This window comes from Amycolatopsis sp. NPDC005961, assembly GCF_040629235.1.
In the GTDB taxonomy this organism is placed as follows: Bacteria; Actinomycetota; Actinomycetes; order Mycobacteriales; family Pseudonocardiaceae; genus Amycolatopsis; species Amycolatopsis camponoti.
In genome coordinates this window covers 1-55,352 of sequence record NZ_JBEXVF010000056.1, presented here as the reverse complement: position 1 = coordinate 55,352, position 55,352 = coordinate 1, and the positions used below count along the sequence as shown (strand labels likewise).

General features: G+C 69.5%; 56 protein-coding genes (1 of these 56 running past the window's edge). 28 read left to right on the top strand and 28 right to left on the bottom strand.

Translation table 11 applies throughout. The annotated features are described in order from the left end of the window. Positions 1-658 carry the 3' portion of a cytochrome P450 gene (locus tag ABZ342_RS36215; protein WP_360482929.1) on the top strand. The gene continues 542 nt to the left of window position 1, outside the view, so only the last 658 of its 1,200 coding nucleotides appear in the window; the start codon falls outside the window, past its left edge; the stop codon is at positions 656-658. Here ABZ342_RS36215 and ABZ342_RS36210 read toward each other — a convergent pair. Then, complete coding sequence (locus ABZ342_RS36210; protein WP_360482926.1) at positions 655-1,305, bottom strand: hypothetical protein; 651 nt, start codon at positions 1,303-1,305, stop codon at positions 655-657. The two genes, ABZ342_RS36215 and ABZ342_RS36210, sit on opposite strands and share 4 nt — an antisense overlap. A gap of 94 nt (positions 1,306-1,399) precedes the next feature. Here ABZ342_RS36210 and ABZ342_RS36205 point away from each other — a divergent pair, with 94 nt between their 5' ends. Further along, positions 1,400-1,927: a GNAT family protein gene (locus ABZ342_RS36205; RefSeq protein ID WP_360482923.1), complete on the top strand. Its 528-nt coding sequence runs from the start codon at positions 1,400-1,402 to the stop codon at positions 1,925-1,927. Here ABZ342_RS36205 and ABZ342_RS36200 read toward each other — a convergent pair. The 5 genes from ABZ342_RS36200 to ABZ342_RS36180 form a co-directional block, all read right to left on the bottom strand. Next, positions 1,917-2,243, bottom strand: a complete 327-nt coding sequence (locus ABZ342_RS36200; protein ID WP_360482920.1) for an MmcQ/YjbR family DNA-binding protein — start codon at positions 2,241-2,243, stop codon at positions 1,917-1,919. The genes ABZ342_RS36205 and ABZ342_RS36200 overlap by 11 nt on opposite strands. Before the next feature lie 37 nt (positions 2,244-2,280). Then, a complete protein-coding gene (locus ABZ342_RS36195) occupies positions 2,281-3,975 on the bottom strand; it encodes a bifunctional metallophosphatase/5'-nucleotidase (protein WP_360482917.1) in 1,695 nt (564 codons plus the stop codon). A gap of 114 nt (positions 3,976-4,089) precedes the next feature. Beyond that, positions 4,090-4,869: an alpha/beta fold hydrolase gene (locus tag ABZ342_RS36190; protein ID WP_360482914.1), complete on the bottom strand. Its 780-nt coding sequence runs from the start codon at positions 4,867-4,869 to the stop codon at positions 4,090-4,092. Positions 4,870-4,920: 51 nt separating this feature from the next. Then, complete coding sequence (locus tag ABZ342_RS36185; RefSeq protein WP_360482911.1) at positions 4,921-6,000, bottom strand: Gfo/Idh/MocA family oxidoreductase; 1,080 nt, start codon at positions 5,998-6,000, stop codon at positions 4,921-4,923. 52 nt (positions 6,001-6,052) lie between these two features. Continuing rightward, on the bottom strand, positions 6,053-6,526 hold the full coding sequence (locus tag ABZ342_RS36180) for a GNAT family N-acetyltransferase (RefSeq protein ID WP_155548154.1): 474 nt from the start codon (positions 6,524-6,526) through the stop codon (positions 6,053-6,055). 288 nt (positions 6,527-6,814) lie between these two features. Between ABZ342_RS36180 and ABZ342_RS36175 the strand changes: the two genes are divergently transcribed. Then, on the top strand, positions 6,815-7,441 hold the full coding sequence (locus ABZ342_RS36175) for a VanZ family protein (RefSeq protein WP_155548155.1): 627 nt from the start codon (positions 6,815-6,817) through the stop codon (positions 7,439-7,441). Here the strand turns inward: ABZ342_RS36175 and ABZ342_RS36170 are convergent. Beyond that, positions 7,382-7,558, bottom strand: coding sequence for a hypothetical protein (locus ABZ342_RS36170; protein WP_196425799.1), 177 nt, complete (start codon positions 7,556-7,558; stop codon positions 7,382-7,384). The two genes, ABZ342_RS36175 and ABZ342_RS36170, sit on opposite strands and share 60 nt — an antisense overlap. A gap of 124 nt (positions 7,559-7,682) precedes the next feature. Here ABZ342_RS36170 and mug point away from each other — a divergent pair, with 124 nt between their 5' ends. The 5 genes from mug to ABZ342_RS36145 all read left to right on the top strand — a co-directional run bounded on the left by mug (position 7,683) and on the right by ABZ342_RS36145 (position 12,140). After that, positions 7,683-8,243 carry a G/U mismatch-specific DNA glycosylase gene (mug, locus tag ABZ342_RS36165; protein ID WP_360482906.1) on the top strand — a complete coding sequence of 187 codons (561 nt, stop codon included), beginning with the start codon at positions 7,683-7,685 and terminating at the stop codon, positions 8,241-8,243. Between the two features lie 285 nt (positions 8,244-8,528). After that, the gene (locus tag ABZ342_RS36160; protein WP_360482903.1) at positions 8,529-9,314 is read left to right on the top strand and encodes a response regulator transcription factor; all 786 of its coding nucleotides are present in this window, start codon (positions 8,529-8,531) and stop codon (positions 9,312-9,314) included. 138 nt (positions 9,315-9,452) lie between these two features. Then, positions 9,453-11,288 carry an acyl-CoA dehydrogenase gene (locus ABZ342_RS36155; RefSeq protein ID WP_155548158.1) on the top strand — a complete coding sequence of 612 codons (1,836 nt, stop codon included), beginning with the start codon at positions 9,453-9,455 and terminating at the stop codon, positions 11,286-11,288. A 134-nt stretch (positions 11,289-11,422) separates the two neighbouring features. Then, complete coding sequence (locus ABZ342_RS36150) at positions 11,423-11,698, top strand: GlsB/YeaQ/YmgE family stress response membrane protein (RefSeq protein ID WP_086671054.1); 276 nt, start codon at positions 11,423-11,425, stop codon at positions 11,696-11,698. 148 nt (positions 11,699-11,846) lie between these two features. Next, positions 11,847-12,140, top strand: coding sequence for a GlsB/YeaQ/YmgE family stress response membrane protein (locus ABZ342_RS36145; protein WP_360482899.1), 294 nt, complete (start codon positions 11,847-11,849; stop codon positions 12,138-12,140). Here ABZ342_RS36145 and ABZ342_RS36140 read toward each other — a convergent pair. Then, complete coding sequence (locus ABZ342_RS36140; protein ID WP_360482896.1) at positions 12,130-13,518, bottom strand: MFS transporter; 1,389 nt, start codon at positions 13,516-13,518, stop codon at positions 12,130-12,132. The two genes, ABZ342_RS36145 and ABZ342_RS36140, sit on opposite strands and share 11 nt — an antisense overlap. Before the next feature lie 120 nt (positions 13,519-13,638). Here ABZ342_RS36140 and ABZ342_RS36135 point away from each other — a divergent pair, with 120 nt between their 5' ends. Then, on the top strand, positions 13,639-14,478 hold the full coding sequence (locus ABZ342_RS36135) for a helix-turn-helix transcriptional regulator (RefSeq protein ID WP_360482893.1): 840 nt from the start codon (positions 13,639-13,641) through the stop codon (positions 14,476-14,478). Further along, positions 14,475-15,182 carry a leucine-rich repeat domain-containing protein gene (locus tag ABZ342_RS36130; protein WP_360482890.1) on the top strand — a complete coding sequence of 236 codons (708 nt, stop codon included), beginning with the start codon at positions 14,475-14,477 and terminating at the stop codon, positions 15,180-15,182. Before ABZ342_RS36135 ends, ABZ342_RS36130 begins: the two co-directional genes overlap by 4 nt. 4 nt (positions 15,183-15,186) lie before the next feature. Here the strand turns inward: ABZ342_RS36130 and ABZ342_RS36125 are convergent, their stop codons facing one another. Genes ABZ342_RS36125 through ABZ342_RS36115 form a run of 3 tightly spaced genes read right to left on the bottom strand, consistent with a single transcriptional unit; the run spans position 15,187 to position 19,311 of the window. Next, complete coding sequence (locus ABZ342_RS36125; RefSeq protein ID WP_360482887.1) at positions 15,187-17,154, bottom strand: VanW family protein; 1,968 nt, start codon at positions 17,152-17,154, stop codon at positions 15,187-15,189. A gap of 8 nt (positions 17,155-17,162) precedes the next feature. After that, complete coding sequence (locus ABZ342_RS36120) at positions 17,163-17,495, bottom strand: co-chaperone GroES (protein WP_360482884.1); 333 nt, start codon at positions 17,493-17,495, stop codon at positions 17,163-17,165. Position 17,496: 1 nt separating this feature from the next. After that, positions 17,497-19,311, bottom strand: coding sequence for an NHL domain-containing thioredoxin family protein (locus ABZ342_RS36115; protein ID WP_360482950.1), 1,815 nt, complete (start codon positions 19,309-19,311; stop codon positions 17,497-17,499). A gap of 164 nt (positions 19,312-19,475) precedes the next feature. Between ABZ342_RS36115 and ABZ342_RS36110 the strand changes: the two genes are divergently transcribed. Then, positions 19,476-20,051: a hypothetical protein gene (locus tag ABZ342_RS36110; RefSeq protein WP_155548166.1), complete on the top strand. Its 576-nt coding sequence runs from the start codon at positions 19,476-19,478 to the stop codon at positions 20,049-20,051. A gap of 48 nt (positions 20,052-20,099) precedes the next feature. Here the strand turns inward: ABZ342_RS36110 and ABZ342_RS36105 are convergent, their stop codons facing one another. The 4 genes from ABZ342_RS36105 to ABZ342_RS36090 form a co-directional block, all read right to left on the bottom strand. Next, positions 20,100-22,415, bottom strand: coding sequence for an oxidoreductase (locus tag ABZ342_RS36105; protein ID WP_360482880.1), 2,316 nt, complete (start codon positions 22,413-22,415; stop codon positions 20,100-20,102). Between the two features lie 63 nt (positions 22,416-22,478). Then, positions 22,479-23,246 carry an amino acid ABC transporter ATP-binding protein gene (locus ABZ342_RS36100; protein ID WP_360482877.1) on the bottom strand — a complete coding sequence of 256 codons (768 nt, stop codon included), beginning with the start codon at positions 23,244-23,246 and terminating at the stop codon, positions 22,479-22,481. Continuing rightward, a complete protein-coding gene (locus tag ABZ342_RS36095; protein ID WP_155548169.1) occupies positions 23,243-24,046 on the bottom strand; it encodes an amino acid ABC transporter permease in 804 nt (267 codons plus the stop codon). The genes ABZ342_RS36100 and ABZ342_RS36095 overlap by 4 nt, the downstream gene beginning before the upstream one ends. A 93-nt stretch (positions 24,047-24,139) precedes the next feature. Continuing rightward, positions 24,140-24,964, bottom strand: a complete 825-nt coding sequence (locus ABZ342_RS36090; protein WP_230863030.1) for a basic amino acid ABC transporter substrate-binding protein — start codon at positions 24,962-24,964, stop codon at positions 24,140-24,142. Between the two features lie 148 nt (positions 24,965-25,112). On the opposite strand from ABZ342_RS36090, the gene ABZ342_RS36085 reads away from it, so the two are divergent. Genes ABZ342_RS36085 through ABZ342_RS36075 form a run of 3 tightly spaced genes read left to right on the top strand, consistent with a single transcriptional unit; the run spans position 25,113 to position 28,568 of the window. Further along, positions 25,113-26,771, top strand: coding sequence for a circularly permuted type 2 ATP-grasp protein (locus tag ABZ342_RS36085; protein ID WP_360482873.1), 1,659 nt, complete (start codon positions 25,113-25,115; stop codon positions 26,769-26,771). Between the two features lie 10 nt (positions 26,772-26,781). Further along, the gene (locus ABZ342_RS36080) at positions 26,782-27,729 is read left to right on the top strand and encodes an alpha-E domain-containing protein (protein WP_155548172.1); all 948 of its coding nucleotides are present in this window, start codon (positions 26,782-26,784) and stop codon (positions 27,727-27,729) included. Continuing rightward, entirely contained in the window at positions 27,726-28,568 is an 843-nt protein-coding gene (locus tag ABZ342_RS36075) for a transglutaminase family protein (RefSeq protein WP_155548173.1), read from the top strand. The genes ABZ342_RS36080 and ABZ342_RS36075 overlap by 4 nt, the downstream gene beginning before the upstream one ends. On the opposite strand, the gene ABZ342_RS36070 is transcribed toward ABZ342_RS36075, so the two are convergent. From ABZ342_RS36070 to ABZ342_RS36060, 3 genes are all read right to left on the bottom strand, one after another. After that, entirely contained in the window at positions 28,565-28,909 is a 345-nt protein-coding gene (locus ABZ342_RS36070; protein ID WP_360482869.1) for a hypothetical protein, read from the bottom strand. The two genes, ABZ342_RS36075 and ABZ342_RS36070, sit on opposite strands and share 4 nt — an antisense overlap. Then, on the bottom strand, positions 28,906-29,262 hold the full coding sequence (locus ABZ342_RS36065; protein WP_360482866.1) for a hypothetical protein: 357 nt from the start codon (positions 29,260-29,262) through the stop codon (positions 28,906-28,908). The genes ABZ342_RS36070 and ABZ342_RS36065 overlap by 4 nt, the downstream gene beginning before the upstream one ends. Positions 29,263-29,356: 94 nt before the next feature. Next, on the bottom strand, positions 29,357-30,787 hold the full coding sequence (locus tag ABZ342_RS36060; protein WP_360482863.1) for a M20/M25/M40 family metallo-hydrolase: 1,431 nt from the start codon (positions 30,785-30,787) through the stop codon (positions 29,357-29,359). Positions 30,788-31,151: 364 nt separating this feature from the next. Here ABZ342_RS36060 and pdhA point away from each other — a divergent pair, with 364 nt between their 5' ends. From pdhA to ABZ342_RS36035, 5 genes are all read left to right on the top strand, one after another. Next, the gene (gene pdhA, locus ABZ342_RS36055) at positions 31,152-32,357 is read left to right on the top strand and encodes a pyruvate dehydrogenase (acetyl-transferring) E1 component subunit alpha (protein WP_360482860.1); all 1,206 of its coding nucleotides are present in this window, start codon (positions 31,152-31,154) and stop codon (positions 32,355-32,357) included. Beyond that, positions 32,357-33,349, top strand: a complete 993-nt coding sequence (locus ABZ342_RS36050) for an alpha-ketoacid dehydrogenase subunit beta (protein ID WP_360482857.1) — start codon at positions 32,357-32,359, stop codon at positions 33,347-33,349. Before pdhA ends, ABZ342_RS36050 begins: the two co-directional genes overlap by 1 nt. A 16-nt stretch (positions 33,350-33,365) precedes the next feature. Beyond that, a complete protein-coding gene (locus ABZ342_RS36045; protein ID WP_360482854.1) occupies positions 33,366-34,733 on the top strand; it encodes a dihydrolipoamide acetyltransferase family protein in 1,368 nt (455 codons plus the stop codon). A 146-nt stretch (positions 34,734-34,879) separates the two neighbouring features. Then, positions 34,880-35,470, top strand: a complete 591-nt coding sequence (locus ABZ342_RS36040; RefSeq protein WP_360482851.1) for a TetR family transcriptional regulator — start codon at positions 34,880-34,882, stop codon at positions 35,468-35,470. A gap of 20 nt (positions 35,471-35,490) precedes the next feature. Further along, on the top strand, positions 35,491-37,437 hold the full coding sequence (locus ABZ342_RS36035) for an ABC transporter ATP-binding protein (protein ID WP_360482947.1): 1,947 nt from the start codon (positions 35,491-35,493) through the stop codon (positions 37,435-37,437). On the opposite strand, the gene ABZ342_RS36030 is transcribed toward ABZ342_RS36035, so the two are convergent. Continuing rightward, positions 37,434-38,729: a pentapeptide repeat-containing protein gene (locus tag ABZ342_RS36030; protein WP_360482848.1), complete on the bottom strand. Its 1,296-nt coding sequence runs from the start codon at positions 38,727-38,729 to the stop codon at positions 37,434-37,436. The two genes, ABZ342_RS36035 and ABZ342_RS36030, sit on opposite strands and share 4 nt — an antisense overlap. Positions 38,730-38,797: 68 nt before the next feature. Here ABZ342_RS36030 and ABZ342_RS36025 point away from each other — a divergent pair, with 68 nt between their 5' ends. After that, positions 38,798-39,265 (top strand): FxsA family protein, encoded by a 468-nt coding sequence (locus tag ABZ342_RS36025; RefSeq protein WP_360482845.1) that lies wholly within the window; start codon positions 38,798-38,800, stop codon positions 39,263-39,265. On the opposite strand, the gene ABZ342_RS36020 is transcribed toward ABZ342_RS36025, so the two are convergent. From ABZ342_RS36020 to ABZ342_RS36010, 3 genes are all read right to left on the bottom strand, one after another. Then, positions 39,266-40,198, bottom strand: coding sequence for a YDG/SRA domain-containing protein (locus ABZ342_RS36020; protein WP_360482842.1), 933 nt, complete (start codon positions 40,196-40,198; stop codon positions 39,266-39,268). Between the two features lie 53 nt (positions 40,199-40,251). After that, entirely contained in the window at positions 40,252-40,782 is a 531-nt protein-coding gene (locus tag ABZ342_RS36015) for an SCP2 sterol-binding domain-containing protein (RefSeq protein WP_360482944.1), read from the bottom strand. Between the two features lie 93 nt (positions 40,783-40,875). Continuing rightward, a complete protein-coding gene (locus tag ABZ342_RS36010) occupies positions 40,876-41,538 on the bottom strand; it encodes an SCP2 sterol-binding domain-containing protein (RefSeq protein ID WP_196425802.1) in 663 nt (220 codons plus the stop codon). Positions 41,539-41,664: 126 nt separating this feature from the next. Between ABZ342_RS36010 and ABZ342_RS36005 the strand changes: the two genes are divergently transcribed. Beyond that, positions 41,665-42,321, top strand: coding sequence for a TetR/AcrR family transcriptional regulator (locus ABZ342_RS36005; RefSeq protein ID WP_155548182.1), 657 nt, complete (start codon positions 41,665-41,667; stop codon positions 42,319-42,321). On the opposite strand, the gene ABZ342_RS36000 is transcribed toward ABZ342_RS36005, so the two are convergent. Together ABZ342_RS36000 and ABZ342_RS35995 are read right to left on the bottom strand one after the other, a co-directional pair. After that, positions 42,313-43,146: a MaoC/PaaZ C-terminal domain-containing protein gene (locus tag ABZ342_RS36000; protein ID WP_360482838.1), complete on the bottom strand. Its 834-nt coding sequence runs from the start codon at positions 43,144-43,146 to the stop codon at positions 42,313-42,315. The genes ABZ342_RS36005 and ABZ342_RS36000 overlap by 9 nt on opposite strands. Position 43,147: 1 nt before the next feature. Further along, positions 43,148-44,482, bottom strand: a complete 1,335-nt coding sequence (locus tag ABZ342_RS35995) for a 3-oxoacyl-ACP reductase (protein ID WP_360482835.1) — start codon at positions 44,480-44,482, stop codon at positions 43,148-43,150. A 91-nt stretch (positions 44,483-44,573) separates the two neighbouring features. Between ABZ342_RS35995 and ABZ342_RS35990 the strand changes: the two genes are divergently transcribed. After that, positions 44,574-45,878, top strand: coding sequence for an acetyl-CoA C-acetyltransferase (locus ABZ342_RS35990; RefSeq protein WP_360482832.1), 1,305 nt, complete (start codon positions 44,574-44,576; stop codon positions 45,876-45,878). Positions 45,879-45,931: 53 nt separating this feature from the next. Here ABZ342_RS35990 and ABZ342_RS35985 read toward each other — a convergent pair whose 3' ends face one another. After that, a complete protein-coding gene (locus tag ABZ342_RS35985) occupies positions 45,932-46,471 on the bottom strand; it encodes a DoxX family protein (protein WP_360482829.1) in 540 nt (179 codons plus the stop codon). A 177-nt stretch (positions 46,472-46,648) separates the two neighbouring features. Between ABZ342_RS35985 and ABZ342_RS35980 the strand changes: the two genes are divergently transcribed. The 4 genes from ABZ342_RS35980 to ABZ342_RS35965 all read left to right on the top strand — a co-directional run bounded on the left by ABZ342_RS35980 (position 46,649) and on the right by ABZ342_RS35965 (position 50,308). Beyond that, positions 46,649-47,392: a MerR family transcriptional regulator gene (locus ABZ342_RS35980; protein ID WP_360482826.1), complete on the top strand. Its 744-nt coding sequence runs from the start codon at positions 46,649-46,651 to the stop codon at positions 47,390-47,392. Positions 47,393-47,545: 153 nt separating this feature from the next. Then, positions 47,546-48,736 (top strand): ATP-binding protein, encoded by a 1,191-nt coding sequence (locus ABZ342_RS35975; RefSeq protein ID WP_360482823.1) that lies wholly within the window; start codon positions 47,546-47,548, stop codon positions 48,734-48,736. A gap of 261 nt (positions 48,737-48,997) precedes the next feature. Continuing rightward, positions 48,998-49,147 (top strand): hypothetical protein, encoded by a 150-nt coding sequence (locus ABZ342_RS35970; RefSeq protein WP_196425803.1) that lies wholly within the window; start codon positions 48,998-49,000, stop codon positions 49,145-49,147. Between the two features lie 231 nt (positions 49,148-49,378). Further along, a complete protein-coding gene (locus ABZ342_RS35965) occupies positions 49,379-50,308 on the top strand; it encodes a helix-turn-helix domain-containing GNAT family N-acetyltransferase (protein WP_360482820.1) in 930 nt (309 codons plus the stop codon). On the opposite strand, the gene ABZ342_RS35960 is transcribed toward ABZ342_RS35965, so the two are convergent. Next, positions 50,305-50,877, bottom strand: coding sequence for a peroxidase-related enzyme (locus tag ABZ342_RS35960; protein WP_360482817.1), 573 nt, complete (start codon positions 50,875-50,877; stop codon positions 50,305-50,307). The genes ABZ342_RS35965 and ABZ342_RS35960 overlap by 4 nt on opposite strands. Before the next feature lie 32 nt (positions 50,878-50,909). Between ABZ342_RS35960 and ABZ342_RS35955 the strand changes: the two genes are divergently transcribed. Then, a complete protein-coding gene (locus ABZ342_RS35955; protein ID WP_360482941.1) occupies positions 50,910-51,524 on the top strand; it encodes a hypothetical protein in 615 nt (204 codons plus the stop codon). Here the strand turns inward: ABZ342_RS35955 and mctP are convergent. After that, positions 51,521-53,176 carry a monocarboxylate uptake permease MctP gene (mctP, locus tag ABZ342_RS35950; RefSeq protein WP_155548192.1) on the bottom strand — a complete coding sequence of 552 codons (1,656 nt, stop codon included), beginning with the start codon at positions 53,174-53,176 and terminating at the stop codon, positions 51,521-51,523. The two genes, ABZ342_RS35955 and mctP, sit on opposite strands and share 4 nt — an antisense overlap. Further along, positions 53,173-53,454 (bottom strand): DUF3311 domain-containing protein, encoded by a 282-nt coding sequence (locus ABZ342_RS35945; RefSeq protein WP_155548193.1) that lies wholly within the window; start codon positions 53,452-53,454, stop codon positions 53,173-53,175. The genes mctP and ABZ342_RS35945 overlap by 4 nt, the downstream gene beginning before the upstream one ends. Positions 53,455-53,642: 188 nt before the next feature. Here ABZ342_RS35945 and ABZ342_RS35940 point away from each other — a divergent pair, with 188 nt between their 5' ends. After that, positions 53,643-55,262, top strand: coding sequence for an alpha/beta hydrolase (locus ABZ342_RS35940; protein ID WP_360482813.1), 1,620 nt, complete (start codon positions 53,643-53,645; stop codon positions 55,260-55,262). Positions 55,263-55,352 lie beyond the last annotated feature (90 nt).

The following is a 55,352-nucleotide window of genomic DNA, read 5'->3' as shown; positions in this document are numbered from 1 at the left end:
CCGCGAAGCCACCGACGTCCTGGAACGGCTGGTCACCGAGGTCGTCGACGCCAAGCGCGCGACGCCGGGGACCGACCTGATCAGCGACCTCGTCGCGCAGGAGTCGGCGGGCACGCTGTCCGCCGACGAGGTGACGTCGACGGCCTTCCTGATCCTCATCGGCGGCCACGAAACGACGGTCGGGCTGATTTCGACCGGCGCGCTCGCGCTGCTGACCCATCCGGAAGAAGCCGCGCGAGCACGGACCGACCCGGCCCACCGCGCCGCCGTCATCGAGGAGACGCTGCGGCTGCATTCGCCGCTGCAGAACGCGACCTGGCGTTTTCCGACCGAAGACGTCGAGATCGGCGGGCAGGTCATGCGGCCCGGCGACCCGATCCTGGTCTCGGTGCTGGCGGCCAACCGGGATCCCGCCGCGTTCGACGACGCGGACGCGTTCCGACCGGGACGACGTGCTGCCGACCGGCGGCACCTCGCGTTCGGCGCCGGGCCTCACCTCTGCATCGGCGCCGCGTTGGCCCGCTTGCAGGCTGACGTCGCCTTCGATACGGTGCTCCGCCGGCTGCCGACCGCGCGGCTCTCCCGACCAGAAGCCGAACTCGACTGGTGGCCGAGCCCGATCACCCGTGGGCTCTTCCACCTGCCGGTCAGGGTCTAGCCCTCGACGAGCTCCCACTCGGCGTCCGGGGTCTCGCGGTCGTACACCTGGCCCGGCGCCGCCTTCAGCACCGTCCGGACGTCCGGGTACAGGTTCGCGACGTGCTCCAGCTCCAGGCCCTCGACCTCGAAGTCCTCCGCCTCGGGGACCTCGAAGCCGACGAACAGCCAGGTGCCGTCCTGCTCGCGGACGACCTGGCGGACCGCGCGGACCGGCTGCTGCGGGCCGGTCGGGATCTCGGTCAGGCCGGTGCTGATCTGGGCTTCGTCGTCCGGGGAACCCGCGAACTTCCAGGCCTCGCGGCGCTGGCTGAGCAGCCGGATGTCCTCGTCTTCGTCGTCGGAGCCGGTCACCGACGACAGCAGCCACGTGCGGCGCTCGGGGTCCCAGTCGGCGGCCATGCCCGTCGGCAGGCCGGCCAGCGCGCCCAGCTGCGGGAGCAGCTCGAAGGCTTCGCGCACCGACATCTTGCCGAAGCTCTCGCGGTTGACGACGACGTCGTCGGACAGCTCGGTGCCGTCGCTGATGAACCAGTCGTCCTCGTCGTCCAGGACGACGAACCCCAGCGCGTCCGGGTCGTACACCAGAGCCAGTGCGATGATCACCGGCGCTTCCGGGTCCTGGCGCAGCGGCCACTCGGTCGGCATGCGCCATATCCCACCACCGGGGCATCCGGCGGCCGGAGCCGGGGTCACCCGAAAATCGCGCGAACCCCGCCGCGGAGTCCGGCACGATGGCCAGATGCTCGAAGGAGAACTCGTCCGGCTGCGCGCACTGGAACCGGAAGACGCCGAGAAGATCCACGGCTGGATCCACGATCCCGAGGTCGGCCGGTGGATGACCAACAGCCACCCGCGGTCGCTCGCCCAGATCCGCAAGCGCGCCGAAGAACGGCCGGTCAACAGCTACGAGCTGGTCGTCCTCGGGATCGAAGCCGACGGCAAGCTCATCGGCATCATCGACCTCCGGGACGCCGAACCCGAGATCGGCAACGCCGAGCTGGACGTCTACATCGGGGACCCCGAGTACCGCAACGGTGGCGGCTACGGCACCGAGGCGCTGCGCCTGATGTGCCGCTACGGCTTCAACTCCATGCGGCTGCACATGATCACGCTCTGGGTGGTCGCCGAGAACGAGCGCGCGCGGCACGTCTACCGCAAGGTCGGCTTCTCCGAAGACGGCCGCCACCGCGAGGCGTTCGTCGCGGCCGACGGCGAGCGCCACGACATGATCCTGATGAGCATGCTCAAGGGCGAGCTCAAGTCGTGAGCCGGCGAGGCGCCTTCAGCCGCCAGGCGTCTTCGAGCAGCTCACGCAGCTGATCGACGTCCACGCGGTCGAGGTCGACGATGATCGAGCCGTACCCGTCGTAGTGCGCGGTCGTGAAGAAGGCCGCGTCGCCGGAATCCAGCAACGCGGCCTTCTCGTCGAGCCCGCACAGCACGACCAGGCCGCCTTCGGCCTCGGTGCGCAGCCGCGCGAACCCCTTGCCCGCCACCTTCAGCGCGGGCGTGCGGTACCAGGTCGACGCCTCGGCCTCGGGGAGCTCCGAGGCCAGGCGTACGACGTCTTCCCAAGTCGGCATGGGTCCATTGTCGGCCCGCCGTCTTGGAAAAACCGGATCACGGCAGCTGGTTGACCCGGTCCGCCGCGGGCGGGGCCAGGTTCGGGTGGGCGCCCAGGTACGCGACCAGCGCGTCCAGGTCCACCGGTCCGCCGGCCAGGTTGGTGCCCTTGGTGAACTCGGTGAAGCCGTCCCCGCCGGCGGCGAGGAAGTTGTTCACCGACACGCGGTACGTCGCCGCCGGGTCGACCGGCGTGCCGTTGACCGTGATGTTCGAGACCCGCGAGCCTTGCGCCGCCGACGCCGACCAGCTGTAGTGCAGCGAGCTCGAGATCTGCAGGAACTTCGGGTTCACGCCCGGCGCCCACTGCTGCTCCAGCACGTTCTTGAGGTTCGCGCCGGTCAGCGTGATCGTCTGCATGATGTTCGAGAACGGCTGGACGGTGAACGCCTCGCCGTAGGTCACCACGCCGTCGCCTTCACCGGCCGGCGACGACGCGTAGTTCAGGTCGGCGCGGATGCCACCCGGGTTGGTCATCGCGATGACCGCGCTGTTCGACTGCGTGCCCGCGAGCTGCGCGTCGGCGATGACGTCGCCGAGCGCCGACTCGCCGGCCGCGTTGCCCGCCGCCTTCAGGTCCTGGGTGATGGTGCCGATCTGCTTGTTCGCGATCGGGCCGGACTTCGCCACGGCGTCGGCGACCAGCGCCGCCACGGCCGGGTCCGGCGTGACCGTCCGCGTGACGATCTCGTTGAACGCCTTGGTCTGCGACCGCACGACGTCGCGCGTCTTCAGGTTGATCTTGAGGTCGACGACCGACAGCAGCCGGCCGAACGACGCGCCCTGGATGACCGGGCGCGGCTGGCCGGCCGGGTCGTTGATCACACAGTTGTACTGCTGGTGGCTGTGGCCGGTGAAGATCGCGTCGACCTTCGGGGTCACCGCCTTCGCGATCGCGGTGGCCGGCCCCGGCAGGACCTTGCAGTCGTTCGGGCCTTCGAGCTCGGTGCTGTCACCCTGGTGCATGAGCACGATCTGGGCCTTGACGCCGAAAAAGTCGAGCAGATTCGCCGTGCGGTTGATCGCCTCGACCTCGTCACCGAACTTCAGGCCCTTGATCGCCTCCGGCGTGACGACCGACGGCAGGTCCTTCAGCGTGGCGCCGATGACACCGATCGGCACGCCGCCCTCGAACTTGACGGTGAACGGCAACAGCGCGGGCAGACCGTTGGTGAAGTACACATTGGACCCGAGGAACGGGAACTTCGCACCGCTGAAGCTCTTCTCGAACTGGCACCCGTCCGTCGGGTGGCAGCCGCCGAACTGCATGCGCTGCAGTTCCTTGTAACCCTCGTCGAACTCGTGGTTGCCGACGACGGACGCGTTGACGCCCAGCATGTTCAGGAAGTCGATGGTCGGCTCGTCGTGGAACAGCGCCGAGGTCAGCGGCGACGCGCCGATGTTGTCGCCGGCGGACACGACGAACGAGTCGCGCACCTGCGAGCGAAGCTGCTTCACGTGCGTCGCCAGGTAAGCGGCGCCGCCGGCGTCCACAGTGGTCCCGTCGGACTGCCGGACGCGACCGCTGGAGCCGGCCGGCGGCTCGAGGTTGCCGTGCAGGTCGTTGAACCCGATGATCCGGACGTCGGTGGTGGGGTCCGGGCGCTGGCCCGCGGACGCGGGCGCGGTGGTCACCGCGGTCGTCGCCAGCGCGGCCGCGGCGAGCACCACGAGCCGGGTTGAAAGCCTCATGCGTGTTTCCTCCGATTCGCGCCCAAGGTCCCCAAACGGGCGCACGGCGGAGGATTCTGCCTCGCGAAGCAGTCACCGACCAGGGTCAAAAGACGGACGTAAAGCGAATGTCACCTAACGGCTTCCGTCGAGCAACACCCGCGCGACGAGTTCGGGGTCGTCGTTCATCGGCACGTGCCCGCAGCCCGGCAGCAGCCGGAACGTCCCCTGGGGAGCGACCTTCCGCAGGTCGGCGACGCGGGGGCGGGCGAGGATCCGGTCGTGCTCGGCCCAGGCGATCGTCACCGGAACGCCGGTGACCGGGCCGGTGAAGCGGAAGTCCCCACGCGACTGGGCGGCGGTCGGCTCGAAGCCCGGCGCGGTCGCGAGCGCGTGCGCGTCCTCGACGACGGCGTCCGGGGTCAGCAGGCCCGGCTTCCCGACGATCATCCCGACCAGCGCCCGGCGCCCGGCCGGGGTCGCGGCGATGCGGCGCACGACGTGCGGCGGCGTGCGCTGGGCGAGCGCACGGTGGGCCTTGAGCGTGGCGATCGCGTACATCTTCTGCGTCCGGTTCCACAGCCCGGCCGGCGACAAGGCCGTGACGCTGCGGACGAGCCCGGCCTGGCCGAGCGCCAGCGACAGCAGGCCGCCGAGCGAGTTGCCCGCGACGTGCGGGCGGTCCAGCCCCAGCTCGGTGAACAGCTCCTTGAACATCACCAGCGCGGGCTCGACGCCATAACCGCCGGACGGCTCGGGCGACTCGCCGAAGCCCGGCAGGTCCACGGCGATGACGTCACGATGCGGCGTGAGCAGCGGAAACACCGGCGCCCACGCCTGACGACGGTGGCCGATGCCGTGGATCAGCACCAGCGGCTCGCCCCGGCCCGCGCGGTCGTAGACAACGTCGTCCATTACCCGAGAGTAAGTCGGGCGTAGCGGAAAAGCTACTACCGTCGGTAACAGTTACTCTGCGTCCGGGTGAATCCGCGTCCCGGCGTCGGCGGACCGCTGGACGGCGTCCAGAACGCGGTGCACACGCAGTGCGTGCGCGAAGTCCGGCAGGTCGCCCTTGAGGTGCCGCGCGTAGGCGTGCGCCACGTTGTACGACGGCTCGGCACTGCGCCCGGCCAGCTGCGGCAGCTCGTAGCGGGTGGGCACGGTGAGCTTCTCCAGCACGCCGGTCCGGCTGCCGCGCAGCGTCAGCTTCGCGATCCAGAACAACGGGTCCGCGGCGGTGACGACCAGCGTGCCCTCGGTGCCGTTGATCTCCCAGTGGAAGTCCGTGGCGGGCGACGAGCCGCCACGCAGGTGCAGCGACGCGACGGCACCGCCTTTCAGCACGCCGCTGACGGCGATCTGGTCCGGCGCGGTCATCGCGACCGAGTCGCCGGTGACCTCGTCGCGCACCCGCGACCGGACGGTCGCCATCGTCGCCGACAGCTCGGCGAACCGGCCGAGGACCATGTCGAACGCGTCGACGGTGTGCGCGAACGGGATCGTCAGCATGGTCGCCCCGTTTTCGGGGTGCAGCTGGTAGTCGCGCCCGGCCCGGACCGACGGTCCCCAGTTGCCGCCCGAGCCGATCAACGACGTCGAGAGCACACGGCCGACGTACCCGTCCTTGATGAGGTCACGCAGGTAGCGCAACGCGGGTGCGGACCGTCCCTGCAGGCCGACCGCGGTCGGCTTCCCTCGAGCGGCTTCGGCCAGCGCCTCGGTTTCGGCCAGGCTCACGCCGAGCGGCCACTCGCTCAGCACCTGCTTGCCGGCGGCCAGGGCGGGCTCGATCAGCGCCCGGTGCTCGCTCACCTTCACCGCGACGACGACCAGGTCGACCTCCGGGTGCCGCGCCAGCTCCCCGGCGTCGCCGAAGGTCAGCGGCACGCCGCACTTCTCCCCGGCCACCCGCGCCGACTCGGCGCTGCTCCCGCTCAGCGCGCGGAGCTCGTAGCCGTCCACCGCGGCCAGCGCGGGCACGTGCGCGGTGGCGGCCCAGCCGCCGTTCGCGCTGAGCCCGACGATGCCGACCCGGAGCGGTGCCATGAGCGTTCCTTTCGTGGCCCTGTACAAGACTTCGACGTGCCGAGCGTCGTGGTCATTCCCGGGTCAGCGCAAGCCGCATCCGGTTACGTCTCCCTTTTCCGGTTATGACTTCGGACTCTCCGGTGAGGACGAAGCCGAGTCGCTCGTAGACGCGTCGCGCGCGGTCGTTCCCCTCGAAGACGTGCAGTCCGATCGCTTCCGCGCCGGCTTCTTCGGCCGCTTCGCGGACGGCTCCCATGAGGTCCGCGGCGACTCCGCGGCCACGAGCCTGTGGCGCAACCCACATCGAGTAGACCAGCCATTCCCGCTCCGCGGGCCAGCCGCAGACGAGCGCGACGGCGTCGTCGCCGTCGAACGCGGCGAACCAGGCCCGGTCGATCAGCCAGGCTCGCCAGTCGTCGTCCGGCTTGGCGCGTTCGACCGCTACGAGCGAGCCGAAGTTCTCGGGGGTGTCCGCCAGCGCGCGGAGCCGGATTTCGCGCAGCGCGGGGACGTCGTCGGGGGTCAGCCGTCGCACGTGGACCATTCGGGCACACTCGCACGCACCGAGGGTTCGGTAACACCCATTAACGCGCGCGCGATGTGGCGATCGACCCGGCAACTGGGGGAAGTATGGGCATCGAGGTCGTACTCGTGGTGCTGGCCGTCGTCGTGCTGCTGATCGGGGGCACGGTGTTCAGCGCGTGGCGGGCCGAGCGCTCGGAGGAACGCGAAGACGACTGACCGATCGGCGGGCCGCGGTCGGCCGGGTGGCCGATGGGGTCCGGCTCTTCGACCGAAGTGACGGCCGGTCAAGATCCATAACGTCGGTGGCATGACGAACGCACAGGTCACCGCCCTGCAGTACGGGTTCATCGGCTTCCTCGCGCTGTGGACCGTCGTGCTGGTGCCGCAGCTGATCACGCAGCTGGCCCGGCACGGTGGCCTGCGCCCGCGCGGCATCGCGACGACCGGCGCGGTGCTGCTGTACGGCTGCATGACCCTGGCGGTCGTCTTCCTGCCGCTGCCCGGCCCCGGCGCGCGCCGGCTGAGCCAGACCGCGCAGCTGCACCCGTTCCAGTGGATCACCGACATCCACACGGAGATGCTCAAGCACGGGTCGCAGTGGTTCATGACGCAGACGTTCCAGCAGGCGTGCCTGAACGTGCTGCTGTTCGTCCCGCTGGGGGTGTTCGCCCGGGTGCTGTGGCGCCGCGGCCTCACCGGCACGGTCCTGATCGGCTTCGCCGCGTCACTGGCGATCGAGTTCACCCAGGTCACGGCGAACTTCGGGACGGCACCGTACGTCTACCGCATCTTCGACGTGGACGACCTCATGAACAACACGTTCGGCGCGGGCGTCGGCTGGGTGTTCGGAGCGCTGCTGCTGGCGGTCCTGCGTTCACCGATCGGCGTGCAGCCGGCCCGGCGCGAGCGGGTCCACTTCGCCGAGACGCGCTAACCGCGCCTTCCGCTGCAGGGCGGCCCGCTTGGCGGCCCGGCGATCCTCGAGGACGACCACGAGAGCGGCGACAGCCAAGACGAGCGCGACCAGCCCGAGGACGATCGGAAGCTGCACGAAATCCTCCTCGGTACGGCGCTGTGCGGGAGATCACAACAGGTTACGCAGGTCTGTGGTCACTTCGCCACCCCCAGCGACGGGAGGCCGGTGAATTCTCGGCGGCGTGCCGGAAACTGGACCGGTGAGCACCCGACCCACGAAGGACCAGCTGGCCGCCGCGCAGGACACGACCATCCCGGACGTCATCGCCCCCGGCCTCGACGTCCTCTTCTGCGGCATCAACCCCGGCCTCTACTCCGGCGCGTTGAAGCTGCACTTCGCCCGCCCCGGCAACCGCTTCTGGCCCGCCCTCCACGCCGGCGGGTTCACGCCGCGGCGCTACGAGCCGAGCGAGCAGGAACAGCTGCTCGACCTGAAGCTCGGCATCACGAACGTCGTCGCCAGGACCACCGCCCGCGCCGACGAGCTGACCGCCGACGAGTTCCGCGAGGGCGGCAAGCTCCTGGAGGCGAAGGTGCTCGAGTACCGGCCGCGGTGGCTGGCCGTCGTCGGGATCACCGCCTACCGGACCGCGTTCGGCTTCCCGAAGGCGCGCGTCGGCCCGCAGGAGCACCGGATCGGGGACACCCACGTGTGGGTGCTGCCGAACCCGAGCGGCCTGAACGCGCACTGGACGCCGGCCGGGCTGGCGGTGGAGTTCGCGCGGCTGCGGACCGCATCCGAAGGTCGTCGAAATCGTTGAACAAGAAGCGGGCCACCCTCAGTAGCGCCAACCGCCCCATCAGGTCCTTTCCCGCCCGGTCGAGCCCACTTCCTTCAAGGGATTTCTACACAGAGTTTGCTGTGACTGAGCGATTAGGCCATGAGGGGGAGATGGCGTCATGAGCTGCGCAATCGCGACTCGTACCAAGCAGGAGGAGTCACTTTTGGCCGGTCCCGGCAGGGGGGACCGGACGGTGCCGGACGCGTGAACCGAGGGGTCGCGTCAGGCGTCCCCAGAGTGACGGCGCAGAGACGGAGGCCCACGATGCACGGCATCGAGCCCACCCGCAGGCCCACCGGGCCGGCCGGACCCGGCGGGCGAAGTCTCGGCGTGGCGGTCGTGGACCCGGTCCCGATCTTCCGCGACGGTCTCGGCGCGCTCGTCCACCGCAGCCAGGGGCTGCACTGGGCGGGCCAGGCGGCCAGCCACCACGCGGCGCTGCAGCTGTGCGAGCAGGTGAAACCGGACGTCGTCGTGCTCGACTCGGCACTCGACCCGAACTGCCACCTGACGAAGCTGCTCAACGCCGGCGACCCGGCGCTGATCATCGTCACGCTCATCCGGGACACGAACCGCACGCAGCAGTACCTCGCGACCGCGATCGCCGCGGGCGCGCACGCGATCGTGCCGCGGTCGATCGACTCGCGACGCCTCGCCGAAGCGATCCGGCGGGCCCACACCGAACGCCGGTACATCGACCCGGCGCTGGCCGCGCTCACCGCCCGGCCGAAGCGGTCGACCGTGCCGAAGGGCGACCTCGCCCACGACAGCCCCCCGGGGCCGCGCGGCGGGATGCCGCTGTCCCGGCGCGAGTACCAGGTGCTGCAGCTGGTCGCCGAGGGTCTCGAGAACTCGGCGATCGCGAAGCTGCTGTTCCTGTCCGTCGAGACGGTCCGGACCCACGTCAAGAGCATCCTGCGCAAGCTGTCCGCGCGGGACCGGACGCACGCCGTGACGATCGCCTTCCGGGGCGGGATACTGGTCGCCCGGGCCGAGGACGGTCACGTGCCCGTGACAGCCGACACAACAGCCCTTCCGGGGCAGCGCTGACCCCTGAAGAGACCCGGATTTCCCTACTCGGAAGTGCGGATCTGCTTGCTCCAGTTACCCGCAGGTAATATCCTGAAGTTACCGGCGAGTAAGGCGACGTGTGCCCGGCCGGGGAGCCGAACACATTGGAGTGACGACATGGGCCACTACAAGAGCAACGTCCGAGACCTGGAGTTCAACCTCTTCGAGGTCCTGGGCGTGCAGGAGCGCCTGGGCAAGGGTGTGCTCGCCGAGTCCGACGAAGAGACCGCCCGCGGTGTGCTGTCCGAGCTGAACAAGCTCGCGACCGGTCCGCTGGCCGAGTCCTTCGCCGACGCCGACCGCAACCCGCCCGTGTACGACCCGAAGACCTTCAGCGTCAAGATCCCCGAGTCGTTCAAGAAGAGCTACCAGCAGCTCCTCGACGGCGAGTGGTGGCGCCTCGGCCTCACCAACGACCTCGGCGGCTTCGGCCTGCCCCCCACGGTCCAGTGGGCCGCGTCCGAGCTCATCCTCGGCGCCAACGCCCCGCTGTTCATGTACCTGGCGGGCCCGAACTTCGCGATGATCGTGAACAAGAACGGCACCGAAGAGCAGAAGCACTGGGCCCAGCTGATGATCGACCGGGCCTGGGGCGCCACGATGGTGCTGACCGAGCCGGACGCCGGCTCCGACGTCGGCGCGGGCCGCACCAAGGCCACCAAGCAGGAGGACGGCTCCTGGCACATCGACGGCGTGAAGCGGTTCATCACCTCGGCCGAGCACGACATGAGCGAAAACATCATGCACCTCGTGCTGGCGCGTCCCGAGGGCCCCGGCATCGAGACCAAGCCGGGCACCAAGGGCCTGTCGCTGTTCCTGGTCCCGAAGTTCCACTTCGACTCGAAGACCGGCGAGCTGGGCGAGCGCAACGGCGCCTACGTCACGAACGTCGAGCACAAGATGGGCATCAAGGCCTCGACGACGTGTGAGCTGACCTTCGGCCAGCACGGCACCCCGGCCAAGGGCTGGCTGCTCGGCGAGGTCCACGACGGCATCGCGCAGATGTTCCAGGTCATCGAGTACGCCCGGATGATGGTCGGCACCAAGGCCATCGCGACGCTGTCGACGGGTTACCTCAACGCGCTCGAGTACGCCAAGGAGCGCGTCCAGGGCGCCGACCTGCCGAACATGCTGAACAAGGCCGCCCCGCGCGTCACCATCACGCACCACCCGGACGTCCGCCGCTCGCTGATGCTCCAGAAGGCGTACGCCGAGGGCCTCCGTGCGGTCTACCTGTACACGGCGTCCTTCCAGGACCAGCTGTGGACCGGCGAGGGTGACCAGAAGGTCGCGCACGGCGTCAACGACCTGCTGCTGCCGATCGTCAAGGGCGTCGGCTCCGAGCGCGCCACCGAGCAGCTCGTGCAGTCGCTGCAGACGCTGGGCGGTTCCGGCTTCCTGCAGGACTACCCGATCGAGCAGTACATCCGCGACGCCAAGATCGACTCGCTGTACGAGGGCACCACGGCGATCCAGTCGCTGGACTTCTTCTTCCGCAAGATCGTCCGCGACAAGGGCCAGTCGCTGGCCTTCGTCGCCGGCGAGATCACCAAGTTCATCGAGTCCGAGGCGGGCAACGGCCGGCTCAAGAACGAGCGCGGGCTGCTCAAGCAGGCCCTCGAGGACACCCAGGGCATGCTGGGCTCGCTGATCGGCTACCTGACGACGTCGCAGGAGGACCCGCAGAACATCAACAAGGTCGGCCAGCACACGGTCCGCCTGCTGATGTCGGTCGGCGACCTGCTCATCGGCTGGCAGCTGCTCAAGCACGCCGAGGTCGCCATCGCGAAGCTCGACGCGGGCGCGTCCGCCAAGGACGTCCCGTTCTACGAGGGCAAGATCGCCGTGGCGTCGTTCTTCTCGAAGCAGGTGCTGCCGGAGCTGACGGCTCGCCGCGCGATCGTCGAAGCCGCCGACAATGCGCTGATGGAGCTTGACGAAGCCGCCTTCTGATGGTCACGAAAAGGGCTCTCCTCACGTGAGGAGGGCCCTTTTCGCGTTTCAGGGTCCGGCGGTGCGGGCACTCCGCTCACCGAGTCCGACGGACCCGAGTGGCCGGGTTCGCGGATCCTTGAGAGGAGCAAGTGATGACTGTTGCCGGCATCGTCAGCGCACTCATCGTCGGGCTGATCATCGGTGTTCTGGGCCGGCTGGTCGCCCCCGGCAAGCAGAGCATCCCGATCTGGCTGACCATCGTGATCGGCATCATCGCCGCCTTCATCGGCACCGCGATCGCGCGCGGGCTCGGGTACGCCGACACCAATGGCATCGACTGGCTGGAGATCCTGACGCAGGTCGTCCTGGCCGCCATCGGGGTGAGCATCGCCGCCGGCGCCTACGGACGCCGTGGCGTGACGAGGTAAGCACCACCCAGGCCGATCCGGCCCGGTTCGCCTTCGGAGGCGAACCGGGCCGGATCTTTTTCGCCCTCACTCCTTCGGGGGTCTGCGCGGGCGACGCGCCGGGATCGGTGCCACCGTGGCGCTTATTGCGCTATCGGAGGAGGCAGCAGTGCTCGGCGGACTTTGGGGCATCATCTCGACGATCATCGTGGGCCTGATCCTGGGCGTGCTCGGCCGGCTGTTCGCGCCGGGCGACCAGAAGATCCCGATCTGGCTGACCATCGTCGTCGGCATCGTGGCCGCGTTCATCGGCAACTGGCTCGCGGGCGTGTTCGGCGTCAAGGACACGTCCGGCATCGACTGGATCCGGCACATCTTCCAGATCGTCGCCGCCGTCGTCGGGGTCATCGCGGCCTCGGCGATCTACGCGAAGGTCAAGGGCGGCAGCCGCACTACCGCCTGACGGCCAGACCTGCGCCGGCGAGCAGCAGCACGGCGGCGCAGGTCATCGTCGTGGTGAGCGCGGTCGCGGACGACGTCACGGCGAGCGTCAGGAACAGGCTGCCGAACGTGGCCACGCCGACGACCTGGCCCAGCTGCAGCGTGGTGGTCAGCAGACCGCTGACGTCCGCCGCGCGCTCGAGCGGGACGTGCGTCAGCGCGTTCACCATCAGGGAGCCGAACGCGGGGCCCATCGACAGCCCGAACAGCAGCAGGGCCACGAAGAACAGCGCGCCGCCGTCGCTCCCGAGGGCGAGCAGCGCGTAGGCGATCGCGGATCCCACGTAACCGCACGGGGTCAGCCAGGCGTGCACCCGCCGCGGCAGCCGGTTCCAGAAGAACCCGCACAGGCCGAAGACGACGCCGCCGGGAGCCATCGCCAGGCCGGCGGCCATCGCCGTCTTGCCGAGGCCCGACTGCAGGTGCAGCGACACGCAGAAGAGGAAGCCGCCGTAGGACGCGATGCCCGCCCCGAGCGTGGCCAGACCCGGCGCGACACCACGGATCTTGAGCACGGCCAGGTCGACGAGCGGATCGCGCACGCGGCGTTCCACGACCACGAACAGCACGGCCAGCAGAACGCCCACGGCGATCGATCCGTACGTCCAAGCGGGCCAGCCGGTTTCGTGCCCGAGCACCAGCGGCAGCACGACGAGGACCACGGCCGGCGCGGCGATCGCGAGTCCGGCGAGGTCGAGCCGGCGGCCGGCCTTCGCGGCGCCGCCGGGCAGCAGCTTCAGCGCGAACACCGCGACGAGCACGCCGATCGGGACGTTCACCAGGAAGATCGGCCGCCAGCCCGCGCCGAAGAGGTCGGCACCGACGAGCACGCCACCGAGCACCTGGCCGGCCACGAACGCGACCGAGATGACGGCGGTGTACGCGCTGAGCGCCTTGGCCCGCGCGGCGCCGGTGAACTGCGCCTGGATGACGCTGATGACCTGCGGCATCATCAGCGCGGCGCCCGCGCCCTGGGCGATCCGGGCGACGATCAGGGTCGCCGCGCCCGGCGCGAGGCCGCACAGCAGCGAGCAGACGGTGAAGGCGATCGTGCCGGTGACGAACAGCCGTCGCCGTCCGAACAGCTCGCCGAGGCGGGCGCCGGTGATCAGCAGCATCGCGTAGCCCACGGTGTAGCCGGAAACGACGAGCTGCAGCGCGGCGCCGGACGTGTGCAGGTCGGTGCGGATGCCGGTCATGGCGACGTTCACGACGGTGACGTCGAGCAGCGCCATGAACTGGCCGAGCAGCAGGACGGCCAGCAGGAACCACGGCCGCCGGTCCGGCCGGGCTGCCCGGTCCGTGGCCGGGCCGGCCGGTACAGAGGTGGTCAGAGTCATGGCTCCGAGCCTGCTTTTCCCTGGCGACGCGCGGAGAGAGCCTGCTGATGCTGGTGCTGGGAGTACCAGCGTCGCCGGTTGAGTCCAGAAACTGTCGTACCCCTCCGGCACCATGTCCGCATGACCCAGACCCAGGTCCGCACGAGCCGCCGGGAGGAGCTCGGCGCGTTCCTCAAGGCGTGCCGGGCGCGGATCGGCCCGGAGGAGGTCGGCCTCGCGCCCGGCCCACGCCGGCGTCTCAGCGGGTTGCGCCGGGAGGAGGTGGCGCTGCTCGCCGGCGTCGGCGTCACCTGGTACACGTGGCTGGAGCAGGGGCGGCCGATCAACGCGAGCTCGCAGGTGCTCGACGCGGTGGCGCGCACGCTGCGGATGGACCACCCGGAGCGGGAGCACCTCTACCGGCTGGCGGAGCTGACGCCGTCGCGGCTGCCGTCGACCGTGGAGCTGGTGCCGGACACGGTGCTCGAGGTGCTGCGCGCCCTCGATCCGCTGCCCGCCACGGTGGTCAACGGCCGGTTCGACATCCTGGAGTCGAACGCGGCCCAGGAGGAGATGTTCTGGGAGTGGCACAGCCTGCCGTGCCTGCACAAGAACCTGCTGTGGTGCTGCGTGACCGAGCCGAACGCGCGGCGGTTCCTCCTGAACTACGACGAGGAAGTCCCCTACATGGTCGCGCGGATGCGCACCGAGTACGGCAGGCACGTCGGCGACCCGTCCTGGGAAGAGGACATTCGCCGGCTGTCGGCGCTGAGCCCGGAGTTCGCCGAGCTGTGGGGGCGGCACGAGGTCGCGGAACCGCAGGCCCGGCTGCGGCGGCTGAACCACCCGCAGGCCGGCCGGCTGAACCTCCGGTTGACCGAGCTGGCGGTGTCCGAAGCGCCGGGACTGCGGATCCAGGTGTCCACTCCGGACGATGCCGGGAGCTGGGCGTTGCTGCCTTCGACGAGGCGGCCGTCATGACGGCGCTCGAGCTGAGCGGCCGGGGGCTGACGTCGTTTCCCTCGCTGCCACCGGGGGTGACCCGGCTCGACCTGTACAAGAACTCCCTTTCGGCGGTGCCCGCGTCGTTGTGGGAGCACACCGGGCTGGAGGTGCTCAACCTCGCGACGAACCGGCTTTCTTCGCTACCGCCGGGGATTTCGGCGCTCTCGTCGGTGCACACGCTGGACCTGGCGCACAACCGGTTCGAGTCATTGCCGGACGAGCTGGGCGAGCTGGCCGGGCTCACCGAGTACCTGTACGTCAGTGACAACCGGCTGACGGCGTTCCCTCCGGCGTGGTGCCGGTTGGGCCGGCTGCGGTACCTGGGCTGCACGGACAACCGGCTCACCGCGTTGCCGTCGGATCTGTCCGGGTTCTCTTCGCTGCGCGAACTCCGGTTGTACCGCAACGAGCTGACCGCGCTGCCGGAGTCGATCGGCACGCTCGGTGCCTTGCGGGAGCTGCACCTGCGGGGCAACCGGTTGACGTCGCTGCCCGCGTCGATCGGTTCGCTGACCGAGCTGCGTCAGCTGGACCTGCGGGAGAACCTCCTGGAGACCCTGCCGCCGTCGATGGCTCGACTGTCCAAACTGGACAAGCTGGATCTGCGGTGGAACAAGCACTTCCGGGAGCCGGCGTGGCTGCGCGACTTCGAGGAGGCGGGGTGCATGGTCCTTCGCTGACAACTCAACAGAGGATGGTCGGGCGCGGGCCGTAGGTCGCCGTGTGCGACGTCCGCCGGACCTCGGCGCCGCTCACGACGTCGTAAAGCACGCGGGTGTCGGTGACGCTGAAGCCGGGCGTCCCGATCGACGGCTGACACGGGTCGGTGCCGCTTCCGCCGAACTGGACCGGTGGCGGGTCACCCGATGTCTGGGCACCGGTCTGGCTCTCGACGCGGTAGTGGCGGGTGCCCCAGATCCGGACCGTCACGGAGTCGCCGGACACGACGGCCTGGACGGCGATCCCGGTCGGCGAGTCGTTCGTCAGCTTGAGCTCGACCGGGCTGCCGTCGGCGTTGACGGCCTTGGCGTCGCGGCCGACGGGGTAGCGGTCGAGGTAGCGATCGTGCTCGAGGTGGCCGCCGTCGGTCAGGCCCGCGAGGTAGCCCGCGTTGTACAAAGTGGACGCGAGCTGCGAGACGCCACCGCCGGTTACGGTCGCGCCGGTGCCGTCTTCGTCGGCCGGGGCGGGCACGTAGCCGTTGCCGGCGGTGCGCGGGCCGGAGCGGGCGCCGAGGCTGAACGTCTCGCCGGGCTTGACGATCGTGCCGGACACGCGGGCGGCGAGCGTCCGGTTGTTCGTCGCGGCCGGGCCGGCCAGGCCACCGGTGGTGAACTCGCCGACGACCTCCTTGATGCCGAGCGCGCTGGCGGCGTCGGTGGTCACGCCGGGCTTCGACGCGCTGTAGACGACGGGCAGGTCCCGGCCGTCGGTCTTCTTGAGGACGTCGATGAGCGGCAGGAAGGTCTTCTCCCAGTTGACCTTCCGGGCGTCCTCGGAGGGATCGACGGCGGGCTGGTCGCCGGTGAAGACGATCTGCGCGTCCTTGCCGTCGGTCTCGGTGCTCGCGAGCCCGTCCTTCAGGGCGGCCTGCAGCTTGCCCTGGTCGATGCGGACTTCGACGGCCCCGCCCTCGACCGCGGCGAACTGGAACGACGACGCGATCGTGGCCGGCGTGAGTGGGACGTCCTTGCCCTGCCCGTGCACGACGACCGGCTTCGCGACAGCGGGCACGACGATCTGCCGGTAGGCGGCCTGCACACCGGCCGCGGTCGCCTTGACGGGCGTGATCGCCATGCCGAGCTTGACCCCGCCGGGGTCGAGCCAGTGCTCGGTGACGGCGTGCACGGCGCCGGCGAGGTCGGTCAGCTGCTGGCCTTGCCGCGGCAGGACGGGGTAGGGCGTGACACCGCCGTCGCCGACGGCCATGAACCCGACCGAACCTTCGGTGGCCGGGTGGTTCAGCCTGCCCTCGGCGAGCTCGCGCACGGCTTGGGCGATCTGGTTCGGATCGGTCTGCGTGGCGACCCCGACCTCGCGGCTGGTGAAGAAGGACATGACCCGCGTGATCGGGCTGAGCGGCTGGTGCCCGGCGAGCCCGAGGGTGTTCGGCCAGTCGAGCCCGAGCCCGGACTTCGAGGGCACGAGCTCGGCCTGGACATCACCCCCGTGGACGACGACGGGCCGGATGAGCCGCGGCTCGAGTTCCTTGCGCAGCTTCGCTTCCGCTTCGGCATGGGTCAGCCCCCCGACCTCGACGCCGGCCACGGTCACCCCCCGCGGAACATCACCAGCGCTGGCGAGGAGGTCGATGGCGTAGAGGATGACGAAGAGCCCGAGCGCGATCCCGACGGACATCATGGTCCGGGCAAGACCGGTCCGAAGCCTCCGCGCGGCGGTCTCGGGGGCGGGCGGTGGAGCGGGGGTTTCGAGGAGTTCGCCGAGCAGATCCTCGGCGAAGAGATCAGTGGTGACGGCGGCCTCGGGCTCCGCGGTCGCGGCTTCGGGTTCAGCACTCGGCTCGGCGAGTTCCTCGGCGGCAAGAGGCTCGGCGGGCTCGGTTTCCCCGGGCGTGGGCTCGGCGGCCGGCTCCGGGGTCGCAGGCTCGCTCTCCCGCACCTCGGCGGGTTCGCGCACCTTGTCTTCTGCCACGCCCCCGCCTACAGGTACAGCCCCGTGCCGTGTTCGGTTCGCTCTGTTGCGACCGCGTGGATGTCGCGTTCGCGCATCACCAGGTGGCCCTCGCCGCGGATCTCGACCTCGAACTGGTCCTCCGGGTTGAAGAGCACGCGGTCGCCGGTCTTGACGTTGCGCACGCTGTTCCCGACGCCCAGCACGTCACCCCACGCGAGGCGGCGCGCTACCTGCGCTGTCGCCGGGATCACGATGCCGCCGCTGCTGCGGCGCTCGCCCTCGTCCGGGGCCAGCCTCACCAGCACCCGGTCGTGGAGCATCTGGATCTCGAGTTTCGCCCCGTCAGACACGGTTGGCATGCTACTCGGCGGGCTCTCCCGCCATGACCAGGCTCAGCTCGCGCGCCCCATCCGCTTGGATCCGCACCGGGACGCCCCAGTCCTGCCGCGTGATCCGGCACGCCGGGTGCTCGCCTCCGTCGTCGCAGCTCGCGGCCTGCGCGACGACCTGCAGCACGCCTTCGGTGACGCCTTCGGCCAGCAGGATCTTGCGCGACAGATCCGTGCCGGTGCCGACGCCGTCGGCCAGCAGCGACGGCGGTGACGCGCTGATCTCCAGCCGCGTCGACGGGCCGAAACGGTCGTCCAGCTTCTCGCCCGGCGGTGCCTGGAACACGACCGAAAAGTCGATCTCGCCCGGTGCGAGCACCGTCGGTGGCCGGCGTACGGCGTGTGCGTCGCCCGATACGAGCGTCGGCGCCGAGGACGAGTCCAGCGGGCCGATGCGGTTGCCCGCCGACTCGACGACCAGCAGCTCGCCGTCGTGCAGCAGCAGGCCCTGGGGCTCCGAAAGCCCGGTGGCGATCGTCGTCACTTGGCGCGTGAAGACGTCGAAGCGGCGTACGGCGCCGTTGTACGTGTCCGCGATCGCGATCTTGTCGCCGGGCAGCACGGCGAGGCCGAGCGGGTGCTGCAGCAGTGCCTGGTCGGCCGGGCCGTCGGTGTGGCCGAACGAAAACAGGTCGACGCCGATCGCCGTGTGCACGATGAACGACTCGCCGGCGGGCTCGATCCAGCGCAGCGCCGACGTCTCCGCGTCGACGAGCCACAGCTTGTCGCCGTCCGCGGCGAGGCCCGACGTCTGCGCGAAGAACGCTTCGCCGACGTCGCCGTCTCGGAGGCCTTCGACGGTCGTCCCGGCGAAGCGGCGGATCGTGCCGGAAACCGGGTCGAACACGCTCAGCGTGTGGTTGCCGGCCATCGCGACGACGACCCCGCCGGCCGCGCCGTACCAGGCGACGTCCCACGGGCTCGTGAGGTCGACCTCGACGCACTTGCCGGAGTCCGGTCCGGTGCGCCACTGCGCGCCGGTGCCCGCGACCGTCGTGACCTCGCCGGTGATCAGGTCGAGGCCGCGCAGCCGGTGACCGGCGGTGTCGGCGACGACGGCGTGGTAGCCGGCGCGCTCGGCGACGTCGTAGGGCAGCAGCGCGATGCCGGACGGCTCGGCGAACGTCGCGATGTCGAACGGACCGTCCTGGCCACCGCGTTCTCCGCTGCCGAAGCGCCGGATGACCGTCTCACCGTCCGAAGCGAACTCGACGACGGAGTGGTGCCCGGTGTCCGCGACGAGGACGCGTCCCTCGGCCGTCGCGACGGCCTTGCTCGGGAACCGCAGCTCGCTGGCCTGCTCCTCGACCGGGACGTACGGGCTGCCGCCGCGGCGAAGCGTCCCCTTCGCTTCGTGCTTCTTCACGAGGTCGGCGATGACGCGTCGAAGCGCCTCTCCGTGCCCTTCGCCCGCGGCGACGTGCACGACGTACCCCTCGGGGTCGACGACCGCCAGCGTCGGCCACGCGCGGACCGCGTACTGCGACCACAGCTCCATCTTCGGGTCGTTGACCACCGGGTGGTGCACCTCGTAGCGCCGGACCGCGGCTTCGATCGACGCGCGCTCGCCCTCGTGCAGGAACTTCGGCGAGTGGACGCCGATCGTGACGAGCACGTCCGCGAACTCGGCTTCGAGGGGGCGCAGCTCGTCGAGCACGTGGAGGCAGTTGATGCAGCCGCTGGTCCAGAAGTCCAGCAGGACGATGCGGCCGCGCAGCTCGGCGAGGGTCAGCGGGCGCCCGCCGGTGTTCAGCCAGACGTCGCCGCGCAGCTCGGGCGCGCGCACGCGGGCCTGCGGTCGGGGTGAGGTCACGGCAAGAGTGAACTACATGTGCTCACGCTCTGTTCCGAGGTTCCGCCGATGAGAGAACAAACTCACCCCATGGTGGTGCCCGTGAAGACGGCGGAAAAGAACGCGCGGCGGGGTGAGCCGCCGCTTAGGCTCGGGACATGACCCCCGTCCAGCCGGCCGGCGCCCTCACCTTCGAGGAGGCACGGCACCTGCAGGAGAACCTCCGGGAACCGGTGCGTCCCGGGCTGACCGGACCCGAGCTCGACGACGTCGAGCGCCGGTTCGGCTTCCGCTTCGCCGCGGACCACCGCACGTTCCTGTCCGCCGGCGTCCCGATCGGCGACCGCTGGCCGGACTGGCGCTGCGGCAACCCGGAGCAGCTGCGCAAACGGCTGGCCTGGCCGGTCGACGGCGTGCTGTACGACGTCGAGCACAACGGCTTCTGGCTGCCGGACTGGGGCACGCGCCCGGTCGGCCCGGAGGACGCGGTCCGCGAAGCCCGCCGTCGCCTGGCCGACGTCCCGCAGCTGGTGCCGGTGTGCGGGCACCGGTACCTGCCCGGCTTCCCGGACACGGCGGGCTACCCGGTGCTGTCGGTGTACCAGACGGACATCATCGTTTACGGCTCCGACCTGCGGGACTACCTGCACCGCGAGTTCGCGACGGGCGGCATCAGCACGGCCCCGCCGGACGGGCCGCGTTATATAGATTTCTGGTCCCGCTTCATCGACTAAGCGAATCTGACACTGTCTAGCGTCAAAACTAGAGAAACTTAGAAGCTGCTAGCTCTCTCGCCGCAGCATGCGGCTGACGCCCGCCGCCACCGTGGTCGCCAGGATCCAGCCCGACGCCGTGAACCCGGCCGCCACCCAGTTGTCCGAGCCGTGCATGTACCAGCGCGACTTGTTGCCGAAGTCCACGATCGGCACCAGCAGGTCCGCCGTGTAGATCACCGGGTTCCACTGCAGCCCCGTGTCCTGCTGGTTCACCACGCACCGCGGGCCGTTCGCGATGATCTGGTGCGTGGGATCCGGACTGACCCAGTGGATGCAGTCGTCCGAGCCGAGGCCGAACCACAGGCTCCCCAGCACGAGCAGCGTGAACAGCCAGCCCAGCGCGCGCACCGGGCGGTAGCCGTAGCCGACCATCGACCGCTGCAGCCAGCTCCACAGCCGCACCCCCGGGCCGAAGAACTTGAAGCCGCCGGCCAGCGCGTCGTAGCGGAACTGCTGCTTGCGCAACGCCACCGTCGACGCGTGCTCTTCGTTTCCCGCCGCGCGGAGCATGTGCGCCAGCTGGTCGTACGGGCCGGGCCGGTAGCCGCGCATGGCCCTGCTCAGCAGGTCGATGCGGTGGTCCAGCGCCTTGTCGTCGGCCAGCGGGATGCTCTTGCCCAGCGCGTCGTAGCGGAAGTCCTCCAGCTCGATGCCTTCGGACGCGGCCCAGAACTCCTCGTTGTCGGTCAGCGTCCCGCAGTGCGCGCGGCGCAGCACGACCCGGCCGGTCGGAGGCACGTTCGGCGTCAGCGTGAACTCGTCCGCCGCGACGTCGCCCGCGTCGAGCGCCACCATGAACGGGGGCAACGAGCCCAGCTGGGAACCGCGCAGGTCCACGCGGCGGGCGACCTGGGCGCCGTCCAGGTTGACGCCGCCCTCGGCGACGAACGGGCGGCCGTTGTTGTCGCGCAGCGTCAGATCGCGGCCGATCCGGCCGGTGCGGATGTCGAGGGAGAAACTGCTGGTCGCGCGCAGGCCCGGCTCCGTCAGCCGCGTCCCGGCCAGGTTGATCGAGCCGCCGACCTCCACGCCCTGCAGCCGCAGCGTGCCGTGGATCGTCGCGTCCGTGAGCTGGAAGTTGCCCGCGATCTTCGACCGGCGCGCCGAGAACACGTCCCGGCCCGGGTGGCGGAACATCGAGTTCCAGGCCAGGAAGTTGCCACCGACGGTGACGTCGGCCAGCCGCAGCTGACCGGCCGGGACGCGCAGGCTCGTCGCCTCGATGTCGCCGCCGATCTCGGTGCCGTCCAGGTGCAACGCGCGGTCGTAGTACGGCTGCGACTTGCCGCGCACCACGCTGACCTCGGCGCCGGCCAGCCGCAGCGAGCCGCCGATCCGGGCGTTGACCATGCGCAGCGTGCCGAGCGCCTGCAGGCCGTCGGACAGCTCGACGTTGCCGTCGACGCGCATCCGGTCGGCGACCAGCGCCGGGCGCGGGTCGAGGTACGGGTCGTTGGACTTCCACGCGTCGACGGCGATCGGCCCCTGCTGCGACACCGTCAGCTTCGCTTCGCGCAACACGATGTCGCTGTCGACCGTGGCGCTCGGCAGGTACATGATCCCGGTCGCGGAGAAGCGTTTCCGCTGGCTGGCGGGCCCGTAGTTGTCGACCTCGCAGAGCAGGCTGCCGCCGATGTGCAGGCCGTTGCCGTTGAGCGCGAAGCCGTCCGGGTTGTTCAGCGTGGCGCCGGAGAAGTTGACGTTACCGCCGGTCCGCAGGCCGGGGAGCCGGACTTCGCCGTTCGCGACCATCCGGTACGCCAGCAGCGCGCCGGCGAGCACCAGCCGGTCGGCGTGGATCGCCTTGCCGTGCGGGTGGGCGATCACCGTGCGGGTCAGCACCAGCGACCCCTCGATCACCGCGTCGGTGAGGTTGACCGCGGCGTTCGGCATCCCGCGCTCGCGGTCGTCACCGCGCTGGACGGTGGTCTCCTCGATCTCGCGGTCGGCGCCGTCGACCTGCACGACGCTGCGGATCAGCCGGACGTCGTTGCGGCTGCGCATGTTGCGCGCCTTGAGCCCGGGCAGCCAGCACTTGCGGAACACGAGCCCGAGCAGGTGCGCCTCGCGCACGTCCGGCGGCTGCTCGAACCGGCAGCGCTCGAACCGGAAGAGGTACTTGAGGTCCGCGGCACGCAGGTCGAGCGTGCCGGTGATGTAGGCGTCCTCGACGTAGACGATCGGGGCGTTCGTGGCCGTTCGCCGCCAGCGCAGCAGGCCGCCGTTGCCGGGTTTCAGCAGGTCGGCGGCCTTGACCTCGTAGCGACGGTCGGGGATGCCCGCGAACGGGTCGAGTGGAGGCAGCGCGCTTTCGGTCGTCATGGAGCTGCCTCCCCCTCCTCACCCACTTTCAAAGTAGCGAACGCGAACGAAATTCGCAGGTGGTTACGGCCCTTCGAGGCCGCCGCTGTTCGTCGGGTCCAGGACGCGCGCGAGGAACGACTTCGTGCGGTCGTGCTGCGGGTCGCCGATCACCTGGCCGGGCGGACCCTGCTCGACGACGACGCCGCCGTCCATGAACAGCACGCTGTCGGCCACCTCGCGGGCGAACTGCATCTCGTGCGTGACGACCAGCATCGTCATGCCCTCTTCGGCCAGCTGGCGCATGACCGCGAGGACGTCGCCGACGAGCTCCGGGTCCAGCGCGGACGTCGGCTCGTCGAACAGCATGACGTCCGGGTTCATCGACAGCGCCCGCGCGATCGCGACGCGCTGCTGCTGCCCGCCGGACAGCTGCCCGGGCAGCGACGTCTCCTTCTCGCTCAGGCCGACCTTCTCGAGGTTCTCCCGCGCGATCCGCTCGGACTCCTCCTTGCCGCGCTTGAGGACCTTGCGCTGCGCGACCGTGAGGTTCTCCAGCACGGTCAGGTGCGCGAAGAGGTTGAAGCCCTGGAAGACCATCCCGATCTTGCGGCGAGCGCCGTCGATGTCGACGTCCTCGTGGGTGATCTCGTTGCCGTTCACCACGATCTTGCCCTGCTGCGGCTCCTCCAGGAGGTTCACGCAGCGCAGCAACGTGGACTTGCCCGAGCCGGACGGCCCGATGATGCAGACGACCTGGCCGCGCTCGACCTGCAGGTCGATGCCCTTGAGCACCTCGAGCGGGCCGAACGCCTTGTGCAGGCCGGCGATTTCGACGATCACGTCGCTCACTTGGTACCCCCGGACACTCCGGCGCCGTATTTTTTCTCCAGCCGCTGCTGCAGGATCGACAGCGGGATGGTGATGACGAGATAGCAGAGGCCCGCGACGACGATCGGGGTCAGGCCCTTCGCCTCCAGCAGCGCCTGGCGGCTGAACTGCGCGAGCTCCTGCTGCGCCGGCGTGGTGCCGAGCAGGAACGCCAGCGACGAGTCCTTCGTCAGCATGATCAGCTCGTTGGCCAGCGGCGGCAGCACGATCCGGAACGCCTGCGGGATGACGATCGTGATCATCGACCGCGTCGGCGACATGCCGAGCGAGCGGGCGGCCTCGACCTGCCCGCGCGGCACGGCCTGGATGCCGGCCCGGATCGTTTCGGCCATGTAGGCCGAGGACACGATGCCGAGCGCGATCATGATGGAGATGTTGCGCGGCAGGTGGGTGTCCGGGAACGCGATGGGGACGCCAACCCCGACCGCGAGGAAGATCAGCAGCGCGGGCAGGCCGCGGAAGAACTCGATGTACCCCCGCGCGAACCACCGGTACGGGCCCACCGAGGACAGCCGCATCAGCGCGAGCACGAGGCCGAGCCCCAGGCCCAGCGCGAACCCGAGCGCGGTGAAGATGATGGTGTTCTTGAGCGCGACCGTGATCACGTCGGGGAACTGCGCGGCGGCGACGTCGAGGTCGAAGAACGCCCGCCCGATCTGACCCCAGTTGGCCAGGAACGCGAAGACCACGATGATCACGAGCAACAGGACGTACTGCGCACCCCGGAACGCCGAACGTCGCCGGCGTCGGCTCAGTGCCATTTCACTCCTCAGGCAAGCCCGGAAAGGGCGGTTAAGACACCTCTGGAAACACCGCTGTGGCCGGTGCCGAAGCACCGGCCACAGGCGGGGGTCTTACTGGGTGGGGTTACCGGGCAGCCAGGTCGGTGCCTTGCCGAACCACTTCTGGTAGATCTGCGCGTAGGTGCCGTCCGACACCGAAGCCTTCAGCGCGTCGTTGATCGCCGTGACCAGGGCGGAGTTCCCCTGCTTGACGCCGATGCCGTAGAACTCGTTCGTCTTGAACTCGGTCGCGACGGCCGTGTCCGGGTTCGTCTTCACGAAGTCGTACAGCACGCCGTTGTCGTTGACGCCGGCGTCGACCGTGCCGTTCTTGACCGCCTGCTCCTCCAGCGCCAGGTCGTCGAAGGTGACGATCTCGGCGCCCTTCGCGTGCTCCTTGGCGTAGTCGGCGCCGGTCGTGGCCGACTGGACGCCGATCTTCTTGCCGGCGACGTTGCTGAAGTCCTTGATCGGCGAGCCGGACTTGACCAGCAGCGCCTGGGTCGCCTCGAAGTACGGGTTCGAGAAGTCGAACTTCTGCTTGCGCTTGTCGGTGATCGTCATGCCCGCCGCGGCCAGGTCGCACTGGCCGCTGTTCATGGCCTCGCCCGACTCGATGTTCTCGAACGCGATGTCGACGATGTTCTGCGTGACGTTCAGCTTCTTCGCGACCAGGTCCACGAGGTCGACGTCGAAGCCGACGATCTTGTCGCCCTGCTTGACCTGGAACGGCTGGTAGGGCAGGTGCGTGCAGGTCGTGAGCTTGCCGGACGCGATCAGCTGGACACCGCCGGCCGCCGTGCCGCCGTCGTCGCCCCCGCACGCGGTCAGGGCGGCGGCCGCCAACGCCAGCGCCGGGATCAGGGCGAGCGCCTTGAGTTGGGGTACTCGGGCCACGTCGTCACTCCTCGTAGTTCTCAGTTCGTGAGAGCACGCATATTGCCACTCATCCATACCAAAGCACAGCACTGTCGAGTTACAGCGACGTTTCGCCCCGCGCCCACCTCCGCGAGAGTGTCGCGCACGAAGGCCCACGTGGGTGAGGATGTCGTTCATGAACGCGATCCCGCCCCGGCTGCCCCCGTCCGGTCGACGCGCGAGGAAGGCGACGACCCGCCGGATCACCCGGCCGGGGGCGCGGTTCGACGGGTACCTCTCGCCGGAACGCCCGCACGCCGGTGCGTACGACGAGATGTTCGCCGACGACGGCACGGTCCGCGGGCCCTACCGCGCGCTCTACGAGTCGATCGCCGCACTCGACGCGCACGACCTCAACTCCCGGTCGATGGCGCTGGACCGGGCGATGGTCGACCAGGGGATCACGTTCTCGCTGTCCGGCCAGGAGCGGCCGTTCCCGCTGGACCTGGTGCCGCGGGTGATCCAGGCGGCGGAGTGGTCGAAGCTCGAGCGCGGCGTGGCCCAGCGCGTCCGCGCGCTCGAGGCGTTCCTCGCCGACATCTACGGCGACCGCCAGATCCTGCGCGAGGGCGTGCTGCCGCGGCGGCTCATCACCTCGTGCGAGCACTTCCAGCGGGAGGCCTTCGGCATCAACCCGCCGAACGGCGTGCGCATCCACGTGTCCGGAGTGGACCTGGTGCGCGACGAGGAGGGCACGTTCCGGGTGCTGGAGGACAACCTCCGCAACCCGTCCGGGGTGTCGTACGTGATGGAGAACCGGCGGACGATGGCGCGGGTCTTCCCGGACCTGTTCGCCCAGCACCGCGTCCGGCCGGTCGGGGACTACGCGTCGCACCTGCTCCGGGCGCTGCGCGCGGCGGCCGCGGCGAACGTCGCCGACCCGGTGGTCGTCGTGCTCACCCCCGGCGTCCACAACTCGGCGTACTTCGAGCACTCGCTGCTGGCCCGGCTGATGGGGGTCGAGCTGGTCGAAGGCCGCGACATGTTCTGCCGTGACAACGTCGTCTACCTGCGGACGACCGAGGGCGAGCGCCAGGTCGACGTCATCTACCGGCGCATCGACGACGAGTTCCTCGATCCGGTGCACTACCGGCCGGACTCGGTGCTCGGCATCGCCGGCGTCCTCAACGCGGCGCGCGCGGGGAACGTCGTCGTCGCGAACGCCGTCGGCAACGGCGTGGGCGACGACAAGCTCGTCTACACCTACGTGCCCGAGATGGTGAAGTACTACCTCAACGAGAAGCCGCTGCTGCCCAACGTGGACACGTTCCGGTGCTGGCTGCCGGACGAGTTCGACCACGTCATGGCCCACCTCGACGAGCTGGTCGTCAAGCCGGTCGAGGGCTCCGGCGGCTACGGGATCGTCTTCGGGCCCGAAGCGACCCCGGAGGAGCTGGCGACGCTGCGGCGGAAGGTGCGCGCGAACCGGCGCGGCTGGATCGCGCAGCCGGTGGTCCAGCTCTCGACCGTGCCGGCCAAGGTCGAGGACCGGCTCGCGCCGCGGCACGTCGACCTGCGGCCGTTCGCCGTCAACGACGGCAAGGACATCTTCGTCCTGCCCGGCGGGCTGACGCGGGTGGCGCTGCCGGAGGGCAGCCTGGTCGTCAACTCGTCGCAGGGCGGCGGTTCCAAGGACACGTGGGTGCTGACGTCCCGGACGTCGAGCGCCGAGCGCGAGCTGGAGCAACCCGCCCTCGGCGCGATGTCCACCGTGGACGGCCTGATCGCCGAGCAGGGGCCCGAGCTGACGTCGTCCCAGCAGCAGCAACAACAGCAGCAGAGTTAGGGAGGTCCGGATGCTGGCACGCAACGCGGAGTCGCTGTACTGGATCGGCCGGTACGTCGAACGCGCCGACGACACCTCCCGGATCCTCAACGTCTCGGTCCACCAGCTGCTGGAGGACGCGACGGTCGACCCCGACCACGCGAGCCGTCAGCTGCTGGCCGTCCTGGGCATCGACACCCCGGACGGGGAGGCCCTCGACGTCTGGAAGCTGACCGAGCTGGTGGCGTACGCGAAGGACAACGCGGCGTCGATCGTCGGCTCGATCAACTCGGCGCGCGAGAACACGCGGGGTGCGCGCGAAGTCGTCTCGACCGAGCTGTGGGAGTGCCTGAACGCGACGTGGAACGCGGTCCCGGACCGGCAGCGCTACGCGCGTCGAGCCGGGCCGCACGCGTTCCTGTCGTTCGTGGAGGAGCGCGCGGCGATGTTCGCCGGGCTCGCCGACTCGACGATGTCGCGGGACGACGGCTGGCTGTTCATGGTGCTCGGCCGCTCGATCGAACGCGCCGACATGGTGGTGCGGCTGCTGCTGTCGCGGGTCGCGGACCGCGCGTCGTCACCGGGGTGGATCACGGTGCTGCGCTCGGCCGGCGCCCAGGACACGTACTTGAGGACGTACCGCGGCGCGCTCGACGCGGGCCGCGTCGTGCAGTTCCTGTTGCGGGACACGCTGTTCCCGCGTTCGGTGTTCCATGCGCTGCGGCAGGCGGAGGAGTGCCTGCAGCGGCTCGACCCGGGCGGCGGCGCGCGCAACAACGAGAAGTCGGAGGCCCTCCGCCAGCTCGGCCGGGCCCGCAGCGAGCTGGAGTTCTTGCGCCCGGCGGACCTGCTGACCGACCTGCCGCGGCGGCTCGGGACGTTGCAGACGACGATCCGGGAGATCGGGGAAGCCGTGTCGTTGCAGTACTTCAGCACGTCGCCGTGGGTGGCGTGGAGCGGTGCGGAGGTTTCACTGTGACGTGGCAGCTGCGGGTGGCGCACCGGACGGGGTACCGGTACGCGACGCCGGCGACGCAGTCGTACAACGAAGCGCGCCTGACCCCGCGCTCGGACCGCCGTCAGACGACGGTCGCGACGCGCATCGAGACGACCCCGGCGACGCGTGCGTACCGCTACACGGACTACTGGGGCACGGTCGTGACGTCGTTCGACCTGCACGCGCCGCACACGGAGTTCACGGTGCTGGCGACGTCGGTGGTCGAGACGGCGGACGAAGCCGAGCCGATCCGCACGGCGTCGTGGAAGGACCTGCGTTCGGAGACGGTCATCGATCATCGGACGGAGTACCTGAGCCCGACCGACTACACCCCGCGCGACGCCGCCTTGGCGCGCGAAGCTCGCGCGCTGCGGACCGGGTTGGATCCGGCCGAGTCGGTGCTGGCGGTGTGCGAGTGGGTGAACAAGCAGCTGAAGTACCAACCGGGCACGACCGGCGTCCACTCGACGGCGACCGACGCGTGGCAGGCGCGTGAGGGTGTGTGCCAGGACTTCGCGCACGTGACGCTGGTGATGCTGCGCGCGATCGGCGTCCCGGCCCGGTACGTGTCGGGGTACCTGCACACGAAGCCGGCCGCGAAGCTCGGCGAGGTGGTGGAGGGCGAGTCGCACGCGTGGGTCGACGTCTGGACCGGCGGCTGGTGGGCGTACGACCCGACGAACGCGATTCCGGTCGGCCCGCGGCACGTATGGGTGGCGATGGGGCGGGATTACGCCGATGTGGCGCCGCTGAAGGGGATCTTCACGGGCGGTGGGCAGTCCACTTTGGACGTGTCCGTCCACTTGACCCGGCTGGCCTAGGCGGACTCGGCGCCCGCCCCTCGCGCGTCGAGCAGGGTTCGCAGGTGGTCGATGGTCGCGCGGACTTCGTTCTCCCACTGCCGCGCGTCCTCGTCCCCGCTCTTCGCGGCGTCGAGCTGAGCGAGCACCCAGGTGCGGATCAACGCGGTCGGCTGCACGTTCCGTGCGACGGCGAGCTGCCGCAGCTCCTCGATCCGATCGACGGGGATGCGCACGCTGTAAACCGCGGTCGGGTTCTTGGACGGCCGCTGGTGCCGCACCCAGCCGACCTCGGCGTCGGCGTCCGGATCGGCCTCCGCGGCCTCTGCCACGCGAGCGAGAAGTTCTTCGTTCGTGGTCACGAAACCTCCCAAAGTCCTTGATAAACCTGCCGGGCCCGCTTGTCCGCTGGCCAAGCCGTCGCCACGCGCCAGACCCCGTTCGGCGGATGCCGGTCCGGGAGAAGAACCACCACCAGCAAACGCGCCATCCCGGCCGAGTGACCGACCACCCGGATCGACTCGCCGGTCCTCGACGAGGGATCGCGGCCGATCAACCGGCGCGGATCGAACACCGCCTCCATCGCGTGCTCCGGCGCGATGTCCAGGGCGCCCGGGTAACGCAGTGACCGCCGCAGGTGCTCGGAGTCGGGTACCTGCACCACCTCCAACGGCAGGATTTCCAGCGGGATCCCGTCGTACAGCTCGCCTTCCACAAGGTCAACGTATTACAGCGTAATACGTACACTCGATCCGGGCAACACAAAGCCGGCGCGTCCCCAGGTGGGAACGCGCCGGCTCGGGAAGACCTCAGCCTCGGGCGTGGGCGTCCAGGATGTGCGCCACGGCTTCGGTGACCCGCTGCGCGTGGTCCAGGTGCAGCCACTCGTCCGGCACGTGGATGTTCGAGTCGGACCCGCACGCGCCCGTGACCAGGAACTGCGCCTCCGGGTACTTGCGCGAGAGCAAGCCCATGAACGGGATCGAGCCGCCCATGCCGGTCGCGCGGTGCGGCCGGCCGAACACCTCGTCACTGACCGTGCGCAGGGCCGCCGTCAGCCAGGGCGACTCGGCCGGCGCGTTCCAGCCGTCCTCCGCCTGCGGGTTGTGACCGAAGGTGACCTTCGCGCCGTACGGGACGTCGGTGGTCAGGGCCCGCTTCACGGCTTCGAGGCCCTTCTCGGCGTCGGCCGTCGGCGGGAGGCGGAAGCTCAGCGTCAACGTCGTGCTCTCACGCAGGACGTTGCCCGCGTCGGCCGGCTTCGGGAAGCCGTCGGCGCCGATGATCGACAGCGTCGGGCGCCACGCGTTGTTGAGCATCAGCTCCAGCGCGTCCTCGGTGATCACGCGACCACCCTCGACCAGCGGGAACGCCTTCGACAGCGCCTCCGGGAAGTCCTGCGAGACGGCCTTGAGCTCGGCCAGCCGGTCCGCCGGGACGTCGACCTTGAGCTCGTCGAGCAGCAGCTCGCCGGTCTCGCTGTCCTCGAGCCGCTCGATCAGCTTCCGCAGCACGCGGAACGAGCTGGCGACGACGCCCGACGCGATGCCCGAGTGCTGGGCCGAGGCCAGCAGCTGCACGGTGACGTCGAGGTGCAGCATCCCGCGCAGGCTCGTGACCAGCCACAACCGCTCGTAGTCGCTGCCGCCGGCGTCGAGGCAGATCACCAGCGACACCGCGCCGATGCGGTCGGCCAGGTGCTCGACGTACGCGGGCAGGTCGGGGCTGCCGGACTCCTCGCCGGTCTCCAGGAGCACCACGATCCGGGCGTGCTCACCGCCGGCGGCGTGGACGGCTTCGATCGCCGTCGTCGCCGCGTAGCCGGAGTAGCCGTCGTCGACGGACCCGCGGCCGTACAGCCGGCCGTCGCGGATCACCGGGGTCCACGGGCCGAGGCCTTCGGACCAGCCGCCGACCGGGGGCTGCTTGTCGAGGTGGCCGTACATCAGGACGGTGCCCCGGTCCGCCGCGCCCGGGGTCGCCGGGACGTCGACGAGCAACAGGGGAGTGCGGCCTTCGAGCTGCACGACGTCGAGGGTCGCCCCGGGCAGGTCGCGCGCGGCGATCCACTCGCGGACGTGCTCGACGGCGGCGGCCAGGTGACCGGTCGTCGCCCACTCGGCGTCGAAGGCCGGGGACAAGGCGGGGATGGCCACCAGCCCGGACAGACTCGGGATGACGTCGTCGGTCCACGACGTCACGACGGATTCACGAACGGATTTCTGCTCCACGGCGCCCATCGTGCCACGGGGCTACGGGCGTGCGGCACATCACAACGTCGTCCCCGGAGTGGGTGATCACGCAGGCGCACGGCCACGTGCTCGTGCGGCCACGCCTGGTGAGCGCGCGGACCGATTCCCTACTCTCGTAGGTCCGATGCTCGGGCTTCCTAACGTTTTCCCTGTTCAGAGCCCCTTTCTCAGCAACAAATCAGCAACCGTCACTGACCAAAGCCACGACCTTCGTGCCAGGATGTCGGCGTGAACCGTCAACGCCGACGGTGACCGAGCGCTTCGGAGACCCGAGCCGCTGGTCCCCGCCGGTGCAGTCGCTGTGGTCGCCACAAGCGGCCGCCAGAGGCACCGACACCGAGGAGTACCGCCCATGCCGTCCGAACAGTGGACGCACCCGGAGCCTGGAGACGGGCCGGCCGCCGTCGCGGCCCAGCCATCCCCCGAGCAGGTGATCGCCGGATTGCGAGCGACCAGCGAAGGTGGCGCTGAGCTGACTCAGCTGCTCACCCCCGAAGGCGAACGGGTCCCGTCACCCCAGTTCGACAAGTACGTCGACGACATCGACGACGAAGCCCTGCGCGGCCTGTACCGCGACATGGTGCTCGTCCGCCGCGCGGACCGCGAAGCCAACGCGATGCAGCGCCAGGGCCAGCTCGGCATCTGGGTCCCGCTGCTCGGCCAGGAGGCCGCGCAGATCGGGTCGGGCCGCGCGCTGAAGCAGAACGACATGGCGTTCCCCAGCTACCGCGAACACGGCGTCGCGTACGCGCGCGGGGTCGACATGAAGGACCTGCTGGGCATCTTCCGCTGCACCGACCACAGCGGCTGGGACTACAAAGCTCACGGCTTCCACCCGTACTGCATCGTCATCGGCAACCAGGTGCTCAACGCCGCCGGGTACGCGATGGGCCAGAAGTTCGAGGGCAAAGTCGGCGACGACGACGGCGAAGCCACGATCTGCTACTTCGGTGACGGCGCGACCTCGCAGGGCGACGTCCACGAAGGATTCGTCTGGGCCGCGGTCTACGACGCCCCGCTGGTGTTCTTCTGCCAGAACAACCAGTGGGCCATCTCCGAGCCGACCGAGCGCCAGTCGCGCCTGCCGCTCTACCAGCGCGCCCGCGGGTACGGCTTCCCCGGCATCCGCGTCGACGGCAACGACGTCCTGGCCTGCCTCGCGGTGTCCCGCTGGGCGCTCGACGAGTGCCGCCACGGCAACGGACCGGTGCTGATCGAGGCGTTCACCTACCGGATGGACGCGCACACGACGACCGACGACCCGTCGCGCTACCGGCTCTCCGACGAGCTCGAAGAGTGGAAGCTCAAGGACCCGATCGAGCGCGTCCGGGCGTTCCTGGCCCGCAAGGGCGGCGCCGACCACGACTTCTTCGACCAGGTCCAAGCCGAGGCCGACGCCTTCGCCGCCGACCTGCGCGAGTACACGTTCAACATGCCGGAGCCGCCGCCCGAGCGGATCTTCAGCAACGTCTACGCCGAGGGCAACCCGGTGCTGGAAGCGCAGCGCGAAGAGTTCCTCTCCTACCTCGACGGCTTCGTATCGGCGGGTGAGCACTGATGACCGACCTCCAGAAACTCACCATCGGCAAGGCGCTCAACCTCGGCCTCCGGCGCGCGATGGAAGAGGACCCCAAGGTCCTGATCATGGGCGAGGACGTCGGCAAGCTCGGCGGCGTCTTCCGGATCACCGACGGCCTGCAGAAGGACTTCGGCGAGCAGCGCGTGCTGGACACGCCGCTGGCGGAGTCCGGCATCATCGGCACCGCGGTCGGCCTGGCCGTGCGCGGGTTCCGGCCGGTGTGCGAGATCCAGTTCGAGGGCTTCATCTTCCCGGGCTTCGACCAGATCTCGTCCCAGCTGGCGAAGCTGCACTACCGGACGCAGGGCAAGATCAAGATGCCCGTCGTGATCCGGGTGCCGTTCGGCGGCGGGATCGGCGCGGTCGAGCACCACTCGGAGTCGCCGGAGTCGCTGTTCGCGCACATCCCGGGCCTGAAGGTCATTTCGATTTCGAACGCCGTGGACGCCTACTGGGGCATCCAGCAGGCGATCAGGTCGGACGACCCGATCCTGTTCTTCGAGCCGAAGCGGCTGTACCACTCGGGTGCGCTGCGCGCGGAGATCGACACCGACGGCACGCCGTCCCCGGTGTTCTCCTCGCAGGTCGTCCGCGAGGGAACGACGGCCACGGTCGTCGCGTACGGCCCGTCGGTGAAGGTCGCGCTCGACGCGGCCGCCGCGGCCGAGGACGAGGGCAAGTCCCTCGAGGTCATCGACCTGCGGACGCTCTCGCCGCTGGACCTCGGCCCGGTGTTCGAGTCGGTGCGCAAGACCGGCCGGCTGATCGCGCTGTCGGAGGCGCCGTCCGAGTCGTCGCTGACGTCGGAGATCGCCGCGCGCGTCCAGCAGGAGTGCTTCTACTCGCTGGAAGCGCCCGTCCTCCGGGTGACCGGGTTCGACACGCCGTACCCGCCGGCCAAGCTCGAGGAGCACTACCTCCCCGACCTGGACCGGGTGCTGCACGCCATCGACCGCTCGCTCGCCTGGTAAGGGGGATCTCCGCGCAATGCCTACGTACAAACAGTTCCCCCTGGCCGACACGGCCGAGGGGCTGACCGAAGCCGACATCCTCTCCTGGCACGTGAAGCCGGGCGACACGGTGACGGTCAACCAGATCGTGGTCGAGATCGAGACCGCGAAGGCCGCCGTCGAGCTGCCGATCCCGTGGGCCGGGGTGGTCACGGAGCTGCACGTCGAGCCGGGGCAGACGGTGGAGGTCGGCACCGCGATCCTCACCATCGACGTCGACCCCGGTGGGGCGGCCGCTCCGGCACCGGCCGCTGCTCCCGCTTCGGCTCCCGCTTCGGCTCCGGCCGAGGAAGAAGAGATGAAGCCGCTGGTCGGCTACGGCTCCAAGGCCGTCGTGACGCAGCGGCGGGCTCGCAAAGGCGCGGCGCCGGCCGCTCCCGCTCCGGCCGCCGCTGTCGTCGCTCCTCCCGCGCCCGCCCCGGTCGCGGCTCCCGCGCCCGCCCCGGTCGCGGCTCCGCGCGGCGGGTACGTCCCGCTGGCGAAGCCGCCGGTGCGGAAGCTGGCGAAGGACCTCGGCGTCGACCTGCACGCGCTGACCGGCACCGCTTCGGGCGGCGTCATCACCCGTGACGACGTCGAGCGCGCGGCGAACGGTGCGGTCGTGGCGCCCGCCGCGTCCACTGTGGACACCGGTTACGACCCCGCCACCCGCGAGCGGCGCGTGCCGATCAAGGGCGTCCGCAAGATGACCGCGGCGGCGATGGTGCAGAGCGCGTACACCGCTCCGCACGTCACGGAGTTCCTGACCATCGACGTCACGCCGATGCTGGAGTTCCGCGAGAAGCTGAAGAAGTCGCGGGAGTTCGCCGGAGTGAAGGTCACGCCGCTGACGTTCGCGGCGAAGGCCGTGTGCCTGGCGGCGAAGCGCACGCCGGACATCAACGCGGTGTGGGACGAGGCCGCGCAGGAGATCGTCTTCAAGGACTACGTGCACCTCGGGATCGCGGCGGCGACGCCGCGCGGCCTGATCGTGCCCAAGGTCCGTGACGCCGACTCTCTTTCGTTGAAGGAGCTGGCTCAGGCGCTGACGACGCTGACCGACGTCGCCCGCGAGGGCAAGACGTCGCCGGCGGACATGGCGAACGGCACGATCACGATCACCAACGTGGGCGTGTTCGGCGTCGACACGGGCACGCCGATCATCAACCCGGGCGAGTCCGCGATCCTGTGCCTCGGCGCGATCAAGGACCAGCCGTGGGTGGTGGACGGCGAGATCAAGGTCCGCAAGGTCCTCCAGCTGTCGCTGAGCTTCGACCACCGCGTGGTCGACGGCCAGCAGGGTTCGGAGTTCCTGGCCGACGTCGGCGCCTTGCTGGCCGACCCGGCCATGGCGATGACTTACTGAGTTTTCGCAGGTAGAGGGCCGTCCCGGAGCTTCGGGGCGGCCCTCTACGTGTTCGCCTCCGGCATACTCACTTGACGGAGTGAGTGCTCACTCCGCACACTGGTCGCATGACACCAGCACCCGAAACCCGGCGGAGAGCGCCGGGCATGAGCGTCGAAGCCCGGCGCGCCATGATCGTGCACGCGGTGCTGCCCCTGCTGATGGAGCACGGAACCGGCGTCACGACCAGCCAGATCGCCCGAGCCGCCGGCATCGGCGAGGGCACCATCTTCCGCGCGTTCAAGGACAAGGACGAGCTGTTCGACGCCTGCACCGCCGAGGCGCTGCGGCCCGACCACGTGCTCGACGCGATCGCCGAGATCCCCATCGAGCAGCCGCTCGAAGAGCGCCTCGTCGAGGCCGCCGACGCGCTCGGCGCGCACCTCGAGCGGATGGGCGCGCTGATGGGGGCGCTGCACGCGTCCGGCCGGCACAAGCACCGCGACCCCGAACAGCGCCTCAAGGAGCGCCGCGGCACGTGGAAGGGCGGCCGCAGCGAGTCGATGGCCGCCATGCGCGGCGCGATCACCGAACTGTTCGAACCCGACAAAGACCGGCTGCGGCTCACGCCCGAGCAGCTGGCCGCACTGTTCCTGACCCTGTTGTTCGGTGGCCGGCGAATGGCACCGCTCGACGACCCCGCCACCACGCGCCAGGTGGTCGACGTCTTCCTGCACGGCGCCGTGGAGGCCAAATGATCCCGGGCGGTGGGGGCGGCATGGAGTTCATGCTGGCTCGGCGAGGAAGACGGCGGCACGCGTCGACGGTCCCGGAAAGCGGGCTCACCGGGCCGGTCGAGATCCCCGAGCCCAAGCCGGAAGACCAGCCGAAAGACCTTCGCTCGCGGCTCAAGCGCGCAAAGACGTCCGTGGCCGGTACGGTCCGCGGCCTGCCGAAGGTCGTGCGGCTGACGTGGCAGGCCAGCCCGGTCCTGACGATCCTCCTGGCGCTGATCACGTTGCTGTCGGGCCTCCTGCCGACGGTGACCGCGTACATCGCGAAGCTGCTTCTCGACTCCGTCGTCGCGGCGATCCAGCACCGCGGCACGACGGCCGACATCGTCAACGTCGCGCTGTTCCAGTTCGGCGTGCTCGCCGCGACCGCGATCAGCAGCGCCATGACGTCGATCGCGCAGTCGCTGCTGCAGGAGCGCATGACACTGACCATCCGCCACCAGGTGATGGCCCACGCGAGCGAGCTGCACCTCGCGTACTTCGAGGGCTCGACGTCGTACGACATGCTGCGCCAGGCCGCCCAGGAGGCGCCGACGCGGCCGCTGTCGATGATGAACTCCGCGCTGGGGCTCGTCCGGACGTTGATCACGTTCGGCAGCATGATCGCGCTGCTGGTGGCCGTGAGCCCGCTGCTGGCGCTGGTCGCGCTGCTGGCGCCGATTCCGGCGTTCATCTCGCAGTCGAAGTACGGCTCGCGCGCGTTCTGGCTGACGTTCCTGATGTCGCCGATCAAGCGGCGGATGGATTACCTGTCTTCGCTGGTCACGACGGACACGTACGCCAAGGAGACGAAGCTGTTCGGGCTTGGCCCGTACTTCGTCGACCGGTTCCGCCGGCTCGGCCTCGTGTCGTACGAGCGGCAGCGGAAGCTGACGATCAACCGCAACCTCAGCTCGACGTCCTGGGGCCTGCTGAGCACGCTCGCGGGTTCGGCGATCGCGCTGTACATCGCGCTGAAGGCGGTCGGCGGGGAGCTGACGCTCGGCGACCTGGCGCTGTACACGGCCGCGGCGACGTCCGTGCAGGCGTCGGTGTCCGGGCTGTTCACGGCGTTTTCGGGGATGTACGAGAACAACCTGTACCTCGACACGCTGTACCGCTTCCTGGACACGAAGCCGGAGATCACGGCGCCCTCGTCCCCGCGCGCTTTCCCGTCCGTCGTGGACGGTCACATCGAGTTCGATTCGGTGACCTTCGCGTACCCGGGCGCGGACGAGCCGGCGCTGGACAACGTCAGCTTCGAGATCCGCCCGGGCGAGACGGTGGCGGTGGTGGGCCGCAACGGCGCGGGCAAGTCGACGCTGTTCAAGCTGTTGTGCCGGCTCTACGACCCGACCGCCGGCCGGATCCTCCTGGACGGCGTGGACATCCGCGAGTACGACCCGGTGGAACTGCGGACCCGGATCAGCGCGATGTTCCAGGACTACGTGACGTACCAAGGGACAGCGGCGGAGAACATCGGCCTCGGCGACCTGACCCGGCTGGAGGACCGTCCCCACATCGAGAACTCGGCCCGCCGAGCGGGCGCGGACGAGCGCATCGAGCGGCTGCCCTCCGGCTACGACAGCCCACTGGGCCGCTGGTTCGACCAGGGCGTCAGCCTGTCAGGCGGCGAGTGGCAGAAGATCGCGCTGGCCCGCGCGTTCCAGCGCGAGGCGCCGCTGTTGATCCTGGACGAGCCGACGTCGGCGTTGGACGCGCAGGCGGAGCACGACCTGTTCTCGCGGCTGCGCGAGCTGTCCGAGGGGCGGACGACGCTGTACATCTCGCACCGGTTCTCGACGGTGCGGCAGGCGGAGCGGATCCTGCTGCTGGACCACGGAAAGGTGGCGGAGTACGGAACGCACGAGGAGCTGATGGCGGCGAAGGCCGGGTACGCGGACCTGTTCACGCTCCAGGCGCAGGCGTACCTGGACGAGGTGCCGAGCTAGGCCGTCGCGTAGTGGCCGGGCAGCGAGGTGCCGCCGCGCAGCTCGTTGCCCGGCCACGGGTGCGCCTGCGGGTACTCCCCGGTGTCGGCGACGGTCACGGTGTCGAGCACGCAGTCCGCGAGCTTGACCCCTTGGCCGCCGCGGCCCAGCTCGATCCGGCACCGCTCGAACCGGCAGTTCTCGGCGAGCACCGGCACCAGGGAGAACGGCTGGGCGTCGAGACCGATCGAGAGGTCGAGCTCGAGGTCCGCGAAGTCACACCGGTCGAACAGCAACCGGCCGAAGGTGAAGTCCAGCTGCGAGAAGTCGACCCGCGGTGCCGCGAACCGGCAACGGAAGAAGGCAATCGACGACGACTGCAGGAACCCGTCGGCGAAGTCGACGGTTTCTCCCGCGAACTCGGCACCGACGAATTCGACCTTGCCGCCGGTGACGGTCATTCCGCCGAAGTTCGTTTCGCCCGCGGAGAACCGGGCGCCGTGGAAGCTCAGCTTCCCGAACTCGGCGCCGGCGAAGGAGGCCACGCCACCCACGAACTCCGCGCCGTCGAACAGGACCTCGCCGCTGAACTTGCGCCGCGCGAAATCGGCGTTCTCGATGGTGACACCGGTGAAGTCGAAGTCGAGCGCGGACCAGGACCGTTCCCCGCTCTGGCGGGTGCGGTCGCGGATCACGCGCAGGATCGCCTCCCGCACCTCGACCTCGCCGGCGGCTTCGCGGATGATCCGGAGGTAGCCGCAGAGGACGTCGACGCAGACCTGACGTTTGTCGGCCCAGTCGTCGGCGAGACCGGCCATGGCGTAGACCCCGGCCAGCCGGACGGCCGGGCTGTCGTGCGCGAGCTGCTCGGCCGCGCTGCCGAACCGTTCGTTGAACTTCTGGACGACCTCGCGATCCGCCCGCTGGATGGCCAGGTCGTGCTCGTCTTCGGCCACGCGCTGCTTCCGGTAGTTGACGGCGAGCAGCACCACCCCACCGAACCCGGCAACCACCGAGAGCGCGATCTTCAGCAGGTCGAGCACCTGGGCAACGTCGAACTGGCCGGCGTCGGGCAGCCGCGGCCAGCCGAGGAACCAGAGCAGGCCACCGCCGGTCGCTCCGGCAACGACCAAGGCCACGACCAGCCAGCCGAGAACGGAGACGACCATCCCGCGCCGGCGACGTTCCGGCTTCCGCCGCGTCCAGGTGAGCCCAGGGAAGAACGTCCGCCGCTGACGACGCCCGCGCCAGACCACGAGCAAGGCCGCGACCAGGCACAACGCGATCAGGAGCCAGCGGAGCCAGTCGGACACGAGGGGTGAGACTAGCGGGTGGCTCGGCGGGCCGGGAGCAAATCGGACAGGTCGTTCGTTGTGCGGGTATGGCTGTCGCGTTCTTGTTGTACGTCTTCGCCGAGATCGCCGCGATCTGGGCGGTGGGTTCGGCCGTCGGCGTGCTCGGCACGCTGGGCCTCCTCCTGGCCGGCGCGTTCATCGGCTCTTGGCTGGCCCGCCGCGAGGGCGCCAAGGCGATGCGGGCGTTCATGTCCGCCGCCCGGGCCGGGCAGCCGGCGGAGAAGGAACTCACCGACGGGATGCTGGTCGCGCTCGGCGGGGTGCTGATCCTGGTGCCGGGGTTCGTGAGCGACGTGCTGGGGTTGCTGCTGATGCTGCCGCCATCGCGCGCGGTGGCTCGGCGGTTGTGGCTTCGCCGGATCGAGAAGCGGGCGGTGCGGTTCGCCAACCAGCGCCGGGGGCCGGTGATGGTGGTGGACAGCGAAGTGGTGCCTCCAGCGGAACCGCGACGGGAGCAGCCGACGGTGATCGAAGGCCGAGTCGTCGAGAACTGATCAAGAGTGAATCTCACGATGGAACGTGAGGTACTTGTCGTCGACGAAGTGCTGGTCGTCCATCCGAAGCTTTCCGACACTCATTCCGTTATATTGTAAGGAATGATCAGGCTGAACTAGGATTGCCCCCAGATCAAACAGGGAGTGGCAATTCGGACATAGACAAAGAACATTCTCGGGCACATCGGGGCCGGCCTGAACACCACCAAGAGCACGAATGTGCGCCCCTTGCGAAAATCCCTGCCCCTTAACGACCAACCTGATACCACACATCTGACACGTGTCGTCGTGGACCTGTTTGACGAAGTCCGAAACTTCGGGCGAGCGAACGATGGGCCTGGTTACCGCTTTTCGGCGAGCCGGCTTACTTTTACCCACTGGTTTCATCGAATGCTTCTCGACAGGTGAAAGTTCGATGACCATGTCCGGAAAATTGATATCCACCCGTGAGCCATACTTGACCATGAGGAAGCGACACATCTTGAAGCCGTCGCCACCGACTTCGTAGTACGAATCCTTCACCAGGAACAATCCGTCGTACCGGTAGTCCTCGTCTGGCCCGAACTCCGCCTCGGAGCCCCTCACAACCCGGACAGGTGTCTGATGCACCCGGCTCGCCACGAGCGCAGCGTTTCCCGGGTCGCTGAAGGTCTGGTGATCGACCTGCTTGCGGTTTTTGCGGCCGCCGTGGCCGGTGTACAAGATCCAATCGCCGCCGTCGACATCCTCGTACCCGCCGGAAAGCACGATCGACGCTGCACAGGTCCGCGCGACGCCGACGATGCCTGCCTGCAGAGCCAAGTGCACTCCGCGGTCGTACGCCTCGCGTCGGCTCGAGAAGGTGGTTCCTTCCGGGACGCCGGGGACAGCACCCCAGACCCGACCAGGCTCCAAGAAGATCTCCGGCACGCTGCCAACATCAGGACCGCTCATGGATCCACCCTAAAGGTGGACACCGACAGTTTGGTGTCACCAACGCGCGACAGCTAGTCCACGGATGGCCTAGGGATGTCGAAGTAGCTGGAGAACCGCACTGCCGGGGCGTACTCGCCCTTCACCTTCACTCGCCCAGTCACGAACATCGCCGCCACCGCGGCGTTGCCCGTGGCCATCTTGATGAAGTCGTCCACCGACAGCGTGATCGTCGTGTCCGGGGTGCGGGACAGGTCCGTCGAAGAAACGCACAAGCCGTCCTCGATCACCGTTTGGAAACGGTCGTAGCCGTCCTCTCCGGTTCCTTCCGAGAAGCGCCAGGAAACCACGAAGTCCACGTGGCGTGCTCGTTCCGGCAAGAAATGCTCGGACATTCGGCGGAATATCTCGTCCAGGAACACCGCGCGCAACTCGGAGTGCGCCGCGATCGCCTTCAGCTGGTCGCGTGAGGCTCGTCCGACCACGTCCACCAGCACGTCCGTCGACAGGGAGCTCAGCTCGATACCCGCACCCGCGGAGCCCAGCATGTGCAGGGTTTCCAGGACCTGGATGAACTGCTCGGGCGTCAGGTTGGCGATGACCAGCTTCTCCGCGAACGCGTTGACCGCGTGGCCGCCACGAACACTGCTGCGGGGCCGGGAAAGGCGCCATTTCGCTTTTCGGGGCACAGCGACGGACTATACGGGGTGCGGGAGATCGAAGTATCCGATCAGCCCGGCCGCGAAGGCCAAATCACCCTTGACCTTGATTCTTCCCGTGACGAACAACACCGCCGGCGTCGCCTGGTGGGTGATCAGGCGGAAGAAGTCCGCCGGGGCGATCGTGATCGTGACCCGGGGTGCTGAGCGCATGTCGCGGCTCACCGTGCACGAGCCGTGCGAAATCACCGTCTCGTAGCGGTCGTAGCCGCCTTCGCCGATGCCGCCCGACAGGCGCCAGTGGACCACCGCGTGCAGGTCGCGGGCCCTCTCGGGCCGGATGTGCGCGCCCATGCGGGCGAAGATCTCGTCCAGGACCCGCTCGCGCAGGGGACGTTCCGCTACGACACTCTCCAGCTGCGCGCGGGATGCCGAAGACACCAGTGCCGCGAAGCGCGCCGGGTCGACCTTGCTCAGGTCGAACGCCGGGGCGCGCTCCGCCAGGCGAAGCAGTGCGTTCAGGAGTCTTCGGAAGTCGTCCTTGCCGAGGTCGCGCGGGTCGACCGCGTCGGCAAGGGCGTTGACGTCGAGGGCGTGCGCCTCGGGGCCGAGCGGGTCGAGGCGCTCCAGCGCGTTCAGCAGCGCCGCCCCACGGAGCTCCGCGACCTGATCTGCGCTGGTCATCCCGGCGTTGTCGGCCATGGTCACTCCCTCTCAAGTTACTCACACGTAGGCTACCCGCCAGTAGGTAGGCGGGCAAGCGTGCCGAAATCACCCTCCCGGGGCAACGCCCGGTACCGTCTCCGGGCAGCAACAGGGAGGTCCAGCGTGTCAGAGGATGATCAGCGTCCGCCCGAGCGGGCCCGGCGGCTTCCACGCGCCGTGCGCGAGCGGCAGATCCTGGACGCGGCCGTCCAGGTGTTCTCGCGCCACGGCTACCACGCGGCCTCGATGGACGAGATCTCCGACGTCGCCGGCGTCTCGAAGCCGATGATCTACACCTACCTCGGGTCCAAGGAGGACCTGTTCGGTGCGTGCATCCGCCGCGAGGCGACGCGGCTGCTCGAGGCCATCCAGGCCGGCGTGCAGCCCGACCTGCCGCCGGACATGCAGCTCTGGCACGGCCTGCGCTCGTTCTACCGCTTCGTCTCGGAGTATCGCGAGTCGTGGACGGTGCTGCACCGCCAGGCGCTGACCGTCGGTGGCGCGTTCGCCGCGGAGATCACCGACATGCGGGCGCGTGCGATCCAGCTGGTCGCGGCGCTCGTCGTGTCCGCGGGCACCCGCAAGGGCGTCGGCGAGCAGGCCGAGTTCTCCGGCGAAGGCCTGTCCGCGGCCCTGGTCGGGGCGGCCGAGTCGCTGGCCGACTGGGCCCTCGACCACCCCGACATCTCCGACGGCGTGCTCGCGTCGTGGCTGATGAACCTCGTCTGGCTCGGCTTCAACGACCTCATCGAGGGCGAGGTCTGGAAGCCGTCAGAGTGAGGTGATCGTGCCCTCCAGGTGCGGCTTCGCCTTGCTCCACAGCTCGAACGCCCAGCCGTCGCCGTCCGCCCACGTCGTGAAGCCCGCCTTGGCCGGGAGCAGCACCGGCTGCTTGAAGCGGACGTCCACCGTGAACGCCGACGGCAGCCGGCCCTCGAACGCCGCCAGCGCGTGGGCCTTCGTCCACATCCCGTGGGCGATCGCGCGCGGGAAGCCGAACAGGCGAGCCGTCAGCGGATGCAGGTGGATCGGGTTGCGGTCACCCGAAACCTCAGCGTAGCGGCGGCCGATGTCGCCCGGTACTCGCCAGATCGCGTCCGGGGTCGGGGGCGCCAGCTGCTCCCGGCGCACAGCAGACCCAGAACCCGAACCCCGGCGCAGGTACGTGCTCACGTCGACCCACACCAGATCGTCGCCGGCCCATGCTTCGCTGACGACGTCGAACTGACGGCCCTTCTCGTGCGGGCGCAGGTTCTCCGCGCGCACCCGGATCGTCAGTGGCTCGCCCAGGCGCAGCGCGCGGTGCTGGGTGATCCGGTTCGCCACGTGGACCATCCCCAGCAGCGGGAACGGAAAGCCCGACTCGGTCATCAGCGCCATCTGCAGCGGGAACGCCAGCATGTGCGGGTAGGTCGCCGGCAGCTCGTCGCTCAGCCGGAACCCGCAGACCGTGTTGTACGCGGCGAGGTGCGCCGGGTCGACGACCACGCCCGTACGCACCAGCTCCGTGTCGGGCAGCGAAAAGCCCGTTTTGCGAAAACCGAGCAGGGCCTTCGGGTACAGCGTCGCCAGGCTCGGCGTGCTGTCGAGTTCGCGGATCGCCACCTCACGCCCCCAGCAGGGCCTGGCCGCAGACGCGGACCACGTTGCCGTTCACCGCGGCCGACGCCGGGTTCGCGTACCAGGCGATCGTCTCGGCGACGTCGACCGGCAGGCCGCCCTGGCCGAGGCTCGACAGCCGGCGGCCGGCCTCGCGGATGAACAGCGGGACCGCCGCGGTCATCTTGGTCTCGATGAACCCGGGCGCGACGGCGTTGATCGTGCCGCCGTACGCCGCGAGCTGCGGCGCGCCGACGTTCACCATGCCGATGACGCCCGCCTTCGACGTCGCGTAGTTCGCCTGGCCGACGTTGCCGGCGATGCCCGCGATCGACGAGACGCCGATGATGCGGCCGTTCTCGTTCAGCACGCGATCGCCGAGCAGCTTGTCGTTCACCGCGAGCTGCGACGCCAGGTTCACCGCGATCACGGAGTCCCACGCGCTCTCGCTCATGTTGCCGAGCGTCTTGTCGCGCGTGATGCCCGCGTTGTGCACGACGACGTCGACACCGCCGTGACGCTCCTTCAGGTACTCCGCGAGCTTCGCGGGCGCGCTCGGCGAAGTGATGTCGAGCTGCAGCGACGACCCGCCGATCTTGTTCGCCACCTTCGACAGGTCGGCGCCCTGAGCGGGGATGTCGAGCGCGACGACGTGCGCGCCGTCGCGGGCCAGCACCTCGGCGATCGCCGCGCCGATGCCGCGGGACGCGCCCGTGACCAGCGCGACCTTGCCGTCGAGGGGCTTCTCCCAGTTCGCGGGCGCGACAGCCGTCTTGCCTTCGGCGCCGATCCGGATCACCTGCGCGTCGACGAACGCCGACTTCGCGGACAGCAGGAAGCGCAGCGTCGACTCCGTAGCCTCTTCGGCGCCTTCGGCGACGTACACGAGCTGAGCCGTCGCGCCGCGCTTCAGCTCCTTGCCGACGGAACGCACGAAGCCTTCGAGAGCGCGCTGAGCGATCCGCTCGCGGCCCTCGACCTGCTCCGGCGGCGTGCCCAGGACGACGACCCGGCCGGACGGCCCGACGCTGCGGATCACCGGGTGGAAGAAGTCGTAGACCTCGCGCAGGCGCGCGGGGTCGGTGACGCCGGTGGCGTCGAAGACGAGCGCCGCATGCCGGTCACCCGACGACGTCACGACGTCGATGCCCGCGTCGGCCAGTTGATCCTTAAGGGTCTTTTCCAGCCGGCTGCCAGGCGCGGCGCCGAGAAGTGCGGGACCCTCGAGGGCGGGTTGCCCGGGCTTGTACCGGCGCAGCGTGGCGGGGTTGGGCAGGCCGAGCTTCGGCACCACGAACTTCCCCAACGGGGTTTTCGTGAACTGCTGATACCTGTCAGCCATCGATTGCCTCCCGTGCAGTCTGCGTCACGTCGCAGTCTAACCTACTCGCTAGTAGGTTACAGTGTGAGAGACACGACCGAGAGGTGGAGACATGCCCCCCAGGCAGAAGCAACCGAAGCAGGCGCCCTCCGTGCGCAAGGTCGCCATCATCGGGGGCAACCGGATCCCCTTCGCGCGGTCGAACGGCCCGTACGCGAAGGCGTCGAACCAGGACATGTTCACCGCCGCGCTCGACGGTCTGGTCAGCCGGTTCTCGCTGCAGGGCGAGGTGATCGGCGAGGTCGCCGCCGGCGCCGTGCTCAAGCACTCGAAGGACTTCAACCTGGCCCGCGAGAGCGTGCTCGGCAGCAAGCTGTCGCCCGCGACGCCCGCGTCCGACGTCCAGATGGCGTGCGGCACCGGCCTCCAGGCGATCATCAACGTCGCGAACAAGATCGCGCTCGGCCAGATCGACTCGGCCATCGCCGGCGGCGTCGACACCACGAGCGACGCGCCGCTGGCCGTCAACGAGGACCTGCGGCAGATCCTCATCCAGCTCAACTCCGCCAAGACGCTCGGCGACCGGCTCAAGCTCGTCGCGAAGATCCGGCCTGGGCACATCGTCCCGGCGATCCCACGCAACGAAGAGCCGCGCACCGGCTTGTCGATGGGCGAGCACGCCGCGCTCACCGCGAAGATCTGGGAGATCACCCGCGAGGCGCAGGACGAGCTGGCCGCGGCCAGCCACCAGCACCTCGCCGCCGCGTACGACCGCGGGTTCTTCGACGATCTCGTGACGCCGTTCCTCAAGCTCGCGCGCGACCAGAACCTGCGCGCGGACTCGACCGCGGAGAAGCTCGCCAAGCTCAAGCCGGCCTTCGGCGGCCCCGGCGGCACGATGACCGCGGGCAACTCGACGCCGCTGACCGACGGCGCGTCGACCGTCCTGCTCGCCACCGACGAGTGGGCGAAGGCGCACAAGCTGCCGGTGCTGGCGTACCTGACGTTCTCGCAGACCGCCGCTGTCGACTACGTCCACGGTGAAGAGGGCTTGCTGATGGCGCCCGCGTACGCCGTGCCGCGGATGCTCACGCGCGCCGGGCTTTCGTTGCAGGACTTCGACTTCTACGAGATCCACGAGGCGTTCGCGTCGCAGGTGCTGGCCACGCTCAAGGCGTGGGAGGACCCGGCGTTCGCCAAGGAGAAGCTGGACCTGGACGCGCCGCTCGGCGCGATCGACCGGGCGAAGCTGAACGTCAACGGCTCGTCGCTGGCGGCCGGGCACCCGTTCGCCGCGACCGGCGGCCGGATCGTCGCGACGCTGGCGAAGCTGCTGCACGAGAAGGGGTCCGGCCGCGGCCTGATCTCGATCTGCGCGGCCGGCGGCCAGGGCGTCACCGCGATCCTGGAGAAGTAGCGCGCACGAAAAAGGGCCGCCCCTCGCTCGCGGGGGGCGGCCCTTTTCGCGTTCTAGTTGGGGAGCGCCTTCTGGGCGCGCTTCGCGAGCTTGTTCGCGCGCTTCTCGGCCTTGCGGCTCAGCTTCCCGGCCGCGGCGCTGACGTCCTTCGCGGCGTGACGCGCGCGCCAGGCCGCCGACGGCTTCCCGTGCGTGTCGCTGACCGCGAGCAGCAGGCCGCCAGCCAGGCTCGCGTTCTTGAAGAACTGGATCTGCTGCTGCTGGCGCTCGCCCGGGTCCTTGATGGTCCAGAAGCTGTGCGCGGCGAGCGTCGTCGGCACCAGGCTGCCGAGCAGGAGCCCGGCCGCGAGCCGCGGGGCCTTACCGGTGGCGAGCGCGAGGCCGGCGCCGATCTTCACCCCGGCGTCGATGCGGACGAGCGTCACCGGGTCGCGCGGAACCTGCTCCGGGACGACGTCACCGACCTTGTCGAACGCGCCCTTGAGGAACGGCTCCGCCGCCTTCGCGTGCCCCTCGGCGTGCCTCAGCGCATTGATCCCGCCGCTCACGAATATCGCTGCCAGCAGGGGACGTGCCAGTCGACGGAGTATCACGGTCGTTGCCTTCCTCGTACGGGCCGCTGCCTGGTCGAACCTACTCGCTGAGTGCCCGCTCGTCCCGCCGTCGAACCCTCATCGGTGTTTCTGCGCGAATCTCGCAGTATTACTAGAGAGCACTAGAAAGCTTTAGCGGTTGACCTTGACGCAGCGTCAACTTCTATCGTCGACGGCATGGAGTGGTCGATCCAGGACATCGCCCGCTCGGCCGGGACGACGAGCCGGACGCTGCGCCACTACGGCGCGGTCGGCCTGCTCGAGCCCAGCCGCGTCGGCAGCAACGGCTACCGCTACTACGACGAGCAGGCGCTCGTCCGGCTGCAGCGGATCCTGCTGCTGCGCGAACTCGGCCTCGGGCTGCCGGCGATCGCGGAGGTCCTGGACGGGCAACGCGACCGCGTCGCGGCGCTCGAGACCCACCTGGAGCTGCTCGAACAGGAGCAGCGGCGGATCGGGCGGCAGATCGATTCGGTCCGGACGACGCTACGGAAACTGAAGGGAGGTGAACGACTGATGGCAGAAGAAGTCTTCGACGGCTTCGACCACACCCGCTACGAAAAGGAGGTCACCGAGCGCTGGGGCGCATCGGCGTACCGGACGGGCGACGAGTGGTGGCGCTCACTGTCGGCGGAGGAGAAGCAGGCCCACCAGCAGGAGCAGCGGGACATCGCCGCCGCGTTCGGGGCGGCCCACACGGCCGGGCTCACGGCGGACTCCGACGAGGTCCAGGCGATCACGCGCCGGCTGCACGCGTGGCTCAAGCCGGCGGTGTCCGCGGTGTCCGCGGTGTCCGCGGGGTACTTCGCGGGGCTGGGCCGGCTGTACGTCGACGATCCGCGTTACGGGTTCGAGGGTGCGGGCGCGGAATTCGTCCGCGACGCGATGAAGATCTACGCGGAACGGAACCTGAGCGACTAGCGCGACGTCGTAGTGCGCGCTGGGGGTAGGGACGAGCAGGGCTGCAGACCTGTTCGTCTCTATGTACGGCCATCCGGTCGAACCTCGGCGACACGCCTAGCCGTCTATGGCGGAATATCGGGCTCGCGCTAGATACGTCGATAACTTGGCAGAGTGGACCCCATCCGCAACCCCTTCGCACCGGGCGCCGGACAACGGCCGCCTGAGCTGGCCGGGCGCGAGCGTGAGCTCAAGGCGTTCGAAGTGGTGCTGGAGCGGGTTGCGCGGGGGAGACCTGAACGCAGTCTCGTGCTCACCGGGCTGCGCGGGGTCGGGAAGACCGTGCTCCTCGGGGAGCTGCGGGCGATGGCCGTGCGGCACAAGTGGGGTGCGGGGAAGATCGAAGCGCGGCCGGACGCCGAGCTGCGGCGGCCGCTGTCCGCCGCGCTGCACCGGGCCATCCGGGATCTCGCCGTGCGGCACCGGGCGCCGGATCGGGTCGAAGAGGTGCTCGGCGTGCTCAAGGCGTTCGCGCTGCGGGCCAACAAAGCCGACGCGAAGCTGCGCGACCGCTGGCAGCCGGGCATCGACGTGCTCGCCGCGCAGGGCCGCGCGGACTCCGGGGACATCGAGATCGACCTCGTCGAGCTGTTCACCGACGTCGCCGAGCTGGCCGCGGACGTCGGGACCGGCGTCGCGGTGTTCATCGACGAGATCCAGGACCTGCAGCCCGACGACGTCTCCGCGTTGTGCGCGGCCTGCCACGAGCTCTCGCAGTCCGGCGCGCCGCTCGTCGTCGTCGGTGCCGGGCTGCCGCACGTGCCCGCCGTGCTCTCGGCGTCCAAGTCCTACTCCGAACGTCTTTTCCGCTACGCGCGCATCGACCGGCTCGACCGCGAAGACGCCGACTTCGCCGTGATGGCGCCGATCGAACGCGAGGACGCCGGCATCGAGCCGGAAGCGCTCGACGCCCTCTTCGACGCCTCGGGCGGCTACCCGTACTTCATCCAGGCTTACGGCAAGGCGGCCTGGGACGCGGCGCCGTCCGACCCGATCACGGTCAAGGACGTCCAGGTCGCGGCGCCCGAGGCGGAGTCCGAGCTGGCCGTCGGCTTCTTCGGTTCGCGCTACGAACGCGCGACGCCCGCCGAGCGGGAGTACCTGCAGGCGATGGCCGAGCTGACCCAGGGACGCGACGAGCCCGCCGGCACCGCCGACGTCGCCGTGTTCCTCGGACGGAAGCCGTCCTCCCTGTCGCCGGCCCGCGACAGCCTGATGAAGAAGGGCCTCGTCTACTCCGCCGAGCGGGGTCAGATCGCCTTCACCGTGCCGCACTTCGGCCACTACCTGCTCGGCCGCGACTGACCTGGGCTTTTCCGGCTGTCTCGCGCTCTATGAGCGTCCCTAAGTGAATATTTGAAAATCACTACATTTTGCTAGAAAGCCCTAGCGGGTTGCCTCACGGTGACCGCGGCCACCCGCGATCCCTCCGGTCGATACCCAGATTTGCCGATGATTCATCGGCGAGTGTGCCAAGTCACCGGACATTCGTTGGAATCCTTGTGAAAAAAGGTGCATACTAGAGGCACAAGCCACCAAGACCCTCCGAAGGGGATGCAGAAACCGATGAACAACATCGCCGCCAAGCTCCGTGCTCGTCGCGCCGAGGCTCGCACTCGCCGGTCGCTGAACCGCGCGATCGACACCGCCGCGACCGCGACGGTCCGTCAGGAGCTCATCGCGATCGCGCAGGCTCGCTCGGGCTACATGCGCTGAACCCCTCTTCACCCCTCGGCGGTCACCCATTCGAGTGACCTATGCCACAAAGGGCTGAAGATGTAACGCCGCCCCAAGGGGCGTCGATACCCCCTACGACCCCGTGATGCTGGCGGACCCCCGACCTGGCAGCATCGCGGGGTTTCCCATGTCCGGGGTCCGGAAATCACTTGCCGCCGCCGGCTCCCGCAGTATTCTTTGACTTCGTCAACAAGTTGGTTGAGGTGGTCAATGAACAACGCGCAGGCGGCCGACCGCGTGGCCGCGGTCCGCGCTTTCAACCGGCTCTACACCGGGGTCATCGGCGTGCTCGACGAAGGACCCGCGGACGCCGAGTACTCGCTGCCGGAAGCCCGCGTGCTCTTCGAGCTCGCCCACCAGGACCCGCTGGCGGTGACCGAGCTGCGCAAGCGCCTCGACCTCGACGCCGGCTACGCCAGCAGGCTCCTCGCCCGCCTCGAGTCGCGCGGGCTGATCTCGCGCGAACGGTCCGACGAGGACGCCCGCCGCCAGCTCGTGCGCCCGACGGCGGCCGGCCGGGACGCGTTCGCCGTCCTCAACCGCCGGTCCACCGAGCAGATCGGCGGACTGCTGCGCCGCTTCGCCGACGAAGACCAGCAGCGTCTCCTCGCCGCGATGCGCACGATCGGCGACCTCGTCGGCGAGCGGCGTCGCGACCCGGTGCTCGTGCTGCGTCCACCACGACCGGGTGACCTCGGCTGGTTGATCGAGCGGCACGGCGCGCTCTACGGCCGGGAGTACGGCTTCGACGACCGGTTCGAGGGTCTCGTCGCGCGCATCGTCGCCGACTTCGTCGAGCGGCGCGACGACCCGCGGCAGGCGTTCTGGATCGCCGAGCTCGACGGCGAGCGCGTCGGCGGCATCGCGTGCACCCGCGGGCCGGACGCGGACACCGCGAAGCTGCGGCTGTTGCTGCTCGAGCCGTCGGCGCGCGGCCACGGCGTCGGCAAGCGGCTGGTCACCGAGTGCGTCGAGTTCGCGCGGGCGCACGGCTACCGGGGGATGGAGCTGTCGACGGTGTCGATCCTGACCGCCGCGCGGGCGATCTACCGCGCGGCCGGGTTCGAGTTGGTCCACGAAGAGGATTTCGACGGCTGGGGCCCGAAGCTGACCGACGAGACCTGGCGCCTCGAGTTCTAGCGCGGCACGCGGCCGAGCAGGTAGAACTCCGGGTTCGGGCGCAACGCGGTCAGGTGCGCGAGCCGGTTCGACATCGCGAACAACGCCGTGATCGCGCCGACGTCCCAGATCTCGTCGTCGGTGAGACCGGCGGCGCGCGCGGCTTCGAGGTCGCCTTCGCCGAACGACGCGGAGTCCTGCGCGAGGACGAGCGCGAGGTCGACGATCGCGCGGCCGCGCTCGTCCAGCTCGACCTGCCACGGGTTGCTCGACACGCGATCGGCCAGTTCGGGGTCCTTGGCGCGGATGCGCAGGATCGCCCCGTGCGCGACGACGCAGTAGGTGCAGTGGTTCGCGCCGGACGTCGCGACGACGACGAGCTCGCGCTCGGCCTTGCTCAAGCCGTCGGAGCGTTCCATGAGGGCGTCGTGGTAGTCGAGGAAGGCGCGCAGCTCGGCCGGGCGGTGGCCGAGGGCGCGGAAGATGTTCGGGACGAACCCGGACTTTTCCGCGATCGCGCCGACGCGCTCGCGAAGGTCGTCGGGCAGGTCTTCGAGTTCCACCACCGGAAACCGGCTCACGTCGCTCATACCCCGCACGCTAGTCGTGGTTGGCTGTGCTCGTGACGGACTACGTCGACGGGTACTGCGAACGCGTCGGGCCCGGGCTCTGGGGTGAGCCGCTCAACAGTCTCAGCAACCTCGCCTTCCTGCTCGCCGCCGTGCTGGTCTGGCGGCTGGCCGGCGGGAACCGGACCGGGCGGCTGCTCGCCGTCCTGATCGGACTGGTCTTCGCCGCCAGCACGGTGTTCCACCTGGTCGCGACGCGCTGGGCCGCGGCCGGGGACTCGCTGTTCATCCTCGTGTTCGTGCTGGTCTACGCCGTGCTGTTCGCGCGGGTGTTCTTCGGCGTGCGCGCGAAACTCGCGTGGCTCGCCGCGCCCGCGTTCCTCGCCTTGACCGCCGTGACGGCGTTGCTCGGGGGTGGGCTCTACCTGTCCGCGCTGGTCGGGCTGTTCGCGTTCGCCGCGTTGCTGGCTCTCCGCCGTGACGCGTACTGGACGCACTTCGCCGTGGCCGGTGCGGTTTTCGCGCTGTCACTGAGCTTGCGCACGCTCGACCGGGACGTGTGCGACTACGTCCCGGCCGGCACGCACTTCCTCTGGCACCTGCTCAACGGCGTGGTGCTCTACTTCGTCTCGCGGACGATGGTCCGCAAGCTGTCCATTGTGGACTAGTGGACCCCGATGGGGCGCAGGTCCTTGTCGTTCTCGTCGGCGTGGTAGTCCTCGGCGTTGGTTTCGTCGGTGCCGTTGAACACCTTCATCCGCCGCGCGATCACCGTGACGATCGCGGCGACCACCAGGTTGGCGATCAACGCCACGAAGCCGACGTAGATCTGGACCGCCGAACCCGCGAACGGGTGCCAGCCGAAGATCGACAGGTTGCCGAGCGACAACGCCGACCCGCCGAAGTGGAGCTTGCCGTTCGCTGGGTTGGGGATGCCGTACAGCATGATCAGGCCCCAGCCGATGCCGACGACCCAGCCCGCGATCAGGCCCCAGCGGTGGAACCAGCGCGTGTACAGCGCGAGCGCCACGGCCGGCAGCGTCTGGAGGATCAGCACGCCGCCGATGAGCTGGAGGTCGATCGAGAACTGCGGGTCGATCAGGATGATCACGGCCACCGCGCCGAGCTTCACGACCAGCGAAGCGAGCTTGGCCTGCTTCGCCTCTTCGGCCGGTGTCGCGTTCTTGCGGATGTACTCCTTGTAGATGTTGCGGGTCCACAGGTTGGCCGCGGCGATCGACATGATCGCGGCCGGCACCAGCGCACCGATGCCGATCGCGGCGAACGCGATGCCGGCGAACCACGACGAGAACTGGCTGTCGAACAGCACCGGGACGATCGTGTTGCCGTCCGCCTTGCCGGTGGCCGCGTTCGTCAGCGGCTTGACGCCCGCCGTGATCGCGACGTACCCGAGCAGCGCCAGCAGGCCCAGCACCAGCGAGTACGCCGGCAGCGCGACCATGTTCTTCTTGATGACGCTGCGGCCGCGCGAGGCCAGCACGCTGGTCAGCGAGTGCGGGTACAGGAACAGCGCGAGCGCCGAACCCAGCGCCAGCGTCGCGTACTGCAGCTGGTTGTTGGCGTTCAGCAGGATCGAGCCGGCCGGCTTGCCGGTGGCCGGGTTCGGCGTGCCGAGCTTCTTCGCCGCCGCGTCGAAGATGTGCGACCAGCCGCCCAGCTTCGAGGGCAGGTAGATGATCGCCACGAGGATGACGATGTAGATCAGGATGTCCTTGACGAACGCGATCAGCGCGGGCGCCCGCAGGCCGGACTGGTAGGTGTAGACCGCCAGGATGATGAAGGCGATCAGCAGCGGCAGGTGCCCGACGATGCCGGAGCCGTTGATGCCCATCGTCCGCAGCACGGCTTCGAGGCCGACCAGCTGCAACGCGATGTACGGCATGGTCGCGACGATGCCGGTGATCGCGATCAGCAGCGCGAGGATCGGCGAGCCGAAGCGGCCGCGCACGAAGTCGGCCGGGGTGACGTAGCCGCGCACCCGCGACACCGACCACATCCGCAGCGCCGGGAGCAGCACGATCGGGTAGACGACGATCGTGTACGGCAGCGCGTACAGGCCGAGGGCGCCGGCGCTGAACACCAGCGCGGGCACCGCGACGAAGGTGTACGCCGTGTAGAGGTCACCGCCGAGCAGGAACCAGGTGATCCACGAGCCGAACTTGCGGCCGCCGAGACCCCATTCGTCCAGGTGGTCCAGCCCGCCGCCGCGCTGCCAGCGCGCCGCCATGAACCCGAGCACGGTGACCAGCAGGAACAGGATCGTGAAGATGATCAGTTCGGGCCACTGCAGGTTGCTCATCGAGCGTCCCCCTCGTCCAGGTCGTCGACGCTCAGCTTGTCCGGGGCGTCACCGGCCGGCCGCTTGTCCCGCGTCATCAGGTAGACGATCCAGGTGCTGAGGACGCCGACCGCGACGAAGAGGAACTGGAACCAGTAGAAGAACGGCATCCCGAAGAGCCGCGGACCGTCCATGTTGAACAGTGGCGTGACCAGGACCAGCAGCGGGACGATCAGGAGCAGGTTCCACGGGCTGAACCGCAGCCCGCGCACCTTTCCGTCGTGCTTTTCAGTCGACATCGACCTCACCTAACACTCCCGTAACCGACCGCCTGACCTTAGAACCTGGGTGACAGGGAGTCACGTCTGTCCGATATCGATTTGATCGCCACGGTCCGCGTTGCCGACCAACGTCGGTTGCCCCGCCCTCACCCGGCCTATATCAATAGCCGGACTCCGCACGCGAAAACCCGATAAGGGGCAACCGTATGACACGACTCCGCTACGCGGTGGTGATCCCGGCGATCGCCGGCACCCTGCTGGCCGGGTTCACGCCGGCGTTCGCAGGCCAGGAGGCCGCGGCCGGCAAGCAGCCGCTGAACTCCACGAACATCCCGCAGCAGTACGCGAACCAGAAGCTGGACTGGCACAAGTGCGCCGTCCCCGCCGAACTGCCGACGGCCCCGCCCGCGGGCGCCGAGGACATGGAGTGCGCGACCTACAAGACGCCGCGCAACTGGTACCAGGCGAACGCCCAGATCGACCTGACCATCGCGGTCAGCCGGCTGAAGGCGACCAAGGACGCGACGGCCAGCGTCGTCACCAACCCCGGCGGCCCGGGTGCGCCCGGCCGCAACTTCCCGGCCCGGCTGCGCAACCAGCCGAAGCTGCGGGAGCACCAGGAGATCGTCGGGTTCGACCCGCGCGGTACCGGCAAGAGCACGAACATCACGTGCGGCGGGGCCATCGGCACCGGCTCGGACCTGGACCCGCGTGACCGCGACCGCCAGAACCTGAACCTCATCGTCGCGGCGACGAAGTACGCGGCGCTGTCCTGCCAGCAGAAGTCCGGCGAGCTGGGCCCGCTGATCAACACCGACCAGACGGTCAAGGACATCGACCTGCTGCGCGTGCTGCTCGGCCGCGACAAGATCAACTGGGTCGGCTACTCGGCGGGCACCTGGATGGGCGCGCACTACGCCCAGGCCTACCCCACCCGCACCGGCCGGTTCGTGCTCGACTCCTCGACGGAGTTCACCACGACCTGGCAGAAGTCGTTCGACTGGCAGCCGCTCGGCTTCGAGCGCCGCTGGCGGCAGGACTTCCTCCCGTGGATGGCGAAGTACGACAAGCTCTACCACTTCGGCACCAGCGGCGAGGCGGCCCGCCAGACCTACGAGCAGGTCCGCTACGTCCTGACCCAGGGCGCGGTCACCCTGCCCGACGGTTCGAGCGTGTCGGCCAACGGCCTGGACGCCTTCATCGCGTCTTCGATCTACTCGAAGCGCTCCTTCCCGGGCCTGGCGGACTACCTGGTCAGCGTCCGCACGCTGACCCAGGGCACCGCGTCGGCGCAGGCGAAGTCCTCGGCCGCGCAGAAGGTCAAGGCCGCCGACAAGAGCACCGACACCTCCGGCGCGCAGCCGCTGATGGTGCCGACCGACGGTGACGCCTACGACGCGTCGTTCTGGACCATCCCCTGCAACGAGGGGCCGTGGACCGGCACGGTGAACAGCGCCATCAAGGACTCGCAGAAGCTGATCGACAAGCAGCTGCCGCTCCTGGGTGCCGGCTGGTTCATCCAGCCGTGCCTGTTCTGGAAGAAGACCCCGGCGCCGCTCCCGGTGCTGGACGGCAAGGGTGTCCCGCCGGTGCTGATCGTCGAGTCGGAGCACGACCCGGCGACGCCGATCGAGGGCGCGCGCCGCGCGCACAAGGCGTTCGCGGGTTCGCGGATGCTGACGATCACCGGCGAGGGTGACCACGGGATCTACGCCGGCGGCAACGCGGGTGTGGACAAGGTCGTGGAGGCCTACCTGGTCGACGGCGTCGTGCCGAACGACCAGAGCCTGCCAGGTGTGGCACTTCCGGTGCCTCCGGGCGCCTGACACCACAAGGGCTAGTGGGGCCCCGCCGGACGTGGGTGCGGCGGGGGCGTTTGCAACACAGGGCGCCGAGTGGGGCACAGATAGGGAAAG

Bases quoted from the DNA above. Each gene is read 5' to 3' on its own strand.
- ABZ342_RS36095 (WP_155548169.1), bottom strand. From the start codon at position 24,046: ATGGCACTGAGCCGACGCCGGCGACGTTCGGCGTTCCGGGGTGCGCAG.
- ABZ342_RS36135 (WP_360482893.1), top strand. From the start codon at position 13,639: ATGACCCAGACCCAGGTCCGCACGAGCCGCCGGGAGGAGCTCGGCGCG.
- ABZ342_RS35995 (WP_360482835.1), bottom strand. From the start codon at position 44,482: ATGGCTGACAGGTATCAGCAGTTCACGAAAACCCCGTTGGGGAAGTTC.
- ABZ342_RS36040 (WP_360482851.1), top strand. From the start codon at position 34,880: ATGAGCGTCGAAGCCCGGCGCGCCATGATCGTGCACGCGGTGCTGCCC.
- ABZ342_RS35970 (WP_196425803.1), top strand. From the start codon at position 48,998: ATGAACAACATCGCCGCCAAGCTCCGTGCTCGTCGCGCCGAGGCTCGC.
- pdhA (WP_360482860.1), top strand. From the start codon at position 31,152: ATGCCGTCCGAACAGTGGACGCACCCGGAGCCTGGAGACGGGCCGGCC.
- ABZ342_RS36130 (WP_360482890.1), top strand. From the start codon at position 14,475: ATGACGGCGCTCGAGCTGAGCGGCCGGGGGCTGACGTCGTTTCCCTCG.
- ABZ342_RS36025 (WP_360482845.1), top strand. From the start codon at position 38,798: ATGGCTGTCGCGTTCTTGTTGTACGTCTTCGCCGAGATCGCCGCGATC.
- ABZ342_RS36155 (WP_155548158.1), top strand. From the start codon at position 9,453: ATGGGCCACTACAAGAGCAACGTCCGAGACCTGGAGTTCAACCTCTTC.
- ABZ342_RS36160 (WP_360482903.1), top strand. From the start codon at position 8,529: ATGCACGGCATCGAGCCCACCCGCAGGCCCACCGGGCCGGCCGGACCC.
- ABZ342_RS36105 (WP_360482880.1), bottom strand. From the start codon at position 22,415: ATGACGACCGAAAGCGCGCTGCCTCCACTCGACCCGTTCGCGGGCATC.
- ABZ342_RS35940 (WP_360482813.1), top strand. From the start codon at position 53,643: ATGACACGACTCCGCTACGCGGTGGTGATCCCGGCGATCGCCGGCACC.
- ABZ342_RS36180 (WP_155548154.1), bottom strand. From the start codon at position 6,526: ATGGTCCACGTGCGACGGCTGACCCCCGACGACGTCCCCGCGCTGCGC.
- ABZ342_RS36175 (WP_155548155.1), top strand. From the start codon at position 6,815: ATGACGAACGCACAGGTCACCGCCCTGCAGTACGGGTTCATCGGCTTC.
- ABZ342_RS36120 (WP_360482884.1), bottom strand. From the start codon at position 17,495: ATGCCAACCGTGTCTGACGGGGCGAAACTCGAGATCCAGATGCTCCAC.
- ABZ342_RS36140 (WP_360482896.1), bottom strand. From the start codon at position 13,518: ATGACTCTGACCACCTCTGTACCGGCCGGCCCGGCCACGGACCGGGCA.
- ABZ342_RS36190 (WP_360482914.1), bottom strand. From the start codon at position 4,869: ATGGACGACGTTGTCTACGACCGCGCGGGCCGGGGCGAGCCGCTGGTG.
- mctP (WP_155548192.1), bottom strand. From the start codon at position 53,176: ATGAGCAACCTGCAGTGGCCCGAACTGATCATCTTCACGATCCTGTTC.
- ABZ342_RS36195 (WP_360482917.1), bottom strand. From the start codon at position 3,975: ATGAGGCTTTCAACCCGGCTCGTGGTGCTCGCCGCGGCCGCGCTGGCG.
- ABZ342_RS36060 (WP_360482863.1), bottom strand. From the start codon at position 30,787: ATGGGCGCCGTGGAGCAGAAATCCGTTCGTGAATCCGTCGTGACGTCG.
- ABZ342_RS36150 (WP_086671054.1), top strand. From the start codon at position 11,423: ATGACTGTTGCCGGCATCGTCAGCGCACTCATCGTCGGGCTGATCATC.
- ABZ342_RS36085 (WP_360482873.1), top strand. From the start codon at position 25,113: ATGTCGTTCATGAACGCGATCCCGCCCCGGCTGCCCCCGTCCGGTCGA.
- ABZ342_RS36010 (WP_196425802.1), bottom strand. From the start codon at position 41,538: ATGGCCGACAACGCCGGGATGACCAGCGCAGATCAGGTCGCGGAGCTC.
- ABZ342_RS36210 (WP_360482926.1), bottom strand. From the start codon at position 1,305: ATGCCGACCGAGTGGCCGCTGCGCCAGGACCCGGAAGCGCCGGTGATC.
- ABZ342_RS35945 (WP_155548193.1), bottom strand. From the start codon at position 53,454: ATGTCGACTGAAAAGCACGACGGAAAGGTGCGCGGGCTGCGGTTCAGC.
- ABZ342_RS35980 (WP_360482826.1), top strand. From the start codon at position 46,649: ATGGAGTGGTCGATCCAGGACATCGCCCGCTCGGCCGGGACGACGAGC.
- ABZ342_RS36080 (WP_155548172.1), top strand. From the start codon at position 26,782: ATGCTGGCACGCAACGCGGAGTCGCTGTACTGGATCGGCCGGTACGTC.
- ABZ342_RS35990 (WP_360482832.1), top strand. From the start codon at position 44,574: ATGCCCCCCAGGCAGAAGCAACCGAAGCAGGCGCCCTCCGTGCGCAAG.
- ABZ342_RS36185 (WP_360482911.1), bottom strand. From the start codon at position 6,000: ATGGCACCGCTCCGGGTCGGCATCGTCGGGCTCAGCGCGAACGGCGGC.
- ABZ342_RS35965 (WP_360482820.1), top strand. From the start codon at position 49,379: ATGAACAACGCGCAGGCGGCCGACCGCGTGGCCGCGGTCCGCGCTTTC.
- ABZ342_RS36110 (WP_155548166.1), top strand. From the start codon at position 19,476: ATGACCCCCGTCCAGCCGGCCGGCGCCCTCACCTTCGAGGAGGCACGG.
- ABZ342_RS36200 (WP_360482920.1), bottom strand. From the start codon at position 2,243: ATGCCGACTTGGGAAGACGTCGTACGCCTGGCCTCGGAGCTCCCCGAG.
- ABZ342_RS36205 (WP_360482923.1), top strand. From the start codon at position 1,400: ATGCTCGAAGGAGAACTCGTCCGGCTGCGCGCACTGGAACCGGAAGAC.
- ABZ342_RS36045 (WP_360482854.1), top strand. From the start codon at position 33,366: ATGCCTACGTACAAACAGTTCCCCCTGGCCGACACGGCCGAGGGGCTG.
- ABZ342_RS36035 (WP_360482947.1), top strand. From the start codon at position 35,491: ATGGAGTTCATGCTGGCTCGGCGAGGAAGACGGCGGCACGCGTCGACG.
- ABZ342_RS35960 (WP_360482817.1), bottom strand. From the start codon at position 50,877: ATGAGCGACGTGAGCCGGTTTCCGGTGGTGGAACTCGAAGACCTGCCC.
- ABZ342_RS36020 (WP_360482842.1), bottom strand. From the start codon at position 40,198: ATGAGCGGTCCTGATGTTGGCAGCGTGCCGGAGATCTTCTTGGAGCCT.
- ABZ342_RS36050 (WP_360482857.1), top strand. From the start codon at position 32,357: ATGACCGACCTCCAGAAACTCACCATCGGCAAGGCGCTCAACCTCGGC.